Raw genomic sequence first — 57,671 nt, forward strand, 5'->3', positions numbered from 1 at the left:
GTCTAACTGGTTATAGTGATCGGCCAGGGCCCAAGTTTCTGCCTTGTTCAACCGCATGAGCGGAGTTTCAATGCGTACTTTATAGTCCATGCCCAATACGATGGATTCATTTAAAGATTTTACAAAGGCATCGCCGCAATCAGGATAGCCGGAACTCTCCGTTTCACAAACACCGGTAATGATAGTTTCAGCCTGTACCTGATACGCATAAATAGCGGCCAAGGTCAGAAACAGGATGTTTCTGCCCGGTACGAATGTGTTAGGTACGCTTTCTTCTGAGCCATTGGCGCTGGGAACCGGGATGTTGTCGCGGGTCAAACTGCTGATGGCCAGTTCGTTGAGTAATGAAGCATCCAGAACTTTATGCACGGTCACGCCCAGCTGTTTTGAAAGCTGTTGTGCTACTTCAATTTCGGCGCGATGGCGTTGGCCATAGTCAAACGTAATACAGTGAATTTCATCGTAGAGCGCTAAGGCATGGATCAAGCAGGTGGTGGAGTCCTGCCCGCCGCTGAAAACGATAACTGCTTTCTTAGTCATGCTGTGTTCTTCCCTGGAATGCCCCCGACGTATCACGGGGGCATTGACCCTAGCGCGTAGCTCACATTTTGGCTGTGGGACGTTTCCGAGATGACGTACACCGCGTTCCGTTTGTGTCTTTTCTTTGGTTACGACCAGCGCCGGAAAATGAGCGAAGTGTTGACGCCGCCAAAGGCAAAGTTGTTGTTCATGACGTATTGGTTGCTCATCTGGCGGAATTCGCCGCGCAGGTAATCGAGTTTGCCGCAATGCGGATCAACCTCGTCGAGGTTAAAGGTGTGTACGTACAGGTCGCGGTTCATCATTTCGATGCTGAACCAGGACTCCAGTGCGCCGCAGGCTCCCAGGGTGTGGCCGAGGAAGCTCTTCTGCGAACTGATCGGCATGTGCTCGCCGAACAGGGCGCTGGTGGCCAAGGTTTCGGCGATGTCGCCTTGTTCCGTCGCGGTGCCGTGGCCGTTGACGTAGCCGATGGCCGACGCCTCCAGCCCGGCATCTTCGAGCGCCAGTTCCATGGCCCGGCGCATGGTGGTTTGCTCCGGTCGCGTGGTGTGTTGGCCATCGGCGTTGCTGCCGAAACCAACGATCTCGGCATGGATATGCGCGCCACGGGCCAGCGCGTGTTCCAGTTCTTCAAGCACCAGCATGCCGCCGCCTTCACCGATCACCAGGCCATCGCGCCCCTTGTCGTAAGGGCGTGGGCTGGTTTGCGGGGCGTCGTTTTTCAGGCTGGTGGCGTAGAGCGCGTCGAAGACCATGGCTTCGGTCGGGCAGAGTTCTTCGGCGCCGCCGGCGAGCATCAGCGGCAAGCGCCCGAACTTAATCGACTCGTAGGCGTAACCGATGCCCTGGCTGCCGCTGGTGCAGGCGCTGGAGGTGGGGATCAGCCGGCCAGTGAGGCCGAAGAAGATGCTGATGTTGGCTGCCGTGGTGTGGGGCATCATCCGCACGTAGGAGTTGGCGTTCAGCCCCTCGGCCACCGAGTTGAGCAGCATGTTGCCGAAGGCCTTGATCTCGTCGGTGCTGCCGGTGGATGAGCCACAAGCGACGCCCATGCGCCCATCCTTGATCGATTCGTCACCGAGCAGCCCGGCGTCGGCCAACGCCTGCTCCGCCGCGCCCACGGCCAGGCGCGAGACGCGGCCCATGCTGCGCAGTTGTTTGCGGGTCCAGTGGCTCGGCACTGTGAAGTCATCAATCGGCCCGGCGAGGCGGGTGTTGAGTTCAGTAAAGCGATCCCACTCGTCCATGCGGCGGATGCCGCTGCGGTTGGCTTTGAAGTTGGCGGCGATGGTGTCCCAATCACTGCCCAGTGAGGTGATGCCGGCCATGCCGGTGACGACGACGCGCTTCATCAGCACAGGCCTCCGTTGACGGCCAGAACCTGGCGGGTGATGTACGAGGCTTCCGCCGACATCAGGAAATTCACCGCGCCGGCCACCTCTTCAGGCGTGCCCATGCGCTGTGTGGGGATCATTTTCATCAGTTCTTCCACCGGCACGTTTTCATCGAGCATCGCCGTGTCGATCAAGCCGGGAGCGACGCAGTTAACGGTGATCTTGCGCTTGCCCAGCTCGATCGCCAACGCTTTCGCGGCGCCGATCAAACCAGCCTTGGAAGCGCTGTAGTTGACTTGGCCACGGTTGCCGATCAGCCCGGAAACAGAGGTGATACAGACAATTCTCCCGGCGGCGCGGCGGCGGATCATGGGCATCATCACCGGGTGCAGCACGTTGTAAAAACCGTCGAGATTGGTACGCATGACGACGTCCCAATCCTCTTCGCTCAGGGCCGGGAAAGCGCCGTCGCGGGTCAGGCCAGCGTTGAGTACCACGCCGTAATAGGCGCCGTGTTTTTCGACATCAGCCTCAAGAATGGCTTTGCACGTGGCGCGGTCTGAGACGTCGAATTGCAGCACGCGGGCGTTGCGTCCCAACGCCTCGACCTCGGCTTTTACAGCCTCGGCTTCGGCCCGTCCGCTACGGCAATGGAGCACGATGTCGTGCCCGGCCTGAGCCAGGCGCAGGGCAATGGCGCGGCCGATACCACGGCTGGAGCCGGTGACCAGTACGGTTTCAGTCATCACTCGACTCCTTGGGATTCATGAAGATATTGCGCCGCCTGCGGCGGACGGTAGACGTTCAGACGGGCGGAGGCATGGATGCCGGGGGCGTGGATATGGCATTCGAACACGCCCATGCCATTTTCATCTTCCAGTGAGCGTATCCCGTGGATTGCCAGCTCGGTGCCGGCGGGGAAGCGATCGACATTGCATTCGAACTTGCGGGTGCCCAGCAGGAAGCCCAGTTCCACCGGGTTACCTTTTTGCCGCGCGTGGCAGCCTGCATAGGCTGCGACACTTTGGGCCATCAGCTCGATGCCGACCCAGGCCGGGAGGCTGCCGTCGGGTTGGTTGAACAGGCCCGAGGGTTTGACGGTGAGGCGGGTATGAATCTGCTCATCATCGAACGATAGGATCTGTTCGATAAGGATCATGTCGCCAGCGTGTGGCAGCAGTTCGGCAAGCGGCCAGTCAATCATGGGGCGTCTCCAATAATCAGGCTGACGTTATTGCCGCCGAAGGCAAAGGAATTGCTCATCAGGTAGCGAGGAGCAGTGGACGTCAGGCGATCGGCCGAGGTCACCCATTTCAAGGCCGGCAGGGCGGGGTCGGGCTGGCCGTCCCAGACATGCGGCGGCAAGGCGTGCTCGCGGTTGTCTACGCTCAGGCTCAACCAGCAGAAGGCGGCTTCCAGGGCTCCGGCCGCACCGAGGGTGTGGCCGGTCATCGGTTTGGTCGATGAACAAGGCACGCCGTCCGGGAACAACGTCGCCACCGCCAGGCTTTCCATGGCGTCATTGTGTTGCGTCGCGGTGCCGTGCAAGTTCAGGTAGCCGATTTGCGACGGTTGCAGCCCGGCGCGGCTCAAGGCTTTGCGCATCGCTTGCTGGGCGCCACGGCCGGTCGGTTCCGGCGCGGAAATGTGGTGCGCATCCGAGCTGGCGCCACTGCCGAGCAGGGCAATCGATGGCCCGTTGTAGGTGTTTTTGCTCATCAAAAACAGCACCGCGGCTTCACCGATGTTGATGCCGTTGCGGTTGGCGGAAAACGGGTTGCAGCGTTGTCCGCTGACGGCTTCCAGCGCCGAAAAACCATTGAGGGTCAGTTTGCACAAACTGTCGACGCCGCCGCACAACACGGCATCGCACAGCCCCAGGTCCAATAAGCGCTGGGCGCTCATGAGGGCGCGGGCGCTGGAGGTGCATGCGGTGGAAATCACATAAGCCGGGCCGCTCAGGTGCAGCCAGTCGGCGAGGAAGTTCGCCGGCGCCCCAAGTTCTTGCTGCTGATAGTCGTATTCGGCGGGGAATGCATGATCGCGGATGTAACGGGCGAGCCCGCGACTGGCTTCGTCGATGCCCGAGGTGCTGGTGCCCAGCACAATCGCGATGCGGTCACGACCGTAGGTCTGGATCGCTTGATCAATGTCGTCACGAATTTGCAGCGCCGCTTCCAGCAACAGCTGGTTGTTGCGGCTGCCTTGCGCTTTCAGCTCGGTCGGTATCGGCGCGAGCTGGCCGTGAACGGCGGCCACCGGTAACGATCGCTCGGCGACCCAGCCAGCTTCGCTGCGCATGCCGGAGCAATCGCCGGCAAACAGATTACGGGCGACCTCGGTTTTGTTGCGGCCCAGGGCACAGATAACCCCGAGGGCATTCAGGTAAGCGGTCATGGCGCGCCTTCAACCAATGGCGTGATGCGGTAATGCGGGCCTTTTGGCAGGTTCACCTCAAAGCTCAGCGGTTGTGAATAACGGATGTCCCAGTGTGCGGACAACACGCGTTGTGTGCCCTGCTGGTGTGCCGCCGGGTAGTTGCCGTGCAACTCGCCTTCGGGTGTCAGGGCGAAGAGCAGTGCGGCGAATAATTCCCGAGCCTCCGGGTTCGGCGGCAAGAGGCCGTCTGCCAGCCATTGGCCGTCGATCAGTTTCTGCCGCGCCACGGGAATGCCCAGCGGGTCCATCATCGACCAGCGAGTGCCCTGGCCCTCTTGCTGGATCACCAGTAGCCAGTCCTGGCGTTGTTCGGCCAAGTGTCGCTCGACGTGCAATTGCAGCGGCAGCGCGAACCTCGGGTTATGTTCGGGCATCGGCGCCCGGCTCGCGCAAGCGCTCAGCAGCAGCGCACCAGCCAACCACACGAACCGCCGAACCACCACCCACATTTTGGGAGTGAAAGTGGACATCAAACAACACCTTCAAAAGGTTTGCGCGCCACCACATTGACCAGGGTTTCTTCGCGCTGGCCAAAGGGTTTGCGTTTGCTCAGGCCCAGGCGTTCGAGCAGCCCGAAGTCTTTGGCGCGGCTCCACCACAAGTACGGATAAGAGGTGTTGCTGTCGCCGAACTGGAACCCTTGGCGGCGAATCATTTCCAGATACTGCGCCGCGCTCTTCTGTACGTGCATCGGATGGCGGAACAGCCAGCGAATCACCCAGGTATCAATGTAAGCCTCGGTGGACTCGGCGAACAGCAGATAGCCTCCCGGCTTGAGCACCCGATAGAACTCCGCGAGGGCTCGCTCCTGTTCCACCAGGTGATGAAAGGTCTGGTGGCAGAACAGCAGATCGACGCTGGCATCCGCGACGTCGATGCTCGCGCAGTCACTGCTGAGTAGCTCGACGTGCATGCCCTGACGCCCAGCTTCTTCGGCGCTGAGGCTCAGGCTGTGCGGGTCGGCGTCGACACCGATCAGGTGCTGGGGGGCAAAAGTCTGGCGCAGGTACTGGAATGACTTTCCCTGGCCGCAGCCGGCGTCCAGCAATACCGGGTTACTGGGCAACGGCTCGCTGAACAGGCTGCGCAAGTCATTGATGGCTACCCGCAGCACATGGTGCTGCCAGGTGCGGCTGCGCAGAAACCATAAACCGAAACGGGTTTCTTCGACGTAGTTGTCGCTTGAGTAACTCATGTGGCATCCCTTGCACAAATGGCTGAAATCACTTTCAGCCGGCGCTTGGCCTCGTTGACGAACGGGTTGCGTTCATCCCAGGCATAACCGGCGAGGATCGCGCTGATCATGCGGCGGATGTCGGCAGAACCGTCGGTGTGGAAAATCACGTCTTGGAAGGTCCCGGCGTACCAGCCTTCGACGTAGCAACGGAAGGTATCGACGCCGCGCTTGAGCGGGACGGCGAACTCGCTCTGCCAATCGACGCTTTCGCCTTGTAACTGGCGGTGCAGCACCCCGGCGGCCATGCTAGCCGAGCGCATGGCGATGGTCACGCCGGAGGAGAACACCGGGTCGAGGAATTCCGCTGCGTTGCCCAGTAGTGCAAAGCCCGGACCGTGCAAGGTTTTGACATTGGCCGAGTAGCCGCCAATGGTCCGTGCCGGCGTGTCCCACACGGCGTTTTCGAGTACGCGGGCAAGGCTTGGCGTTTCGGCGATAAAGCCGCGCAGGCACGCGTCCAGACTGTCGGTGCGGCCGTCAAAATGCTCGGCGGCGGCCACGACCCCCACCGAGCAACGGCCGTTGCTGAATGGGATGCTCCAGAACCAGATATCACGATGGACCGGATGAGTGGTAATGAGAATTTTGGTCCGGTCGAAGGTCGGGCTGTCGATGTGGTCTTCGACGTGGGTGAATACGGCTTGGCGCACCGGAAAGTTCGACGGTGCCTCCAGGTCGAGTAAACGCGGTAATACCCGGCCGTAGCCACTGGCGTCGAGCACGAAGTCGGCTTCGATGCGGTATTCGCTGCCGTCTTCACGTTGCACATTGAGCTGCGGTTTAACCCGGTTGAAATCAGCGCTGACGATGGCTTCGCCATAGCGCAGCTCTACGCCTTGCAACGCAGCTTGATCGGCCAGCAGCTTGTCAAAATCGGCGCGCTGTACCTGAAAGGTCGTCGGCTTGCCGTTGCTGAACGTGTCACTGAAATCAAAAGCGCTGTAGCACTCGCCCCAGGCAAACGCGGCACCGGTTTTCACTTGGAACCCGGCGGCATTTACCGCCTCCAGCATGCCCGCCTCCTCGATGAAATCCAGGCAGTGGGATAACAGGCTTTCGCCGATGGAGAACCGTGGAAAATGCTGGCGCTCGATCACCAGCACATCGTGACCCTTGCGCTTGAGCAGCGCGGCGGCGATGGCGCCCGAAGGGCCGGCACCGATGATCACCACCTGACGACGTTCCATTTCAACTATTGGCACGGGGACTCCTTGCCGGGGCGGCGATGTTCAGAGGGATTCGGTGCATGCCGGCCAGTGCCGGCAGCAGTGTGGCGATCAGGCCCATCAGCATCAGCGCAAAGTACAGCGACGCACTGATGAGCTGTTGTTGCAGCAGCAGGTTGAGAAAGACGATCTCACTCAAGCCACGAATGTTCAGCAGCAGGCTCTCCCGCCAGCGGCTTGCGCCTTCAAACGAGCCGCCAGCCCAGCCAAGCCCCAGCCAGTTGCCCAGCAATTTGCTGGCAATCGGCAACAGCAACAGCGCCGCCAGTTGCACGCCGTCGAGGTTCGACAGGGCGCTGTGAACATCAATCTGCACGATGCCGAACGTCAAGATCAGCGGGATCGCAATCCAGGTCTGCAAGCGACTCATCCAGATCGCCGGCAACGGCAGCACCAGCGGTAGTTTGAGCGTGGCCATGCACAGCAGGTAACCGATGCCGAAAATCAACGCGTTGAGCTTGAAGTGTTCGGCGGCCACCAGCAGCGCAAAGAAGCCGATGCTGTACAGCAGCGGTTGGCGTAACCCGATCACCCGCAGCAGCAACGGCAGGCAGGCGCCGGCCAGTGGCAGCAGCAGGCTGCTCAGGTGCAGGCTGCCTTGGGCGAAGCCGAACACCGTCCAGCACGTGAGGTCGATGAGGATCGCGGTCTGCACCAGACGCCGCGTGGCAGCGGGTGGGTAGTTGATGTGCCGCAGGTACAGGTACAGCACTGGAATCGCGGTGATCGCGAACACCAGGCCGACGGCCAGTGAACTGATCCATGGTTGCGGGGGCAATAGCCAGATAGCAGTCGCCAGCCCACAGGCGAACGGCAGGCAGAAACTCGGCAGTGCGATTTTCAGGCTTTGGCGATCCAGTCGCAGGTCGATCACGTCGCTGAGAATATGCCCCAGCAGTAAGGCGAAGCTTAGGCTGTAGAGGTTTTTCAGCCAGGAGGGCGAGATCAACTCGGCACCGCTGAGCTGCCAGCCCGGTTCGATCCAGACGTACATCAGCAGCGGCAAGCCGAACGTTGCCAGGAGCAATTGGCTGACAATCGGGATCAGGCCAAAATGACGGCCGACGCGGGTAGCCAAGGCGAACAATGCCAGGGCCATCAGCCAAAACAGCGCGACCATCAAGCTGCCGACTCCGCGCCAGAGGCGGGGGCGCGCGATTGACGTGCGGCCCACGGAGCGAGGATGAAACTGAACGCCAGCCCCAGGCTGACCGATAACCCGAAATTACTCACCGCCGGTGTGCTGGACACCGCCAGCAAACCGAACGACAGCCAAGTGGTCAACGCCGCCAGCAGGGTGCCCAGCAGGCTCACGGCGGCGCCGCCGACCTGTTCGCGCATGAGGATCGCGTAATCGACGCTGATCGCCGTCACCAGCAGCAGGCCGAACAGGCTGAAGAGTGTCAGCGGTTGACCGAGCCAGCCAAGGCTGGCCAGGCTGCACAACGCCGCCAGCAGGGGCAATGCGACAATCCGCAAGGCGCCACCGAGGCCAAACGGCAGGATCAGCACCAGCACGATCAGCACGCAGGAGGCGAGCTTCAATTCGGCGGCGCTGATCTGGGTCGCGGCGAACACTTTGTTCAAGTCACCCAGGCGATCTACCAGTTGCACGCCTGGCAAGTCCTGCGCTTGCCCGCGCAGCAACGCCGGGTTGTTCAAGCCTTGCAGGCTGACCATCGCGGCCACGCCGTCAGTGGTCGAGCCCAGCCACAGCGCGCGATAGGGTTCTGCCAGCGGTCCGACCAGCGCCGCGTCGATGTCTTCGGTGGGCAGCGTTTGCAGCGTCGAAAGCTCGGCTTGCAGCGCCTCGACCGGTACGCCGACGTCGAGCAGCGGCTGCCAGAATGGCGGCAGCTTGTTCAACGCATCGCGTGCTTGAAGCTGCTCACTCGGTTGGCTGACCAGTTGGTTGAGCGATAGATAACCCTGAAGCTTCCCCTGTTTGACCAGTTGATCAAGGCGTTCGCTGAGGGCCGACTGGCGTTCGAGCAGGGCCTGTTGATCGTGCGCACGCACCAGAAAGAACTGGCTGGTGGGCTGATAGCCGGTGATGCGCGCGATCGCTTGGGCTTCGTCAGTTAGGTGTTGCGGCATGCCGACCCACTGGCGGATGTCGTTCTTGGTGCTGAGTTGCAACAGACCGCCGATGCAGAAGGCGATCAACAGCGCCAGCAAGGCCGGCGTGCGTGCGCGTTTGAGCAGTGCCTCGCGCAGGTTTACCAGGCACTGGGCAATGCGCAGAGGCCAGTGCGCCGGGCGCAGGTCCGTGCCCTTGAGCAGCGCCGGCAACAGGCACACCGCCGACAGGTAGGCACCGAGCAGACCAGCGGCGGAGAACACGGCGATTTGGGTCAGCGCCGGGAACGGTGTCCAGGCCAAAGCGAGGTAGCCGATGCAACTGGTCACCAGACTCAACGTCAGTCCCGGCAGGGTCAGGCGCAGTGCCGGCCAACTGTGCCAGGGTTTGAGGCTCCAGCTCTTGGACAAGTAATGCAGGGGGTAGTCGACGGCGACGCCGATCAGGCTTGAGCCCAGCACCAATGTCATTACGTGCAGGTGACCGAACAACGCCACGCAGGCCACCACGCCAAACAGCATGCCTACCAGCACCGGGACGAATGCGAGCAATACGCGTAAACGCCGGAAGGCCAGCAACAGCAGCAACAGGATGCCGACCGTCGCGCCGCCACCGACCCAGGATATTTCCCGGGTCGCTTGCTGCTGACCGTTGGCGGCATAGAGCAAACCGCTGGCCGCCAAGAGTTGCACATCACGTTGGGCGGCTTCTTCACGGCTGTGTTTGAGCAGCGCCGCGACTTGCAGCGGCAGGTTCATGTCGAACGCATTGCCGGTGGTTCGCGCCCGCAGCATCACCCAACGCTTGCCGTCGGCATCGGCGATCAACGCGCCGCTGCCAATGTCCAGTTGCACCGCGCCGTGTTGTGGCTGGCTGTTCTGGATGCGCCCGGTCAGGCCCAGCCAGTCGTCCTGGCTCGGCACCAGGCTAAACCCGGTGAACGGGTCGAACAGGGCTTGCACCCGTTGTTGAATGAAGGCTGCGGGCTGTTCGATCAGTTGTTTACGGTCCGCCGGCGAGAGCATCGCCAGCCGCCCTTGCAGCAGTTGCGTGCGCAACGCCGGCAGGTCGGCTTGCAGGTTCCACTGGACCTTTTCGAACAGGCCACTGGCCTGCCATTGCTCACCGAGTTGCTGCGCCATGGTGATGGCTTGCTCACGGTCTTTGTGGCCGACCAGCACCAGCATTTCGCGGTTCAGCGGTTCTTGCATGCGTTGTTCTGCACGCAGTTCCAGTGCGTCCGGTGACGTGCCGGGCACCAGCTCCATGAGGTTGGCCGACAGCGGCGGACCGTCGCGCCATTGCCAACCCGCGAGCGCCAGCACCGCCAGCAGCAGGGTCAGAAACAGCCGTGGAAGCATTCGTTCACTCGGCAAAGTCATGTCGCTCCGCGTCGCTCAAGGGCTCTGTGCTGGTGCTGTCCTGCATGCGCAGCAGGGTGCTGTCGCCTTGGGTTTCCAGAAGCTCGATGGTGTTAACCAACTCGCCGCCGTCGATATTGATCTGGTTGAACACTTGCTTGAGCAGCAGCGAACGCGGGGTCAGGGTCAGCCTCCACTTCTGCGCATCGCCGCTCAGCGACAGCTCGAAATCCCGTTGCAGGCCGCTGCTGTCACCTTGCAATACGGCGAGAAACAAACGGTTCTGCTCGGCGCCGGCACTCTTGCCCGGCAGCAGTTGCCAGCCGCTGGCGTCACGCCGGGCGATGCCTTTGGTGTTGATCCGGTAATCCTGTTGCAGCGGGGTTTTCAGCAACCAGAGCAAGCCGTGATTTTTCGCGAGGACGAAAGTGCCTTTGCTGGTCAGCGGCTTGGGCAGCGCGCGCAGGTGTTTTTCCTGGATGAACTGGCCGTGGATCACCTCGGGCCTGGCGAGTTGATCGCTGAGCTGTTGTAGATCGAAAGCATTGGCGACCGAGGCCAACCCGAGCAGCAGCAACGCGCCGAGGCATTTGCAAAGAATGTTCATGGCAGCATCCGTTCAACAGCGTCGGTGAATACTTTTGGCGAGGCCAATTGCATTTCACGGCTGCTCATGTCGACAGCAACCTGCACCGAAACGGCGCGGGTCAGGCGCTCGCCAGTGTCCAAGTCGCTGATCAGGTAGTTGATCTTCAGGCGGTTTTCCCACTCCACCAGGCTGGCGCGCACGTTGAGCTTCTGACCGAACACTGCGCTGCGCACATAGCGCAGTTGCAGGTCGATCACCGGCCAGGCGTAACCCGACTCGACCATCGCGGTGTAGTTGTGGCCGAGTTTGTCGAGCAAGGCGCAGCGGGCGACTTCCAGGTATTTGACGTAATGGCCGTGCCAGACCACGTGCATGGTGTCGACGTCAAAGAACGGTACGAGGATTTCCGTATCGATGTGAAGCACTCCTTTGCTACGCATGCAGCCTCCAGTGTTGTTCGGCAATGCGTTTCAGGCACAGGCGCAGCTCACCTTCCAGGGCGCGGTCTTCGATAACCGGTGGGAAGTCTTTGGCGAGTTCTTCGTGCATCGCCGCCAGCGACGGTGGCAGGGCACGCGCGTCCTCGACTTGACTGCGCAGCCAGACGCCTTGGTTCGCGGCCAGCAGGGTCGCTGCGGCCACCTGTTCAGTCAGCTCCAGTACGCGGATCGCATCACGGGCGGCGATGGTGCCCATGCTCACTTTGTCTTGGTTATGGCACTCGGTGGAGCGCGAAAAAACACTGGCCGGCATGGTGTTTTTCAGGGCTTCTGCGGTCCAGGCACTGGTGCCGATTTGCACAGCTTTGAAGCCATGGTTGAGCATCGCGCGCTCGGCGGTGGCGCCGGACAGGTTGCTCGGCAACCCGTGGTTGTAACGCTCGTCCACCAGCAGTGCGAGCTGACGATCGAGCAAATCGGCGACGTTGGCGACCAAGGTTTTGAGGCTGTCCATGGCGAACGCGATATGCCCGCCATAGAAGTGCCCCCCGTGTAGCACGCGTTCGGCTTCAGCGTCGATGATCGGGTTGTCGTTGGCGCTGTTGAGTTCGATCTCGATGAACGAACGCAGCCAGTTCAGGCTGTCGGCCAGTACGCCGAGCACATGCGGTGCGCAACGCAGCGAATAGCGGTCTTGCAGGCGATGCAGCGGCGCCGTAGGCGCGTCGATGGCGAGGTCCTTGCGCAGCCACGCGGCCACTTGCATCTGCCCCGGATGTGGCTTCGCGGCAAACAGGCGTTCGTCGAAGTGCTCCGGATTGCCTTGCAGGGCGACCACGTTCAACGCAGTGATGCGGGTCGCCAGTTGCAGCAAGTAATCGGCGCGGGCAAACGCGAGGCAGGCGAGGCCGGTCATTACGGCGGTGCCGTTCATCAGCGCCAATGCTTCTTTGGGGCGCAACACCAGCGGCTGCCACCCGAGTTCGCGGTGGACGTCGGCGGCCTGGCGGCGTTCACCCGCAAACATCACTTCGCGCTCACCGGACAAGGTCGCTGCAACGTAGGACAGCGGTGTCAGATCACCGCTGGCGCCGACCGAACCTTCTTCCGGAATCAGCGGCAGGATGTCGTGTTCGAGAAATGCTTGCAGGCGTTCGAGCAGGTCCACTCGCACCCCGGAGACGCCATGGCACAGCGACTGCAAACGTGCCGCGAGCACCGCGCGAGTGGCCTGTGCGTCGAGCATTTTACCCAGCCCACAGCCGTGAAACGTGTACAGATGACGTGGCAATGCTTCGACGTGATGCAGCGGCACCGCGACCACGCAGGAATCGCCGTAACCGGTAGTCACACCGTAGATCACGCCTTCCTTGTCCAGAAGTGAGTCGAGGAATTGCGCGCCTTTGGCAATGCGCCGGCGAAACTCGGGGTCGCCTTGCAGTTGCGTCGGCACCTGACGATTGGCCAGGGCCAGCACGTCTTCGATGCGCAAAGGGAGTTCGCCGAAGGTTACCGGCTCATGCATTGGCGTCGTCATCGGTCTTCCAGAAAGGGTAAAAGTTGAACCATTGTTGAGGTGCTTCAAGGCAATAGTGGCCCAGGCGCTCGGCGTAGCGGGAAGCCCACTGATGAATGACCTGTTCGCGGTCGCTGCGCTTCCACGTCACGGCCTCGGCGAACGGTTCCAGGGTTAATCGATAATCCCCCGTGGGTTTCTTCAGGCACAGCAGCAGATTGACCGGGCATTTGAGCAAGCCGGCCAGCAGCCAGGGGCCCTGCGGGAATTTTGCCGGATGTTTGAGGAAATCCACGGTGACACTGCGCCCGCCGTGCAGCGGCACACGATCACCGGCTATCGCCAGCCATTCGCCGCGCTCCAGGCGCTCATGCAGTTGCAGCATGATCAGCGGGTCCAGCTCGCTGACCTGGATCAGCCGCAGATGAGTCGCCCCGGCTTCACCCAGCAAGCGGTTGAACTGTTCAGCGTGCTTGGTGTGTACCAAGACGTTCATGGTGACTTTTTCACCCAGTTCGGCCAGGGCACGGCACACCTCAAGGTTGCCCAGGTGCGCACCGACCAGCATCTGCCCACGACTGCCGCGCAACTGATTACGCAGCAACGCGGGGTCGATGATTTCGATCTGCTTGATGCTCAGCTTGCCGTTCCACACGTCGAGCTTGTCGAGCATGGAGTCGGCGAAGGCCATGAACTGGCCGAACACGCGCCAATGGGTGGGGCGCAGTTCAGGGCGCGCGCTCCAGTCGGCGAGGCGCTGCTGGTATTGCCAGGCGCTGTGGCGGGCGCTGCGGCCGAACAGGAAAAAATACAGCACGATGCCGTACAGCAACGGGCTCAACAGCCGACGCCCCAGCACCTTGGCGCCGAACGCGGTGAGTTTCATCAGCCAGAAACTGCCTCGCTCCTGGCGGTCGGCCCAGTGTGCTTTGTCTGTGCGCGGGCTCATGTTCGGCACCGGCGCCAGAGGATCACGGGCGCGCGCAGCAACATGCCAAAGAACAGCCGTGTGTGCATGCTCGATATCAGCACGTTGTCGTGGAACAGCCGAAAGTGCGAGACGCCATCCAGAGGGTACTGGACGTGGGTGTGCAGCCATTGCATCGGCTGATTACGCCAGCACAATCGCACCAGAATGTCGGAGTCGAAGTCCATGCGGTTGCCGATCTTCGCCGAGTTGATCAGCGCGAGGGTCGGCAGCAGGGGATACACACGAAAACCGCACATGGAGTCGCGGATCTGCAACGACAAGGTGTTGATCCAGACCATGACGTGCGTGAGGTAACGCGCGTACAAACGGCCCTTCGGTACGCTGGCGTCGTAGCGCGGGTAACCGCAGATCACCGCGTCGGGGTAGGCGCGAGACTGTTGGATGAACGTCGCGACGTCTGCCAGGTCGTGCTGGCCATCGGCGTCCACCTGCAAGGCGTGGCTAAAACCGAGGCGCGAGGCTTCGCGAAAACCGGTCATGACGGCAGCGCCCTTGCCTTGATTGACGGTGAGTCGGATAAGAACGGTGTTTTTCCGTTGCGCCAGTTGATCGAGCACTTTGGCGCAGGCCGGGTGGCTGGCGTCATCCACCAGGATGCACGGCAACCCTTGGGCGAGCAGGGCCTCGACCACCGTGGTGATGGCGGTTTCGTGGTTATAAACCGGAATGACAGCGCAGGGACTATGCATGATCGCGTGTACCTGAGGCACCGAATTGAAGCCTTGCCGAGCCGCACTCATCAGACTCATGCATCGACGGTCTCCAGTAAAATCCGTCCACTGGAGCAGGTGGCGCTGTCATTGCGGTAGGCAAAGTACAGCTTGCTGCGTTCCGGATCGAACCGCAGGTGTAGCTGGATTTCATCGCCAGGACGCACCAGTTGCTGGAATTTCAGCACTTCCATGCCGCCGAATTTGGCTGGCAGGTTCATCAACTGCTGACCCAGGCTAAACGCCCAATCGACTTGCACCACCCCGGGCAATACCGGTGCCGTGGGGAAATGGCCGCTGAAGTAAGCCAGGTCCGGTGGCACGGCCAGTTGCAGGCTCCATTCGCCGTCGGTTTCGACCTGCTCCAGCACATGCGGCGCTTTGGGGCGCGGCGTCAGCAGCAGGGCGTCGACGTCGCTCTGGGGCAGCTTGCCCTGAGCGTTCAATGGCAACTGGTGCAGCAAGCGCCAACGCCGTGGCAAGGCCAGGGCTTCGCAATGCTGACTCAAGTGCTGACGCAACGTTTGAGTCAGGGCTCGGCGTCCCTGATTACGCAGCGCGTGTAGCCCTTGGTCGCTGAGCACCAGCAGTGCGCCGAGTGAGGCACGGTTTTCCTGAACCACGCCGAGGCGCGCTTCGGCCACCCAGTCGTGGGCGGTCAACGCCTGTTCAAGCATGGGGAGCGAGATACGTTTTTCTTCCAGTTTGACGATTCGGTCCAGCCGGCCCAGCAGTTCGAAACGGCCGTCGGCAGCCATCCGTGCGGCGTCGGCGCTGTGTTCGATGTGGCCGAGGGGCAAGTACGGCGAAGCGATGAGCAGGGCGCCGTCGTGGTCCTGACTCAGTTCGATGTCTGCAAAAGGTTGCCAGAGGTCGTGACCTTGGCGCCAGGCAATGCCGCCCGTTTCCGAGCTGCCGAAAATTTCCGTTGGCCACTGCTGCAAGCGTTGGTGCAGGCTACGCGCGGCTTCGATGTGCAGGACGCCTCCGGATGAGAACACCCGGCGCACGCTGCTCAAGGCTGGCCAGTCGAGGTTATCGCCCATGCGTTTGAGCAGCGCCGGGCTGGCGACCCAGGCAAAAGTCGGGTGTTCACGGCTGGCGCGCTGCATGTCCTCGGCAAAAGCCATTTGTTTGCGCACAAACGGGCGCCCGGCGCACAACGGCCACAGCGCGCGGAACAGCAATCCATAGATATGTTGCGTGGCGACGCTGCCGATGATGCAGGCTGCGCCAAGCTCGGCGCCCCATAGGCGCTCCAGTGCTTCAACTTCATTGGCCAGTTGTCGTAGGGTTTTGTCGATACGCTTGGGCGCGCCGCTTGACCCTGACGTACACAGGCTGAGCTGACAGTGATCGAGGTCGAACGCGGCGGCTGCCAGCGGTGGGCCGCGAACATCAAGCAGGTGCGTGTCGTCGGCCTGGTCAGTCAGCCACAGCTGCACTTCGCTCGACCAGCGCTCGCGCGTTTGCACTTGCAAATCGGCGGGCAGCAGCACGCTGACCCCGGCGCGCCAGGCACCTAGCAAGGCAATCGTCAGGTCGGCGGCGTCCTCAAGGTGTACGGCAATGCGCTGCACGCCCAGCGCTTGCAGGCCGGCGGCCAGGCTCAGGGCTTGTTCGCAGAGCTGTGCGTGGTTCAGGTTCGGTTCGGCGGTGACGCCGCGTTCCTGTTGCGCCTTGAGCAGCAGGTGCTCAAGTTTTATCCAACTCATGAGTGGCCTCGTACTCGTTGTCGTATCAGCCATTCAATGGCAAACATCAGGCCGATCAATCCATAGGAAATCAGGCCCGTGTACAACATCCACCAGCTCAGCGGTGCCCAAAGGGTCAGCGCGGCGGCGCACAATCCGTTGCAGAGAAAAAACACACTCCAGGCCACCGTGACCTGGCGGGTGTAGCGGATACCCTTGGGTGGCAGGCGTGGTTCGCGCAGACGCGCCAGGCGCTCTACCATCGGCGGGCCGTATTTCAGACTCACGGTGAACAGCACCCACATAAAGCCGCTGATCAACACCGGGTACCACCGCAGCAGCAGCGGGCTGTCGAACAGCGCCAACAGCAGGCAAAACACCATAGCGACGGTGGCCATCCACAGGCTTCCTGGCCGTCGCACACCGGTGAGTGCGCGCGCCAGCCACAGGCTGCCCAGCAGCAACCCGAATTGCCAAGGGGCAAAGTGTTGCATGCCGAAATACACCGCAAAGGGGTACAGCAGGCCCGCGAGCAGCAGGCCAAGGCCGATCACTCGCCTCATGCGGCCGGTTGGACCAGGCGGTAGACCGCCTCGACCACGTCACTGACGGTACGCACCGCTTTGAATTCTTCGGCGGCGATTTTTTTGCCGGTCTGGCGCTTGATGTGATCGATCAGGTCGACGGCGTCGATGCTGTCGATTTCCAGGTCCTGATACAGATTGGAGGTCAGCGTCACACGCTCGGGCTCCAGCTCGAACAATTCGACCAGGGCATCGCGCAGGGTGTTGAAGATATCGTCACGAGTTTGCATGGTCCGGTCTCAAGCTGCCTGTTTTGCAGTGACGAACGCCGCAAGGCTCGCCACGTTGCTGAAGTGATTACGGGTGTCCTTGGCGTCAGCATCGATTTTGATGCCGTACTTTTTCTGGATCGCCAGGCCCAGCTCCAGGGCATCCACCGAGTCCAGGCCCAGGCCTTCGCCGAACAGCGTCTGGTGATCACCGATGTCATCCACGCTGATGTCTTCGAGGCCCAGGGCGTCGATGATCAGCAGTTTTATCTCACGGTATAGATCGCTCATCTTCGGCGAGCTCCTTAATAAAGTAGTGGTGCAAATAGTCGTTGAGCTTGCGCGAAGCTTGAGGCGCAGGGCCCAGCGCTGCGAAGGCCTGTGGGTCTATATCGGCCCCGACACGAAAACTGAAGTGAACGCGGCGTTTTGGGATCCTATACCAGGGTTCGGCCTTGGTCAGCGTGGTCGGGCTGACCTTGATGATCACCGGGGTGAGGATTTTCGCACCGCGCAAGGCGATTGCCGCTCCCCCCCGATGAAAGGCCGGTGGCTGGCCGGGTTGGGTGCGTGTGCCTTCGGGGAAAATGATCAGGGTCTGGCCGCTTTTCAGCGCGTCGGCCGCGGCGTCTAGCATGTCCATGCTGCCGTCGTTGCTGATGTAGTCGGTACGACGCAGCGGGCCGCGGGTGAAGGGGTTCTCCCAGAGGCTTTTCTTGACCACGCAGTTGGCGTGGCGGACCAGGCCGATCAGGAACACCACGTCGATCAGCGACGGGTGGTTGGCGATGATCATCTGCCCCGGCCGCCCGAGTTTTTCCGCGCCCTGGATGTCGTAGGTCAGGACCCCGGTGCGGGCCATGAAGCGGACGAAGAACCAGAACAAGCGGCTGACGGTTTTTCGCGCCCTCAGCCTGTGCGCCTGGGCATCGCCCGGCAGGCAACCCAGCAGCGGAAAAACCAGAACCCGCAAGCACAAGCCGCCCAACCCGAACAGGGTAAAGCTTGCGGCGGTGGCCAGCAGGCGCCAGTAGTAGGCGTCGCGGTTTTTTCCGGTTACGGGTTGCGTTGCCAGGTCCATACACGATTTTTCCAGGCATGTTGGCAGGTTGACTGCTGGCCGAGCAGGGTACGCAGTAGATTCAGGGCGTGAGGCCAGTGAACGTTGGACAACGCTTGCTGAGTGCTGTTCAGGGACAACTGCCAGTCGTTGCCGGGGGTGAGCAACAGACCCACCGCGTAAGGGAACGGCACATCGTCGATCCAGGTCGAGTAGGCTTCGGGCGGTTGCTCCTCGGTGACCACCAGCAATACGGCCGGCGCGCCTTCGGCCAGCAGCGCCGCTGCCTCCAGCATGCCGTGCTCAAGGCCATCGCCAGCAGCGGCCAGAGCGGTCATTTCGCTGGTTTCGCCGCGCATGATCGACCACAGGCCGATGACCGCGTTGTGTACCGAGAGGCTGAATTGAGTCGGCGACAACGGCTGCTCGGTGGCTAGATCGCTAAGAATATCGAAGGTGCGCGGGGTTTCACCGTGGCGCGAAATAAAGACCAGTGGTAGGTCTTGCCGACCATCGGCTAATGGCCAGCCGACACTGAAAGCCATCCGTGCCAAGCGGCTGAGACGTCGGCGCTGCATGGCGGGCAGAAATGATACGTCGGGGGCAGCATCGCTGGCCTGGAGCGCGACCGGTTGCCGGCACCATGCTTGCCAATCGTCCACGCTTTCGAGCCCAGGGGCCCATGCGCGCCATTGGGCGATGTTGAAGTTGATCACAAAAATTCATCCCGCCCCTGCGGGCTTGCTTGACGGTGCGAGTTACAAAAAAATGCAACAGACCTTGCGTGGCGCTTAGCGCCCACTGGTGGGCATTATCCCGGTGCGGCGGGCGCGTAGCAAATACTGGTTACATTTTGCGCAATGAAACTCACCGGTTGATTTTTGGTAAAGCTGTCGTATGGCCATTATCCACATTGCAGCGGGCCGATCTGTCGGCCAAGTCTGTGTTCAGCGCATGAGTTCGCGCTTTTTTCACTAAGAGATTACGCCTGGCGCTGTAGGAGTGAGTCGGCAGGGCTCGGGGGAAATCGTGCGCCAAGATTCCCCGGCCTGTCGTGGTGACTTGAGCTTCCCGTTTTCTAGCGTGTGAGGAGAAGACGATGATTGCGTGCCTCAACCGGGCGTCAGGCGGTTTCCTGACATCGCGTCAGGCCAGGGACTCTTTCTGCATTCTCTGAGGTTTAGGCGTCAATCTGTATGGCCTGAACCTGGCAGGCCGAATGCTTAGCGTATGATTTTGTGCGTTTTCTCTATCGTTCGCTGTAGTACCTTTGTCCGCGAGGTAGCTAAGCAGCGCCGTGGACTACTACACTCGGGCCTTCTTTGGTACACGGAGGTTTTGACATGCGGCGCGTGGTGTTCAATCAGAAAGGCGGCGTGGGTAAGTCCAGCATTGCCTGCAATCTGGCAGCGGTCAGTGCCAGTGAGGGTTATCGCACCCTGTTGGTGGATCTCGACGCTCAGGCCAATTCGACTCAGTACCTGACGGGCCTGACCGGTGATGACATTCCCATGGGCATCGCGGACTTCTTCAAGCAGATATTGTCTTCCGGGCCGTTTTCGAAGAAAAACCAGGTGGATATCTACGAAACCCCGTTCGATAACCTCCACGTCATCACTGCCACCGCCGAGTTGGCCGACTTGCAGCCCAAGCTTGAGGCCAAACACAAGATCAATAAGCTGCGCAAACTGCTCGACGAGCTGAGCGAAGACTACGACCGGATTTACCTCGACACCCCGCCAGCGCTGAATTTCTATGCCATTTCAGCATTGATTGCGGCTGATCGTGTGCTCATTCCTTTCGACTGCGACAGCTTCTCCCGTCAGGCGCTGTATGGCTTGCTGGCGGAAATCGAGGAGTTAAAGGAAGACCATAACGAAGGGCTGGAAGTGGAAGGCATTGTGGTTAACCAGTACCAGGCCCGAGCCAGCCTGCCTCAGCAAATTCTCGACGAGTTGATTGCTGAAGGCTTGCCGGTGTTACCGGTCTACCTCAGCAGTTCGGTGCGCATGCGCGAGTCGCACCAGGCCAATACACCGCTGATTCACCTCGATCCGCGGCACAAGTTGACTCAGCAGTTTGTGGCGCTGCATAACCTGCTGGAAAACGCCTGATTCAGCTAACGATACCGAACCACTGAGTGAGCAAGATCGCCCCCACATTTTTGATTGGCGCTGATCTTAGACCCCCTGGCTACGCAACCAGCTCATCAACTGCGGTAACGGGAAGGCCCCGCTCTGACGGGCCACTTCCCGACCGTTCTTGAACAGAATCAGGCTCGGGATCGAGCGAATCCCCAACTGCGCCGACAACTGCGGATTCGCTTCGCTGTCCAGTTTGGCCAGCCTGCATTGGCCAGCCAACTGCCCCGCCGCCAGCTCGAACACCGGCGCAAATGACTTGCAAGGCCCGCACCACTCAGCCCAAACGTCCACCAGCAACGGCAGATTACCTTTGATCTGACTGGCGTAATCGCCTTGCTTCAACTCGAATGGCTTGCTCAGCAGCACCTCGGCCTTGCAACGACCGCATTTCGGATGGTCGCTTAGGCGCTCGGCGGGGATGCGGTTAAGGCCGTTGCAGTGGGGGCAGGGGATTAGCAGTGGCTCGGACACGCGCGCAACTCCGCAAAAATCGATAAGAAGTAAGGTAAGTGGTGGCGCCGGGGCAAATATCAAGTTACAGGGGCATTGGCGTAAAGGCAGGAGTGCTTTGATAGCATTGCGCGCGCTTTCGGCCCACGCCGCTCACTAAAGGGAATTTACTGTCATGAGCCACACTAATGAGCCAACTTCGGGCACCGACTCTACGCCTTACACTGATGCGAGCATGAGTTGTGGTTGTTGTGACTATGCGCTAAAGCCTACGTATGAGCAGGCGTTCAATCTGGTGAAGCTACAGCCCATCAAATGCGATCAATGCGGTTCGGCGCTGCTGCTTGCTGAAACCGACCGCTTAGTGTTGGACCAGAAACTGCAAACTGCTGCCCGCATGGGTAAATTGGCGGTGCTGATTCTGGGACCGTACTTCTTAATCGGCTTGGTCTCGAGTATCTACTTCGGTTTCTTTGCCGTCGCGCCGTTTCCAGGGTTCTCGGGCGTATTGGTGGTGGGGGGGATTGCTCTGGGGTTCGCTCTAAAGAGCGCCTCCACGGATGACACCCAGCGCCGTTTCGTGCTTTTGACGCACAGTGAGTAGCCTGCTGCCCCAGCGGCTCACGACGAACAACTGATCTCCAAATGCTTGCCCCACTCCGGTGGCCGCTCGGCGTAACTCTCCATCCCCGGCTGTTCCTCGAACGGCTTGCTCAGCACCGCATGCAGGCGTCGGACCTCGGTGTAGTCGCCGCTTTGCGCCTCATCGATAGCTTTTTGCGCCAGGTAGTTGCGCAGGATGTACAGCGGATTAACCGCATGCATCCGTGTACGGCGTTGTTCCTGATCAACCTGGCCTTCACGGGCAACCCGCGCGACATACCGCTCGCCCCACGCGTCAAAGCCCTTGATGTCGACGAAGTCGGCGCGCAAACGAGCGACGGCCAGGTCCGGCGTTTCATCGCCCAACCGGCGAAAGAACAAGGTGTAATCCACGCCGCTGTTTTGCATCAGTTGCAGCAGGCCTTCCAGCAGTTTCTGGTCATCGTCTTCAGCCGTGGTGAGGCCGAGGCGGCGGCGCATCAGATCCAGGTAATGCGCTTGGTACAGCGGCAGGTACAGGCCTAGGGTTTCGCGCAGGGCGTCGACACTGATGAACGGCGTCAGGGCCTGAGCCAGGGCACTGAGGTTCCACTGGCCTATCGGCACCTGATTGCTGAAGGAGTAGCGGCCCTGATCATCGGAGTGGTTGCAGATGAAATTGGCGTCGAAGTCGTCGAGGAAGGCGAACGGGCCGAAGTCGAAGGTGATGCCCAGGATCGACATGTTGTCGGTGTTCATCACCCCGTGGCAAAAGCCGTAGGCTTGCCATTTGGCGATCAATTCGGCGTTGCGTTCGACGATCTGACGGTACATCGCCAGGTACGGTTCTGGTTGTTCAAGGCATTCGGCAAAGTGCATGGACAGCACGTGCTCGCCGAGTTCTTTCTGCTGTTCAGGGCGTTTGGTGTAATAAAAATATTCGAAGTGCCCGAAGCGCACATGGCTCGGGGAGAGACGCAGGACCATGGCCGCGCGCTCCTGCTTCTCACGCCAGACCGGGGTGTCGGAGCCGATCACGCACAGGGCGCGGGTGGTCGGGATACCCAGGGCACTCAGTGCTTCGGAGGCGAGAAACTCGCGGATCGAGGAGCGTAACACCGCCCGTCCGTCGCCCCTGCGCGAGTACGGCGTCTGACCGGCACCCTTGAGGTGCAAGTCCCAATGCTCGCCCGCTTCGTTGTAGACCTCGCCCAGCAACAGGCCGCGTCCATCGCCCAGTTGCGGGTTGTAGGAGCCGAACTGATGCCCCGAATAGACCATCGCCCGAGGCTCGGCTTCGGCCCAAAGCTTGTGGCCGCCAAACAACTCGGCGAACACCGGGGTGTACGCCGCCGCCGGGTCGAGGTCCAGCAGCGCCATGGCCGCCGGACTCGCGACCACCAGCCTCGGAGCATCGATGGGCTCGGGTAGCACGTGAGTTGAGAACGCATCGCCCAGGCGGGCGAAGCGATTGTCGAAGGTCAGTTCGTCGAGGGCTTTCAACGGCCATCTCCAGCAGAATGTCCGAGCATTCTGCTAGGGATAAGGCGGTTAGTCGAGTTTGCTGGTCGGCGGCTCTTCGATGGGCGGCTCTTGTTCAGGCGTGTCGCGGGCGACGATGGTTTTGTTCTCTTCTTCTACCGGCACCAATTTGTATTCCTGGCCGTGCAGGTTCTTCAAGTAAACCTCCATCTGGCGGAACGAGATATTGATGTGATTATTTTTGAATTCGCGGTTGATGAAGCGGTTGACCTCGTCGATCACCGGGTTGCGGTCACCGAGGTCGCGCACGTGCATGCGCAACTCATGGTCGAGGGTGCTTTCACCAAAGTTCAGGAAGTACACGTGTGGCTCCGGCTCCTTGAGCACGCGCGGGTTTTCCCTGGCGGCTTGCAGCAGTAGCGCTTTGACCAGGTCCAGGTCCGAGCCGTAATCGACGCCCAGCTTGAGGGTCACACGGGTGATGGTGTCGGTCAGCGACCAGTTGATCAGTTGCCCGGTAATGAACGTCTTGTTCGGGACAATGATGTCCTTGCGGTCGAAGTCGGTGATGGTCGTGGCGCGGATGCGGATCTTGCTCACCGTGCCCGACAGGTTGCCGATGGTGATGGTGTCGCCGATCCGGACCGGGCGTTCGAACAGGATCATGATGCCGGAGATGAAGTTAGCGAAGATCTCCTGCATCCCGAAACCCAATCCCACCGACAACGCGGCGACCAGCCATTGCAACTTGTCCCAGCTCACGCCGAGTGTGGACAGGGTCGAGACGAAACCGACGCCGGCAATGACGTAGGACAGCAGCGTGGTGGTGGCGTAGGCGCTGCCCTGGGCCAGGTTCAGTTTCGACAGCACCAACACTTCCAGCAGACCGGGCAAGTTGCGCGCCAAGGCAAAGGTAATGCCGATGATGATCAGCGCGCCGAGCATGTCGCCGATGCTGATCGGCACCATGCTCATGTTGGCGCCGGTGCCGCTGGTGTATTCGTACAGGGTGATGTTGTCCAGGTACGAGAACACCGAGATCAGGTCAGACCAGACCCAATACAGCGCCGCAATGAAGCCGCCCAGTAGGGCCAGTCGAATCAGTCGCAGCGACTGTTCGTTGACCTTCTCGATGTCCAGGGTTGGTTCTTCGATCACCGCTTCGCCGTCGCCAGCCTCTTTGGCGGCCTGACGTTTGGTCAGGGCTCGCTGATACGCCAAGCGCCGCGCCGCGACCGCGAGGCCACGCACGAAGGTTGCCTCGATCACCAGCCACAACATCAGCAGGTACAGGGTGTTGATCAAGCGATCGCTGAGTTTGAGTGCGGTGTAGTAATAGCCGAAGCACACGGCCACGAACAACGCGATCGGCAGGGCGGTGAACATCACTCCCACCGATTTACGGAACAACGAGGCATTCTGGTGGGCCGGGCTGCTGATCAGCAAGCGGCTGAGTAACCAGGCCATCAGGGCGTAGCAGGTCAGTACCACCGGCATGCCGAGCACGTCATCGGCCAGTGCCGCCGGTTGCAGTTCGGCCACCGCGACGACTGCCACCAGCGCGAGTACCACCAGCCCGAGTCGGCGGACCCAGCCCTGAAGAAATTCGACCTGAGGTTTTTCCCAGCGGAAATGCAGTTCGGCCACGCCACCCGGCGCAAGGATTCGGTAGGCGGTGTAGAACACCAGCCAGGCCTGGGCGATTTGCAGCAGCGCCGCGCCCATGTTGGTGTTCTGTCCTCGGGCGTCGATCTGCAACGCGTAGCCACACAACGCCAGCCCCAGGGACACCGGCATCGCCAGCAAAATGTTGATCAGAATCGCCTGCGGCGTATGCCACTGGCTGTCACGTTTGAAGTGGCCGATGTCTTGGTGAACCTTGTTCAGGCGCAAATACAGGTTTCTGCGTCGCCACAGCAACGCACCGATCACCAGCGCCAGAGGCAGGAATAGCAACGGGCGCTGAATCAGGCCGTCTGTCAGTTCGCTCAGGCTTGAAGCCCAGGGCAGGGTGGTGACCTGCCGTTGCAGACGCTCCGGTACGCCACGCATCCACTCCAGGTCCAGTGGCTTGTTGCTGGGAATCCAGAACATCTGTTCGTCCAGCGTTGCCCTCAGGCTTTGTGCGGTGCTGAGCAATTGTTTCTGGTTGAGCTGCAAGGTGATGGATTCGTTGAGCACGGCGCTCAGTTCACGGTTGAGTCGTTCCAGCAGGTCGGCGCGGGTATTGGCCAGTTCCAGCAGGCTCTTGCGCAGTTGTGGGGTGACTTGCTCGGGCGGTTGGGTGGTCAGCAGGTTATCGACGTAGGTCGCGGGGCTGCTGAGCAACTCTCGTTGTTGGCTGACTTCGAACTGATACAGCCGGATGTCGGCAATCTGGTCCGCCAGGTCGCGGTCGAGCTTGAGGCGCGGCAGGGCCTGTTTCTGTTTGTAGAGAATCTTCGACAGCAGCAGGCTGCCCTTGAGTACGTTGATCTGTTCATCCAGGGCCGAGTCGCTCTGGGTCACGCTGTCCAGTTGCTGCTTGGTCTGCAGGTTCTGCTGCGTGACTTCGTTGAGCCGGTCGGTACTTTTGAGCAGGTAGTCAGACAGCTTGAGGTTGGCGGCGCTTTCGGTGGCGAGCAGGGTGCTGCTGCCGGACTTCTGCGCTTCGATGGACTGTTGGGTCACCGTCTCCTGGGATTGTGCCAGGCGCTTCTGATTGATCAGGGTTTGCAGTTCCTGGATTTCCTGGTCCAGGCGGTTGGATTTCTCCGTGAGCAAGTCATGCTCGCTGTTACCCAGATCCTGCAACTGGCTGTTGCCGGCCAGTTCCTGGCGACGCAGCGGAATCAGGGCGTTCAAGGCCGCGAGTTCGGCATTGAGCTGATCGCGCTGCTCGGGGCTCAGGGGTTTGCCGTTGTCGCGGCCGGCTTTCAGCGTGCTGTTGATCTGCTGAATGCGTGTCTGGCTGTTGGCAATCTCGGCCTGGGCGCGCTCCGGTCGGGTCTGGGCCGTAATGATCAGACTGTTGGCTTCGGCCAGGGCTTTCTGCAGATCGCTTTGCTGGGTCGATCGTTCGGTGAGCATTTGCTCAAGCTGCTGGATCGACTGGTTGGCATAGCGTTGCGTGACAGGCACTACTTTGCTCGCCTTGAGGCGACTCAGCTCGCGCTGGTTCTCGATGTTTTCCCGTGGTGCAGTGGCCAATTGCTGCTTGAGATCGATCAGCTTCTGGTCGTATTCATGCTTGTTGTTGAGCTGGTTGAGGGTGTTTTGCAGAACGGTCTGCAAGGCCTTCTGATCGGCTTCCGGCAGTTTGCGGTCGGCGATCTTGTCCAGGCTCGCCTGCACGGTTTCGCTGGACGGCGGCTCGGCGGCGTGAAGTGTACCGACGGAGAGGCTCAGGCCCAGCAGGGCAGTGATGAAAAAAGTGCGCAGTGTTGGCATAGAGACCGATCGAAGCAAGGTGAAAAGAATGGCAGTTTAGAGGAACAAACCCGGACCCGGGCGACTTCCTTCGGGGAATCTGACGCCCACTTTGCCGATCTTGTTCCCGTCCATGACGGCGACGGTCCAGATGGTACTGTTCCACTCCACCTGGTCGCCCACGACGGGAGCACCGCCGACTTTCTGGGCAATGAAGCTGGCCAGGGACATGTCCGGATCGATGCCTTCGACTTTTAACCCGTACAGCGCAGCAACTGCGGCCAGTTGGGCATCGCCTTCGAGAACGAAGTCGCCAAAGAAGCGCAGGTCCATGCCGCGTTGCGGTGCTTGGCTGAAGAGTTTTCCCAGGGCCGGGAGATTGTGTTCATGACCGATCACACAAAGCAGGTCATCAACTTCCAGCACCGTACTACCCGACGGATGGAGCAACTGCTGGCCACGAAACAGCGCCGCGATTCGCGTGCCTTCGGGCATTTTCAGATCACGAAGGGGCGAGCCGATGCACCATTTTTCGGCGCCCAAACGATAAACGAACAGTTCCCACTCGCTGGTGACGTGTACTTCCAGCGCGGCCCGGGAAATGGGCGCGGGCTCTGGCGGGACGGTGACTTTCAGCAGTTTGGCAACCCACGGCAGGCTTGTGCCCTGCACCAGCAGCGACACCAGAACGATAAAAAAGGCGAGGTTGAAATAGAGCTGGGCGTGCGGCAACCCGGCCATTAGCGGGAACACCGCCAGAATGATCGGTACTGCACCGCGCAGGCCGACCCAGGCAATGAAAGCCTTTTCGCGGCCATGGAACGCCTTGAACGGCAGCAGGCCCACCATCACCGACAGCGGCCGGGCAAACAGAATCATCCACAGCGCCAAGCCCAGTGCCGGCAGGGCAATCGGCAGCAAGTCGTGTGGCGTCACCAGCAGCCCCAGCACCAGGAACATGCCGATCTGCGCCAGCCAGGCCATGCCGTCGAGCATGTGCAAAATGCCGTGACGGCTGCGCACCGGCCTGTTGCCGATCATCAGGCCGCACAGGTAGACGGCGAGGAAGCCGCTGCTGTGCAAGGCGTTGGCCAAAGCAAATACCAGCAGGCCGCCGGCGATGACCAGAATCGGGTACAGACCGTTCGCCAGGTTGATGCGGTTAACCAGTTGCAGCATGACCCAGCCGCCGCCCAGGCCAATCACGCCGCCGATGCCGAATTCCTGCACCAGATGCCCGAGCAGGCTCCAGTGCAGACCGGTTTCGCCGCTGGCGAGCATGTTAATCAGGGTGACGGTGAGGAACACCGCCATCGGGTCGTTGCTGCCGGATTCGATTTCGAGGCTGGCGGTCACCCGCTCGTTCAGGCCCTTGCCGCCAAGCAGCGAGAACACGGCTGCCGCATCAGTAGAACCGACAATGGCGCCGATCAGCAGGCCCTGAATCAGGTTCAGGTTGAACAGCCAAGCGGCGGCCATGCCCGTCAACCCTGTGGTGATCAGCACCCCGACAGTGGCCAGAGACAGCGCCGGCCACAAGGCCACACGGAAACTGGCCACCCTTGTGCGCAACCCGCCGTCGAGCAGGATGACCGCCAATGCAAGGTTGCCGACCAGATAAGCCGTGGGGTAGTTATCGAAAATGATGCCGCCGCCGTCAACGCCAGCGGCCATGCCCACGGCCAGGATGATCACCAGAATCGGGATTCCCAGGCGCGACGAAAGAGAACTCACCAGAATGCTCGCACCTACCAGCAACGCGCCGATCAAGAACAGGCTGTTGATGGTCGTCGCATTCAAAGGCAGTACTCCAGAAAGCTGAAAGGCGGGCACAAACTGACCATGCAGTCTGCGTGCCAGCGATTCTAACCTGTTGAAATGTGGTGCTGTCAAAAAGCTTTTGCAGTGGCGGCAAGCGCAGGCGCGGCGCTCGTTCCCGGGACGCAGAGCGTCCCGGTTGCATTGCTACGCTGAGCGTGGGAACGATCGCGGGTCAAACTACAGGCTAAACCGCCCAACCATGTTGTTCAGGTCCAATGCCAGTCGCGACAGTTCGCTGCTCGCCGCACTTGTCTGGTTGGCGCCGGTGGAGGACTGCACCGACAGGTCGCGGATATTCACCAGGTTGCGGTCCACTTCGCGGGCCACTTGGGCTTGTTCTTCGGCGGCGCTGGCGATCACCAGATTGCGTTCGTTGATTTCGACGATGGCGCTGTTGATGGTGTCCAGCGACATACCGGCGCCACGGGCGATGTTCAACGTTGATTCTGCACGTTCGGTGCTGTTGCGCATCGAGTTCACGGCGTGCTCGGTGCCGCTCTGGATGCTGCCGATCATGCGTTCGATTTCGCTGGTGGACTGCTGGGTACGATGGGCCAAGGCCCGCACTTCGTCCGCCACCACCGCGAAACCACGACCGGCTTCACCGGCACGGGCGGCTTCAATGGCGGCATTCAGGGCCAGCAGGTTGGTCTGGTCAGCCAGGCCGCGAATCACATCCAGCACCTTGCCGATGTCGCGGGATTCGTTGGCCAAGTCACCGATCAGCGTCGCGGTGCTCTGCACGTCGGCGCTCATGCGTTCGATGGCGCTGACGGTTTCCTGCACCAGATCCCGGCCATCACCGGCTGAGGTGGTGGCATTTTTAGAAGCTTCTGACGTGCTCACGGCGTTGCGGGCAACTTCTTCAACGGCGCTGGTCATTTCGTTGACGGCGGTGGCGGCCTGTTCGATTTCGTTGTTTTGCTGGGTCAGGCCTCGAGCGCTTTCGTCGGTCACGCTGTTGAGTTCTTCAGCGGCGGAGGCCAGTTGCGTGGCTGAGCCGGAAATCCGCTGCAGGGTGTCGCGCAGTTTGTCCTGCATTTTTGCCATGGCGGCGAGCAAGCGACCGGCCTCGTCTTTACCGTCGACCGTGATCGGGCGGGTCAGATTGCCTTCAGCGATGGCTTCAGCAGCGTCCAAGGCATTGGCGATTGGCTTGGTAATACTGTTCGTCAGCAACCAGGCAAACAAAAAGGTCAGGCCGGTAGCGATCACCAGCAAGGTGACGACCAGGTCGAAGGCCGAGGAATACTGATCGGCTGCCTGCTTGTTGGTATCAACGGTCTGCTGAGTGTTGATTGCCAGCAGGCGACTCAACACGGTGTTGACCGCTTCAGAGTTGGTCAGCAAATCGGTGTTGAGCAGGGTGCGCAGTTCGTCGACCTGATTGTTGCGCGACAGGCTCTTCATCCGGTCTTCGATCTGGCGGTACTGCCCCAATAGCTGCACGTATTGATCGTAGGTCGCACGTTCTTCAGGGCTGCTGATCAACTTTTCGTAAACCGCTTGAGCGGTGCGGATTTGCTGGTTACGGCTGTCCAGCAGCTCCATGGTTTTCTGCTGGACGTCTGGTTCGCGGTTCACCATCAGGCGATAGGACAGCACGCGCAGGCGCAGAGTCAGTTGCGTGAACTCATCGAGGCTTTTGATGCTCGGCACGCTGTTGGAAGTGATGTCTTCGGCGGACGCACGAATCTTGCTCATCTGGTTCAGTGCAAACACGCCGAGAATCAGCATCAGCCCGCCAATCATGGCAAACCCGAGGAGCGCTCGCGGTGCGATATTCATATTACGAAGGGACATGGTGTTTACCGGAAAGAGCGCATCCGTGCGTGGGCTGAGACTGCTGTATGAAGCTCTTATCGGTCATACGACTAAAGTCTTTAGGGGCTGCGCGCATTTGTCGCACAAAACGTGCGGCGAGGGGCCGATAGAGAAAACGGACAAAGTCGTAGGCTAAGCATTCGGCCTGCCAAATTGAGGCCAGAGAGATTGACGCCTAAGCGTCAGGAAATGCAGAAGGCGGCCTTCTTCAGACGCGGGGCGGGTGGCTCGTCTGACGTCCGGCAAGGGTATAGCCCAACCTGACATCAGAGCGGGGCTCGGTGCTTTTTCGGGCTAGACAGAACAGGAAGCACCGACCACAAAGCAGTCGGACCCGCTTGCGACATATTTAGTATCTCTTTTCGGAAACGCCCGACATCACGCCTGAAACCCTTGTAATAGAGTGTTCTGCCGACAAAAAAGGAGTGGTGTGTATGGCGAACCCCGGTTACATGACTATCACCGGTAAGGCTCAAGGACTGATTTCAGCGGGCTGCTCAACCCCGGATTCTATTGGCAACAAATACCAGTCAGACCATACCGATGAAATCATGGTGCTGGCTTACCAGCACAACATGGCCAATATTGGGAACATCAATAAGGCCACGCACAGCCCGATTATCATCACGAAAAACGTTGATAAATCATCCCCGTTACTCGCTCAAGCGCTCTCAAGCAGAGAGGAAATCAACTGCACAATTAGTTTCTACCGAGTGTCTTCCTTTGGCCTACAGGAAAAATTCTATTCAGTTTCGATTCATGGCGGGATCTTTGCGGACCTGACGCTTGAGATGCCTCATGTTGTTTTGCAAGGCAATGCCGAGCATGAAGAACAGTTGGCGATTCGCTACCGCGAGATTACCTGGACCCACCACTTGGCAGGCACCACCGGTCACAGCTCTTGGGGCGAAGAGGAATGAACCCGAACGGTTATGACATCTGGGATGTCAACAGCGCCGCTGGCAAGCTGATAGGACAAGGGCTCACTGTCAGTGCTCGCCATCTTGCCCACGGTATTGCGCGCGTGCAGTTCAATCGGGAAGTCGCCTATTACGCAAAGCGTATTGCCGATGATGTCGCGACCGGCCATAAAACCCCTGAACAAGGCATACAGGCCATTCTGCAAGAACAGCGCGACCTCTTGAACCAATCTCACGCCTTGGCGCGAAAAGGACAGGACGCAATAACCCATTCGGTTAAGCGCATTGCGCTGATGAGACTCACCCAGCCCGTTTTAAAACCCGACCCTGAGCGATTACTGCGGTTTAGCCATGCTCAACACCTCAACGCGAACGCAAATACGCAGAGCACAACCAAAGCCGCTCCCAGGTCATCCCCTGCCAACGATTTAAAGTTTTTCCCCCGCGAGCGCTGGCCCGAGCCAGTCAAAATGCACGAGCCGGGGTTCTACATCGTGCCCAAAAGCACAACAGCGGATAAGTTACAGGCGCAGTTGTTCACCTCACCCACCCCTGCCGTTATCGCCAAATTCAAGGCCCTTAACCCGAACCTGGATCAGGTAAAAGCGGGCCAGATGATCGTGCTCAGTGACCCCAACAATTTGCATTGCACGCACGAAGAAGCACAGCTGATGGAAGCGGCGGGAAATGTGAATAAAGCGCTTCAGGACCTGACACCTGATGAGGCTGACTTCATGGCCCGCCATCGTGACGAAATTGAATCGTTTCTCAAGCATGGTTCCACCGGCATGGGTGTTGGGGCAGCGGTTTTCGCCAGTAACGCTGGACAGCGTGAAAGGCTTGCTGAGCGACATTGAGGCCCTGCACCAACGCACCTTCCAGCGTGACGGGCATCTGCGTTCATCTGAGTTTTTTGCCGAACGTAAACGTTTGTTTGGTCAACTCGATACCCATCTCACAGGATTCACCAAAAAGGGTATTGGCTTCCCCGATCACCCGAACCTCAAGAGTGCCCTGGGGATTTCCAGTCGTAGCCTGGTGCATCGCTGGCGCAAGGCCGGTGCACCGGACCAGATCCCCGGTTATGCCACACACATAGACGGGGTCGCCAAAGCCGCCAAATATGTCAAGTACGGTGGCTGGCTGGGCACCGCCGTCGGTGGCGGAGCGTCTTACATGAAGGTTCAGGACGTGTGTACAGCAGGTGATAGCGAGGCATGCAAGAAAATCAAACTTACCGAGACCGGTAGTTTTGCTGGTGGCATCGTCGGTGGTGCCTTGGCAGGCGGACTCCTGACGGGGTCCGCCGCTGGGGCTATCTGCCTCTGGCTGGGTGTGCCGACAGCTGGTGCAGGAACACTAGTGTGTGGGTTGGCTGTGGTGGGTGCCGCTTCTTTTGGTGCGGGTGCAGCCGGAGGAAAGATCGGCGAGTGGTCGGGTGAAATAATTTACGAGGCGACGAAATGACTGTGAGCACCGCTGACTATATATTTCTGAGTATTGCGTTAATAAACTTCGGGGGAATGCTTATCTGGATTGGAGTCTGCCTTCATTTGGCATACACCCGAATGGACGAAATGCTTGAACGTCTGAAAAACTGCTCTGCAATCATGAGGCGAGCACCACTCCGATATGCTGGCCCCTGGGGCAAGCTATTGTTGGTTGGGGGTATCTCGGGAATCGTCACTTTTCCTGGGATTTACCTCAAGCACGGGGGGGTCAGCGTTGAGGATTTAAGCAACTTCCCCGTTTCTCTGAAGCGGAAGTTCGCGGTATTGCAATGGGCTGCGATGGTGCTGTTGACCATTATGTTTCTGCTGTTTTTTTTCGGTAAGTACACAAGGTCAATCAATTAGCCGTCCCAGGGCTTGCTGCTGGGATGCCTCAGCGCGTTTGAAGTGGATCGCAACATCAAAAGAAACAGCAAGTGTGTCGCACTGGGTGTCCCGGCTATCTGTCTTGGATTAAGCGTGCTTACGGGAGGCGTGGGGATGGTTGGCTGTGGTGGGTGCCGCTTCTTTTGGAGCGGGTGCAGCCGGAGGAAAGATCGGCGAGTTTTACATTAAACGAGGCGGTGTCAGTGTTGAGAATATAAGCAATTTCCCACTGCCACTTAAGCGCAAATTGGTAGCCTTGCAGTGGTCCGTGATTACGCTCTTATTGGTAATGGCTGCTTTTGCAGCATTGGTGAAGCTCGGTCGCGTCTAGCCTTCTGGCGCACATCGACCTGCCGGCAGGGCATTAGGCGCCCAGCGTTCGACAGCCAGGCACGACATCCGCGCCGATACGGTCGCCACCTGGCATGCCGAGCGCTTAGCGTGCGATTTTTTCCGAATTCTGTTGGCTCCCCGGCGACGAAGTGCAGGAACCAGATCCGACAATCACAGTCTTTAAGGTTCGCAAGGAAGGTCGCCCGCCAGGAAAATCAAGGCTTTGCGCCTTATTAACCCTGGCATCCGTGGTGACTTTTCTTTATCGTAAGTGCCCTTTGAAAATGCTTGGAAAATCAAAATGTTGGAAGCATCCCTTAGCCAATTGGAACAATTGGTCAGCGACCTGGTGCAACAGAACCAGACCCTGCTCGGCACCCACCAGGCCTTGAGTGCAGAACTGGCTCAGGTCAAGGATGAAAACGAAAGCCTACAACTGAGTCTGATGGAACAGGAAGAGAAACAAGGCGCCGCTGCTGCGCGCATCCAGGCCTTGGTTGAGCGCGTCAGCGCCGGCCCTGTCAGCGCATGAGTCAGGGCGCCGCAGGGGTAAAAGTTGTCTCCATTCTGGGGGAGGACTATTCGATCAAGGCGCCAGCCGGGGAAGAGCAGACCCTGCTGGACGCCGCGTTAATGTTGAAAGCCGCTCTGGCCGACACCAAAAGGAAATACCCGACCCTGATCGGTGACCGTTTACTGGTGCTGGCAGCGATGAATTTGTGCTCTCGGCAGATTGAAATGCAAAAGCAGCACCAGCAAGAACTCGACCGTTACCAAGAGCAAGTCAGCGCCACGGTTGAAGTGATCGCCAAGACCATCAATCAGGCCTGATCAGCTTTGCGCACAACCAAAGAATAATATTGTCGATTGCGTTGTATACAATCGGCACGGCTGTTGCAGTGTTTCAGCCTCTTATTCTTTGGGGGTGCTCCATGCAGTTCTGGCGTCGCAGTATTCAGTGGCAGTTGATCCTGAGCATGGGCACCGCCCTGCTGGTCAGTATTCTGATCGTGGTTGGCGTTTATACCCTGGTGGTCAATCGCCTCGCCCAGCGCTATCTGGTCGAACAAGCGCTGCCGTCGAGCATCGAAGCGATGCGCAACGATATCGAGCGCATTCTTGTCCAGCCCCTCACTGCCGCCAAGGACATCGCCAGCAACAGCATGGTGCGGGACTGGCTGGCCAGTGGCGAAAACAGTGCCCAGACCGAGACGTTCGTGCAGTACCTGGAAGGCATTCGCGCCGAGCACAATGCTTTTACCGCGCTGATTGTCGGCACGGCGTCAAACCACTACCTCACGGAGAAAGGCCTGGAGCGGACGCTCAGCCGTTCCAACCCCAAAGACGCCTGGTTCTACACCTTTCTCGACAGCAATCAGCCGCGCACGCTCAATATCGACAACGACACGGCGACCGGAGAATTGGCGCTGTTCATCGACCTCAAGGTTCAACAGGCTGGCAAAGTCGTGGGCGTTGCCGGGTTGGGCCTGAGCATGAAAGAGCTATCGCAACTGATCCACAACTTCAGTTTCGGTGCGCGCGGCAAGGTCTACCTCGTGCGTTCCGACGGTTTGATCCAGGTTCACCCCGAGGCGCAATTGAGCGGTAAACGCACCTTGGCTGAGCAAATCGGTGCCTCGGCGGCGCAAACGGTGATGGGTCAAAAAGTCGCCACCAACAGCGTTTTCACCCGTGATGGCGAAGATTTTCTGGCCTTGAGCCTGCCGTTGCGGGATCTGGGCTGGACTTTGGTGGCCGAAGTGCCGCAGTCGCAGATCTACGCCGAGGCGCGTCGGGCGATGTGGATGAGCAGCGGCATTGGCCTGGCGGTAGCGCTGGTGTGCTTGATGCTGGTGGTATTGCTGGCCCGTGGGTTGGTGCGGCCGATTCGTCAGGTAACAGCGGCATTGGTGGCCATCGGTAGCGGTGGGGGAGATTTGACCCACCGGTTAGATTCCAGTCGCGCCGATGAGCTGGGTGACCTTGCGCGCGGGTTCAACCGTTTCCTCGACAGTCAGCGCGAAATGATTGGCGAGGTGCTGACCACCAGCGAGCGATTGCGCACCGCTGTCGGTCAAGTGGCGAAGGTGGTGGACAACACCGCCGAACGTTCGGGCCGGCAGCAGGAAATGACTGACATGGTGGCCACCGCCGTTCACGAAATGGGCTTGACGGTGCAGGAAATCGCCCAGAACGCCGGCAATGCAGCGGTGGCTTCGCAAACGGCACGGGATGAGGCGATGCAGGCGCGCGAAGTCGTGGGCGGGTCGATACGGCATATTGAAAGCATGTCCACTGAGATTGGCCTCGCTGCCGGCGCGGTGGGAGAGCTGGCGCATCAGGTGGCGTCTATCGATCAAGTCCTGGCCGTGATTCGTGGGATTTCCGAGCAGACCAATCTACTCGCACTGAACGCGGCGATTGAAGCGGCACGTGCCGGCGACATGGGTCGTGGGTTTGCGGTAGTCGCCGACGAAGTTCGGACCTTGGCGCGACGCACCCAGTCATCGACCGATGAAATTCAGCAGATGATCGGCAGCCTCAAACAGGGTGCGGAAAATGCGGTGTCATCCATGCATTCCGGGCAGGCGGCGACGGGCACCGGCGTTGAGTCTAGCCAGCGCACCGGAACTTCATTGACGGCGATTACCGGGCAGATTGAACGCATCAGTGACATGAACCATCAGGTCGCGACGGCGACCGAAGAGCAGTCGGCGGTGACCGAAGAGATCAACCGCAATGTGCAGGGGATTTCCGATCTGGCGCGGGCGACGGCGGGTGAAGTCAGAGCGTGCCGCGAAGACTGTCAGACGTTGCAACGCCTGGCCGACGATTTGGCGCGGCAGATGGGTGGGTTTAAGTTGACCTGATATCAGCCGCGTTACCGGTTTCTAGTCAGAACCATTCATCCTGCATGCTCAGGCACACATCATCTCGTGCCTCGAGAATCGCCAATTCGTGATGGCAACCCGGTATTTCCCACGTCAGGAAATACCGCGCCGCCTGTAGTTTGCCTTGATAGAAACTGACATCCGCCGCATTGCCCTTGGCCAACCCTTCCTGGGCCCGAATTGCCTGTTCCAGCCAGCGCCAGCCAATCACCGTGTGCCCGAACACTTTCAGGTACAGCGCCGAGTTCGCCAAGCTGCTGTTGACCTTGCCCAGGCCTAAATCCGTCAGCAAGCCCAGGGTCACCGTTTGCAGGCGCGCCACCAGTTTTTCCAGCGGCTCACGCAACGGGTTTAACGATTCGTAGGCTTGCGCCCGCTCAGCGGCGGTGGCGATCAGACGGATCAGTTGCTTGAGCCCGGCCCCGCCATTCTGCGCGAGCTTACGGCCGAGCAAATCCAGCGACTGAATGCCGTGGGTGCCTTCATGGATCGGGTTCAAACGGTTATCGCGGTAATACTGTTCCACCGGATACTCGCGGGTGTAACCGTGGCCACCGAGAATTTGGATCGCCAGTTCATTAGCCTTTAGGCAGAACTCCGACGGCCAGGATTTGACGATTGGCGTGAGCAAATCCAGCAGCTCATGAGCTTGCTTACGTTCGGCGTCTGTCTCTAGCGTCGTGGTGTCGTCGAACAGGCGCGCCGCATACAGTCCGAGGTCGAACGCGCCTTCGACGTAAGCCTTCTGGGTCAGCAGCATGCGCTTGACGTCGGCGTGCTGGATGATCGCCACGGGTGCGGTGCCTGGATCTTTGTTGTCCGGCACGCGGCCCTGCGGACGCTCGCGAGCGTACTCCAGGGAATAAAGATAGCCGGCGTAACCGAGCATCACCGCGCCCATGCCGACGCCGATCCGTGCCTCGTTCATCATCTGAAACATGTAGCTCAAGCCTTGGTGCGGCTTGCCCACGAGATAGCCCACGCACTCGCCGTTGTCGCCGAAATTCAACGCGGTGGAGGTGGTGCCGCGCCAGCCCATCTTGTGGAACAGCCCGGCCAGTAGCACGTCGTTGCGTGGGCCAAGACTGCCGTCATCGTTGACCAGGAACTTGGGCACGATAAACAGCGAAATCCCCTTCACCCCGGCCGGTGCATCGGGCAGCTTGGCCAGCACCATATGCACGATATTTTCCGACAGCGGATGATCACCGCCTGAAATGAAAATCTTGTTGCCTTTGAGCCGATACGTTCCGTCAGACGCTGGTTCTGCGCGTGTGCGAATATCCGACAACGACGATCCGGCGTGCGGCTCGGTCAGGGCCATGGTGCCAAAAAAGCGTCCGTCGATCATCGGCTGCAAAAAGCGTTGCTTCTGCGTTTCGCTGCCAAAGCTTTCAATCAGATTGGCCGCGCCCATGGTCAGGAACGGGTAGGAGGTCGATGCCGCGTTGGCCGACTGGAAGTGCGCAAAACAGGCCTGGGACAACAGCGTAGGCAGTTGCATGCCACCCGCGTCGAAACTTCGCGCGGCGTTAAGGAAACCTGCTTCAAGGAACGCATCCACCGCCGGTTTCACTTCCGGAATCAGAATCGCCTGGCCGTTCTCGTAGCGTGGTTCGTTCTCGTCGCCCTTGCGGTTGTGTGGGGCAAAGAACTTCTCAGCGATGCTGCGGGCAGTGCCGATGGCCGCGTCAAATGTCTCGCGGTTGTGCTCGGCGAAGCGCTCACGCTGGGTCAGGCCCTCGGCATCGAGGACTTCGTACAGCTCGAAAGCCAGATTGCGGGAACTGAGCAACGTCTCGGACATGGCGGCCTACCTGTTTTGGAATGGGCCGAGTCTAGGCGTGCGAGGGGCGGGAAGAACAGGATGATTGATGAGCGTGATGCAAGGGCCAAACGAGGGAAGGGCATGACCGTTCCCACGCACGCGCGCGGGAACGGTCAGTGGCGTGTTAGCCGATGGTCATGAGGCTGGCGTTGCCACCCGCGGCAGCGGTGTTAACGCTCAACGCACGCTCAATCACCAGACGTTCCAGCGCAATGTTGGTCTCGCCTTGCGACAGCCCGTGAACCCCGACAATCGCCCCGGTCCGCTTGGCCACTTGCTGGCAGACAGCACGCAGTTGGTCCGAATGGCCGTGATGCAGCACGGCATCAAACACCACGTCGTCCTTGGCCCAGTCGGAAATCAGCTTGATCTTCGCCTGAATGTCCTTCGGCAAGCGTGGGAACAGAGCCTTGCCCACGTCTGCTTCCGGCCATACCGCTGAGCCGCCGACGGCCAGCACCGCCGCCAGTTGCGTCAGCAGGTCGCCTTCGATCTCCGCCAGGCACAGCACGTGTTCACGCGGCAGGATCGCATAGCTATTGCGCTCGCCCGTTGGCCCCGCCAGTACACGGGTGATCCCGCTTTGCGATTGCGCCGCGAACTGCACGCACAGGGCACTCAGGTCGGTGAACGTGTGGCTGTCGGCCCAGGCTCGCAGGGCGGTCAGCGGCTTGCTCATGGCGTCACGCAGACGAACGTCCGGCGCTGCGATAGCATCACCGCGAGCGAAGGATTGTTCGATTGCATCCGTAGGACGTGTCGACAGCAGACGGTACAGGTACAGCGGACCACCGGCTTTCGGCCCTGTCCCGGACAAGCCTTCGCCGCCGAACGGTTGCACGCCCACCACCGCGCCAACGATGTTGCGGTTGACGTAGACGTTACCGGCGTGGACGTTGTCGATCACCTTGGCGATGGTCTCGTCGATGCGCGTATGCACACCCAGCGTCAGGCCGTAGCCGGAAGCGTTGATCTGACCGATCAGTTGATCGATGTCTTTGCGCTTGTAACGCACCACGTGCAGCACCGGACCGAAGATCTCCCGTTGCAGCTCGTCGAAGCTCTCCAGTTCGATCAACGTTGGCATCACGAAGGTGCCGCGTTTGACTTCTTCGGTGTCGGCGATAGCCACCTGGTATACGTTGCGACCTTTGTCGCGCATGGCCTGGATGTGCTTCTCAATGCCAGCCTTGGCTTCGGCATCAATCACCGGGCCGATGTCCACCGACAGACGCTCCGGGTTGCCGAGGCGGCATTCAGCCATGGCGCCCTTGAGCATTTCGATGACGCGCTCAGCGGAATCTTCCTGCAAGCACAAGACGCGCAGTGCCGAGCAACGTTGACCGGCACTGTCGAAGGCCGACGACACCACATCAATAACAACCTGTTCGGTGAGTGCCGAAGAGTCGACAATCATCGCGTTCTGGCCGCCGGTTTCAGCGATCAGCGGAATCGGGCGACCCTGGGCATCCAGACGACCGGCGACGCTGCGTTGCAACAAGCGTGCGACGTCGGTCGAGCCAGTGAACATCACGCCTTTAACCCGATCATCACCAACCAGGCGCGCACCAACCGTTTCGCCACGGCCCGGCAGCAGTTGCAGCACGCCTTCCGGAATCCCGGCTTCGAGCAGCAAACGCACAGCTTGAGCGGCCACCAGCGGGGTTTGTTCCGCAGGCTTGGCCAGCACCGGGTTACCGGCGGCCAGTGCGGCGGCGACTTGGCCGCTGAAGATTGCCAGCGGGAAGTTCCAAGGGCTGATGCACACCACCGGACCCAATGGACGATGGGCATCGTTGGTGAAATTGTTGCGTGCTTGCACCGCGTAATACCGCAGGAAGTCCACGGCTTCGCGCACCTCGGCGATGGCGTTGGCGAAGGTCTTGCCGGCTTCGCGAGCCAGCAGGCCCATCAGCGGCTGAATCTCGCCTTCCATCAAATCGGCGGCACGTTCCAGAATGGCGGCGCGTTCGGCTGGCGGAGTGGCCTGCCAGATCGGTCCGGCGTTCAGGGCGCACTGAATCGCGTTGTCGACGTCTTCAATGGTGGCTTCCTGCACATGGCCGACCACGTCACGCAGATCGGACGGGTTCAGCACCGGCGCCGGTGTTTCCGTGCTGGCGCTGCAACCGAGCATCGGCGCGGCTTTCCAGCTGTTGTGAGCGCTGGCCAACAGGGCGCAGGACAGTGAGGCCAAACGGTGTTCGTTGGCCAGGTCGATGCCGCTGGAGTTAGCGCGCTCGGCGCCATAAAGGTCACGCGGCAGCGGGATGCGCGGGTGCGGCAGACCGAAGCCGCCCTCCACTGTTGCCATCTGCTCGATGCTGGCCACTGGATCGGCGACCAACGCCTGAATCGAGATCGACTGATCGGCGATCTGGTTGACGAACGAGGTGTTCGCGCCGTTTTCCAGCAAGCGCCGCACCAGGTAAGCCAGCAATGTTTCGTGAGTACCGACCGGTGCGTACACGCGGCACGGACGGTTCAACTTACCTTCGGAAACTTTGCCTACAACTTGTTCGTACAGCGGTTCGCCCATGCCGTGCAGACATTGGAATTCGTACTGTCCGGGGTAATAGTTCTGACCGGCAATGTGGTAAATAGCCGACAAGGTGTGGGCGTTGTGCGTGGCGAACTGCGGGTAGATAACTTCTGGCACCGACAGCAGTTTGCGTGCGCAGGCAATGTAGGAAACGTCGGTGTACACCTTGCGGGTGTAGACCGGATAGCCTTCCAGGCCGTCCACCTGGGCGCGTTTGATTTCGCTGTCCCAGTACGCGCCTTTCACCAGGCGGATCATCAGGCGATGACGGCTGCGACGAGCCAGGTCAATCACGTAGTCGATCACATACGGGCAACGTTTCTGGTAGGCCTGGATAACGAAACCGATGCCGTTCCACCCCGTCAGTTGTGGCTCGAAACACAGGCGCTCCAGCAGGTCTAGCGACAGCTCCAGGCGGTCAGCTTCCTCAGCGTCGATGTTCAATCCTATGTCGTAGTGCTTGGCCAGCAGGGTCAGCGACAACAGGCGCGGGTACAGCTCTTCCATCACGCGCTCGTACTGCGCACGGCTGTAACGCGGATGCAGTGCCGACAGCTTGATGGAAATGCCTGGGCCTTCATAAATCCCACGACCGTGGGACGCTTTGCCGATTGAGTGGATGGCTTGCTCATACGAGGCCAGGTATTTCTGGGCGTCGTGTTCGGTGAGCGCGGCTTCACCCAGCATGTCGTAGGAATAACGGAAGCCTTTCGCTTCAAACTTACTGGCGTTTGCCAGCGCTTCAGCGATGGTTTCACCGGTGACGAACTGCTCGCCCATCAGGCGCATGGCCATGTCGACGCCCTTGCGGATCATCGGCTCGCCGCTCTTGCCGATGATGCGGCTCAGGGACGAAGTCAGGCCGGTTTCGTTATGGGTGGCGACCAATTTACCGGTCAGTAGTAACCCCCAAGTGGCGGCGTTGACGAACAGCGAAGGGCTATTGCCCAGGTGCGGCTGCCAGTTGCCGGTGCTGATTTTGTCGCGGATCAGTGCGTCGCGGGTGCCTTTGTCCGGAATACGCAGCAGCGCTTCGGCCAGGCACATCAGCGCAACGCCTTCCTGGGACGACAGGGAAAACTCTTGCAGCAGGCCCTGAACAATTCCGGCACGGCCGCCGGCGCTTTTCTGACTGCGCAATTTGTCGGCAATCGAAGAGGCGAGTTTGTTGGTGGCTTCGGCCATCGCGGCCGGCAGACGCGCCTGCTCCATCAGCATCGGCACCACTTCCGGCTCAGGGCGACGGTAAGCGGCGGTGATCGAGGCGCGCAATACCGATTGCGGCAGGATGCTTTCGGCGAATTCGAGGAAGCACTGATGGGCATGATCCGTCGGGGCATCGACAGCGTCGTCGGAATCCTTGGTCAAACCACTCAGCTCGGTCAGGGTTGCACCACCCTCGAGTTTTTCCAGGTAATTGAAAATTGCCTGTTTGATCAGCCAGTGCGGCGTGCGATCAATCGAGGTCGCGGCGGCCTTCAGGCGTTCGCGGGTGGGGTCGTCAAGTTTGACCCCAAGGGTGGTGGTCGCCATATTTTTATCCTCATGTTTGCCACGACCGCGTGGCATCAGCTGGCAGGAAGATTAGCTGTGAGCTGGCTGAGGTGCAACCGGGTGCAACCCTTTTTTTGTCGGAATAATAAGCAGCTCATCAGGAATTAAATTCCGGTACGCGTAGACCGCCCAGGTGTGGTGCTTTTCTTATGGGTAAAAGACTCTGTTCGCCCTGAAAAGGAGCGAAAAAGGGTCTTTTTTTGTTTGGAAATGTGTAGGTGCAACTTATTCTCAAGAAACTGGTTGCACCTTATTTGCGTTGTTGAATAGGATTCGCGCCCAAGGTGCAACCCATCAAATAAGACAGGTGTGCCGGCTGATGGCTTTCCTGGGGAAACATCAGTCATAAATGCACGAGATCAGAAACCGTCTGAACACACATCGTGGTGTGTCTACGGCTTCACGACCTCGTCGCTACATAAAAACAAAGCCAGGGCGTAACTGAATGAGCGTAAGCAATCCAACCCTGATCACGTTCGTGATCTATATCGCAGCCATGGTGCTGATCGGCTTCATGGCCTATCGGTCCACCAATAATCTTTCCGACTATATTTTGGGCGGTCGTAGCCTTGGCAGTGTGGTCACCGCGCTTTCTGCTGGTGCCTCCGACATGAGCGGCTGGTTGCTGATGGGCTTGCCGGGCGCTATCTACATGTCCGGCCTTTCCGAAAGCTGGATCGCCATCGGCCTGATCGTCGGCGCCTACCTGAACTGGTTGTTCGTTGCCGGTCGCCTGCGCGTGCAGACTGAGCACAACGGCGATGCACTGACGCTGCCGGACTACTTCTCCAGCCGTTTCGAAGACAAAAGCGGCCTGCTGCGGATCATTTCGGCCATTGTGATTCTGGTGTTCTTCACTATTTATTGTGCTTCGGGCATCGTGGCCGGCGCCCGTCTGTTCGAAAGCACCTTTGGCATGTCCTACGAAACGGCGCTGTGGGCCGGTGCTGCGGCGACGATTGCCTACACCTTCGTCGGCGGCTTTCTGGCCGTGAGCTGGACGGACACCGTACAAGCCACTCTAATGATCTTCGCCCTGTTGCTGACGCCGATCATCGTGCTGTTGGCAACCGGCGGCGTTGACACCACGTTCCTGGCCATCGAAGCGCAAGATCCAGGCAACTTCGACATGCTGAAGAACACCAGTTTCATCGGCGTCATCTCGTTGATGGGCTGGGGTTTGGGCTACTTCGGCCAGCCGCACATCCTCGCGCGCTTCATGGCGGCGGATTCGGTCAAGTCGATCGCTAAAGCACGTCGCATCTCCATGACCTGGATGATCCTGTGCCTGGGCGGCACCGTCGCTGTGGGCTTCTTCGGTATTGCGTACTTTTCGGCGCACCCGGAGTTGGCGGCTCCTGTGACCGAAAACCACGAACGAGTGTTTATCGAACTGGCGAAAATCCTATTCAATCCGTGGATTGCCGGTGTGCTGCTGTCGGCCATCCTTGCCGCAGTCATGAGCACTTTGAGCTGCCAGTTACTGGTGTGCTCCAGCGCGCTGACCGAAGACTTCTACAAAAGCTTCCTGCGTAAATCCGCTTCCCAGGTTGAGCTGGTATGGGTTGGCCGCGCCATGGTGTTGCTGGTGGCCCTGATCGCTATCGCGTTGGCCAAGAATCCGGACAATCGCGTGCTGGGTCTGGTCAGCTACGCTTGGGCCGGCTTCGGTGCTGCGTTCGGTCCGGTGGTCCTGATCTCGGTGGTCTGGAAAGACATGACCCGCGACGGGGCACTGGCGGGCATTCTGGTCGGTGCTATCACCGTGATCGTCTGGAAACACTTCAACCTGCTGGGTTTGTACGAAATCATTCCTGGCTTCATCTTCGCCAGCCTTGCGATCTACTTCGTCAGCAAGCAGGGCGCACCGACCAAAGGCATGCTGATGCGCTTTGATGCGGCCGAGAAAGATTACCTTCTGAACAAGTGATAGGGATGAGCTGAAGCTCTGATCTTTCGCCGAACATGAAAACGGCCCGCTTCCTTTTGGACGCGGGCCGTTTTTTTACGCGCAAAGATTGGGGGTATTGGTTCCGCCCTAGCGGGCAAGCCTCGCTCCTGGCGGTTTTTTTGCAGTTCACAGGAATGTCTGTCCAGCGCAATCCTGTAGGGGCGAGAGCTGCTTGGCTTTATTGCGTTCGGGAGGTGTGGTCGTGTAGCGCCGCCGTTCGGCCAGCAATCCCTGACGTCCGGCGCCTTACAAGGTAAACTTCCCGGCCTTCGCAGGAGCAATCATGAATTATCGTCACGCCTTCCATGCCGGCAATCACGCCGATGTGTTCAAACACCTGACTTTGACCCGCCTCATCGCCCTGATGTCGCGCAAAGAACAGCCGTTTGCCTATCTCGACACCCACGCCGGTATTGGTCTTTATGACCTCAAAGGTGATCAGGCGAGCCGTACCGGTGAGTACCTGGAAGGGATTGCGCGGTTATGGGATCAGCCGGACCTGCCGGCGCTGACCGCTGACTACATGCGCGTGTTGCATGAGATGAATCCGGATGGCCAGTTGCGCTATTACCCTGGGTCGCCGGAGTTGGCGCGGCGCCTGACACGCCCGCAGGACCGGGTCATGCTCAACGAGAAGCACCCTGAAGACGGTGTGCTGCTCAAAGACAACATGAAGGGCGACCGCCGGGTGAAGGTTCACTTGGGCGAGGGCTGGCATGTGCCGCGAGCCATGTTGCCGGTCCAGGAGAAGCGCGCGCTGATGTTGATTGATCCGCCGTTCGAGCAGCTCGATGAGATGCAGCGTTGCGCGGCATCGCTGAAAGAGGCAGTGGGACGGATGCGGCAAACAGTGGCGGCGATCTGGTATCCGGTGAAAGATCCGCGCCTGTTGCGGCGTTTTTATCAGGATTTGGCCGGTACTGGTGCGCCGAAGTTGTTGCGAGTGGAATTGTTGGTGCATCCGCTGGAGACGCCGAACAGCCTGAATGGCTCAGGGCTGGCGATTGCGAATCCTCCTTGGGGCCTGGAAGAGGAGTTGCGCGAGCTGCTGCCGTGGTTGTCCAAGAAACTTGGGCAGACCCAGGGTGGGTGGCAGATGGATTGGTTGATCGCCGAGAGTTGACTGACCATTCCCACGCAGCGTGGGAACGATCAGATCAGGACGTCAGATCGGGCACGTCACGCCGGTGCCGCCAATCCCGCAGTACCCTTCAGGATTTTTGGCCAGGTACTGCTGGTGATAAGCCTCGGCGAAGTAGACCGTCGGGGCTTCTTCGATTTCGGTGGTGATGGTGCCTTTGCCCGCCTTGGTCAATTCAGCTTGGAACACTTGTTCACTGTGCTTGGCAGCTGCCAGTTGAGTCGGGCTGGTGGCGTAGATCACCGAGCGGTACTGGGTGCCGATGTCGTTGCCCTGACGCATGCCCTGGGTTGGGTTATGCAGTTCCCAGAACATCTTCAGCAACGCTTCGTAGCTGACTTTTGCCGGCTCGTAGACCACCAGTACCACTTCGCTGTGGCCCGTCAGGCCAGAGCAGACTTCTTCGTAGGTCGGGTTCGGTGTAAAGCCACCGGCGTAACCCACTACCGTACTGACCACGCCTTCGCGCTGCCAGAATTTGCGTTCAGCGCCCCAGAAGCAGCCCAGGCCAAAAATCGCAAAATCCACATCGGTCACGAACGGGCCCAGCAGTGGGGCGTCGTGGACGAAGTGTTTTTCAGGCAGAGTCATTGGGGTTTCACGGCCAGGCAGAGCTTGTTCTTTAGTCGGGAGCACGTTTTTGTTCACCAGAATTTCCGAGCGCAAGACCATGATCAGTCCTCTCAGTCAGGTTGAGTTGTAAAGGCATAGACCGCAAGGGCGCCGAATTATCCCACAAGTCAGGCAATCGGGCCGCGCGGGTAGCGTTTGAGCTTCTCGATCAGCTCGGAACCCGGGATAGGGCGGTCGAACAGGTAGCCCTGGCCGACGTCGCAACGGTGACGGCGCAGGAACGCCAACTGCTCGGCGGTCTCGATGCCTTCAGCCACGACCTTGAGTTTCAGGTTATGGGCCATGGCGATTACCGCGGAGGTGATTTCCATGTCGTCCTGGTTGTCCGGGATCTCGTGAATGAAGCTTCGATCAATCTTAATGATGTCGATCGGGAATTTTTTCAAGTAGCTGAGCGACGAGTAACCGGTGCCGAAGTCGTCCATGGCCAACGTCAGGCCGAGGCGCTTGAGCTGATCGAGCTGAAGGTGCGTGTCTTCGGTGGCTTCCAGCAATAAGCCCTCGGTCAACTCCAGCTCCAGCAGGTTCGCCGGCAAGTCTTCTTCCTTGAGGATGCTGGCGATGGAGGCCACCAGGTCCGGGTCGGAGAACTGTTTGGGCGACAGGTTGATCGCCACTTGCAATTTGCCCAGGCCAGCCGCCGTTAGCGCTTTACTCATGCGGCACGCCTGACGAGCGATCCATTTGCCGATGGGGATGATCAGGCCGGTTTCTTCGGCGACGCTGATGAACTGGTCCGGGCGGATCATGCCCTTTTCCGGGTGGTTCCAGCGCAGCAAGGCTTCCATCCCCAGCAGGCGACCGCTGCGAAGGCATAGCTTGGGCTGGTAGAACACGTCCAGTTCGTTTTGGGTCAGGGCGCGGCGCAGATTGTTTTCCACGAACAGCTTGTAGCTGGCCTCGGCATTCAGCGCTTCGGTGAACACCTGGACTTGATGCTTGCCGTTGGCCTTGGCCTTGTGCAGCGCCAAGCCGGCGTTGCGCATTAGCGTCTGCGGGTCTCGGCCATGCAGCGGCGCGCAGGCCAGGCCCACGGAGCCGGTGACGCTGATCAATTGGTTGTCGACGAACATTGGCTTGTCGAGGGTGGTCAGCAATTGGTTGGCGACGTGCTGGCCTGCTTCAAGGTCGGTGTTGTCCAGCAGTACGGCGAATTCGTTGCTGGCAAACCGCGCCAGGCTGCCGCTGGGGCTCAGGCTGTTGCGCAGTCGTCGGGCCAGACTGATCAGCAGTTTGTCACCGGTCTGGTGGCCGAGGCTGTCGTTGATCCGCTTGAAGTTGTCGATATCCACCAGCAGCAGGCTGATCGGGGTGTCGCTGTCCCGGGCAAACCGCTCGTCGAGGTTGCGGATAAATGCCGGCCGGTTACCGAGGTTGGTCAGGTTGTCGGTGTAAGCCAAACGCTCGATGCGTTGCTGCGCGAGTTTGGTCTGGGTGATGTCTTCGTAGATGCCGATGTAATGCGTCAGCTCACGATTGTCGCCATAGACCTTGGAGATAGACAACTGGCCCCAGTAGGGTTCCAGGTTTTTGCGGCGACTTTTGAATTCGCCCTGCCAACTATTACTTTTGGCCAGCGCCGAGGGGGCATCGAACAGCAGCTCGCTGAGGTTCTCCAGTGCGGGCAGTTCCGACAGCCGCTGGCCGTGGACTTCTTCGGTGCTGTACTGGGTAATCGCGGTGAAACTCGGGTTGACGTACTCCACCACGCCATCGCAATTGACCAGCAAAAAGGCGTTGGCACTTTGCTCCACCGCACGCTGGAACAGGTGCAGGGCGCTGGTGGCCGCGCGACGGTTGTGGTTGTTGATGACCTGGGCGAACTGATCCGCCAACTCGCCGGCAAAGGCGATTTCGTCCGACTGCCAGGCTCGCGTCGCGCCGATTTGTTCTAGGCACAAGACACCGATTACCTGGCCGTCGATACGGATACTGGCGTCGAGCATGGCGTTCACGTCACGCGGGCGTAGGCTTTGGGCCATGTCCCGAGTGCGCGGGTCACGCAACGCGCTGTGCGCATCAATGGCACGGCTGGTTTGCAATGCCTCCAGGTAATCCGGGAAGCCGCTGACGTCGATCGGCTCCGGCAGTTGGTAGTCCTGGCTGGCGCGGTGATAGGCCGAAATCGGCACCAGCATGGCGCCGTCGAGGTTCCACAAACTTGCGCAGTCGATTTCGTAGATATCGCACGCGCTACGGGTGATCAACTCGGCGGCTTCTTGCAGGGAATTGTTGCTGCTGTAGCGCTGGCGGGTCAGCAGCAGGATCAAATCCTGCTGAGCGCGCACTCGCTCCAGATGTTGCAGTTGTTCCTGCTGGGCTCGCTGATTCAGTTCCAGCGCGATTTGCAGGCGCGAGTTTTGAGTTTCCAGGTCCAGGGCCGCAAGCAACGGCTCGCCCTCGAATAGACCGTCCACCACCAGCAAATAGCCGCGCAGCAGGTGGCGATTGTGTTGTTTGTAGGCTTCACCCAGTTCCAGCAGGCTCAGGCAACCGGCGGCGGTGTGCAGGGAGTAGCGGATCAGATAGTGAGGGCCAACCGTCAGTTGCTGCTGGATCGCGTCATGCAGCTGATAACGCGCTTCAGGCTCCATCAGGCTGGCGTAAGGCGAGCCCACCAGCGCGCACAGTTCCACCGCCGGCAGGCCAAACTGTCGTTCGCAATTGGGATCCAGAAACAGCAGCGCCCAGCTTGCTTCGTTCAGCCGTTCGAAACGCAGCATGCCGAGCCGCGAGGGCACAGGCAATTGCGTCACTACCTCGGCCACCATACGGCTGGTGGCATCGGGTTGGCTTTTCATGGGGGAAACTCGCTTCGAATATGCTGATCGCGCCGGGCTCTCGCCCTCTTTACTGTTACCTGCGGCAAGGTTGCATCATTGCGGCACCGACTGACAAGGGAGATGAAGGCCAAGTGCTATAAGAATGTGTCGGCAGGAGGACGATTTTCTCCAGTAGGCGGCAAAAAGTAATGTTTCAAGCCGAAAAGATCACTGCTTGCTCATTTAAAGTTCAGGCATTGAGCACGGTCCTGTGGCGAGCGAGCGTGCTCCGGGCTGCGCAGTGGCCACAAATGCTTGTAAGCGCTTCGCATTCAAACGGGAGTAGGCGCCCTCGCCATAGATACTTTGGCTTATCGCAGCGCAATGCCGATGGATTGCAGCAGCTTGCCGTCCCTATCGTGGTAATTCACGCGAACTTGCTCTGCCTCAACCACCAGGTGCGCAAAATTGTCTTGGCTTACCACCTGGCTCGTCAGTTCATGTCGATAGTCGCCAGCGGCAGTTTGCGCTAAAGGCTGATCGAGGATGAAGGTCGATGCGCTGGCGTACGGCAGTAGCTTGCTGTTGCACAGCGGCGAAGAAACGATGGTATGCACCTCGAAGTCCGGGTCTTCGTTGTGGGTCAGACGGCTGGTCAGGGAGCCATGCACATCGCCGGAAACGAAAATGACGTTCTTGAGGCGGTGCTTGCGAATCACCTCCAGCAGTCGCAGGCGCTGCTCCGGGAAGGCCTTCCAGGCGTCGTCGCCATGGCTTTTGCGGTCGGGGTAGAACATCACGCTGGTGACCACAAACTTGACCCGCGCCGGGCTGTTGATCAGCCATTTGAGCAGAACCTGTTCCTGTTCTTCGTCGAGAATGCGCCGATCCTCGCCAGACAGCTTGCGCCGGGTGCGACTGTCGGTGACAAACCATTCAATATCGCCTTCGCTTAGTTGGTACCAGTAATGTGCAAGCTTGGAGCGATTCACTTGCCCATTCTCACTAAGCTCATGAACCGGGCTATGGCTCGCCTGATATAACTCATAAGCGCCCATGGCATTTCGATATAACACGTTGTCGGACTTGCTGGCGTTGGCTGGCCAGTTATCTTCTATTTCATGGTCGTCGAGAATCATGTAGGTCGGCGTGCCGGCCATCAACTTGCAGATGTTGGGCTGCGAAAATGCCGCGCGGTATTTACTGAGGATTTCGTTGTATTCCCGGTCGGGAGCAAAGAAGTTCAGATCGTCGACATAGATCTGGTCACCGGTCATCAGCGTAGCGCTGATCGGCGGATCAGCCTGATTCACCAGTGTTGTGATCGAGTCGAAAATACGATCGCCCAGGTGTGGCGCCGATGGCACGCCCGCCGTCATCCGCAGGTAGCGGCATGAGCCGACGATATAAGCGCGAGGCCTTGTGACCTTGCTGGACTGCGTGCGAAAACGATAGATCTCTCGCGGCCATTGCAGCGGCAGCTCCTGAATCGTTTCCACGGTGTGCGCCGGGCTCATGGGGCTGATCCATCCGGCCTGGTATTCATACTCGGTGTCTTCGCTAAGATCATTTAAAGCAATGACGTCGGACATGTCGCGCAAGAACGATAGTTTCGTAAATAAGCTTTTAGTCCAGCGTTCATCACCCACGGGTCGGTAACGAATGCCTGCAAATACCAATGCATCATTCTGAGGTTTGCCGCGTAAGAAAATTCGTGTGTGGTTAGTTGTGGTATGGCCAATAATAGGGCCGACAGTTGGTTTAAACATTTTCGAATCCGTTCGAAGTAGTGCTAACTAAGCTGATAAGGGTGTCAAAGTTCGTGTTGAACTTTGTGCCAATAAGCCTAGTTATTAGTTCGCAAAAAATATCGAGCTGAAATGGACTCAAGTTGTGGGCCAAGTAAGCTGTTGGTGTAGGACGTTGGAAGGTATTTTTTGCCAGGCAAAAAAAGCCCCGCCAAATTGGCGGGGTTGAGGTACGAGCGTGGCGCTCGGAAATCGTGGAACGCGGCGGGCCCTCCGGTAAAGGAGGGCGGCCGTATTACAAGAGAATGGTGCGGATGTCCGCCAGCAAATCGCTCAGACGCTTGGTGAAGCGTGCCGCCGCGGCGCCGTTGATCACACGGTGATCGTAGGACAACGACAGTGGCAGCATCAGTTTCGGCTGGAAAGCTTTGCCATCCCAGACCGGTTGGATGGTTGCCTTGGAAACACCGAGGATCGCCACTTCCGGCGCGTTGACGATCGGCGTGAAGCCGGTGCCGCCAATGTGGCCGAGGCTGGAAATGGTGAAGCAGGCGCCTTGCATGTCGTCAGCAGTCAGCTTCTTGTCGCGGGCCTTGGCGGCCAGCACAGCGGCTTCGGCTGCCAGTTGCAACAGGCTCTTCTGGTCAACGTTCTTGATGACCGGTACCAGCAGGCCATCCGGGGTGTCGACCGCGAATCCGATGTTGACGTACTTCTTGCGGATGATGGCTTTGCCGCTTGGTGCCAGCGAGCTGTTGAAGTCGGGCAGTTCCTTGAGCAGGTGCGCGCAGGACTTGAGCAGCAGCGGCAGGATGGTCAGCTTGACGCCAGCCTTCTCTGCAACGGCTTTCTGAGCGATGCGGAACGCTTCCAGGTCGGTGATATCAGCCGAATCGAACTGAGTCACGTGTGGGATGTTCAACCAGCTGCGGTGCAGGCTCGACGCGCCGATTTGCATCAGGCGAGTCATTGGCACTTCTTCGATTTCACCGAAGCGGCTGAAGTCCACGACCGGGATCGGTGGAATGCCCGCGCCACCGGTTGCGCCAGCAGCAGCGGCCGGTGCTTCCTTGGCCTTCTGCATCATGGCTTTGACGTAAACCTGCACGTCTTCCTTAAGCACACGACCGTGCGGGCCGCTTGGGCTGACCGCGTTCAGCTCGACGCCGAACTCACGGGCCAGTTGGCGTACTGCCGGGCCCGCGTGAACCTTGGCGCCCGACTTGACGGGGACAGCAGCAGTAACCGGTGCGGCAGGTGCGGCAACCGGAGCCGACGCAGCAGGAGCAGCGGCAGCCGGAGCAGCAGCGGCTTGAGCCGGAGCTGCGGCCGGTGCAACGCCTTTGACTTTCAGCTTGAGAATCAGGTCGCCAGTACCAACTTCGTCATCCAGCTTGATGGAAATGCTTTCCACCACGCCGGCGGCAGGCGATGGGATTTCCATGCTTGCCTTGTCGGATTCGAGGGTAATCAGCGACTGATCTGCTTCAACGGTGTCGCCGGCTTTGACCAGCACTTCGATGATCTTGGCCTTGCCCGACGAGCCGATGTCCGGAACATGAATGTCCTGAACCGTGTCGGCAGCCGGAGCAGCAGGCGCGGCGGCTGGAGCCGCAGCGGCGGCAGGAGCAGGTGCAGCCGTTGGCGCGGCCGCAGCAGGTGCAGCAGCCCCCGCCACTTTCAACGCCAGGATAAGGTCGCCCGTGCCGACTTCGTCGTTGAGCTTGACGCTGATGCTCTCGACCACGCCGGCGGCAGGCGATGGGATTTCCATGCTTGCTTTGTCGGATTCCAGAGTGATCAGCGACTGATCGGCAGCCACGGTGTCGCCGACCTTGACCTGGATCTCGATGATCTGGGCCTTGCCCGACGAGCCGATGTCCGGCACGTGGATCTGCTGAACGCTGGCAGCAGCAGGCGCGGCCGCTGGAGCTGCCGGGGCCGGGGCAGCCGTCGGTTGCGCTTCTGCTTTAGTCGCCGGCGCGGCCGCTGGGGCCGCAGCTGCGTCCCCTTCGACTTCCAGCTCGAGCAATTCGTCGCCTTCTTTCAAGCGGTCGCCCAACTTGATTTTCAGGCTTTTGACGATACCGGCCTTCGGCGCAGGAATTTCCATGCTCGCCTTGTCCGACTCAAGCGTCAGAATGCTCTGGTCGGCTTCGACTCGGTCGCCGACTTTCACAAATAGTTCGATTACTTCACCTTCACCGCTGCCGATGTCAGGTACGCGAATGAGTTCGCTCACAAAGTGTCTCCTCAGCAGTCCAGTGGGTTGCGTTTTTCCGGGTTGATCCCGAACTTGACGATGGCTTCAGCCACCACCTTGGGTTCGATGTCACCACGGTCAGCCAGTGCTTCCAGGGCTGCCAACACCACGAAATGACGGTCTACTTCGAAGAAGTGACGCAGCTTCTTGCGGCTGTCACTGCGGCCGAAACCGTCGGTGCCCAGGACTTTGAATTCCTTGGACGGGACCCACTGACGGATTTGCTCAGCGAACAGCTTCATGTAGTCGGTAGATGCAATGACCGGACCTTTACGGCCGTTCAGGCACTCTTCGACGTAGCTCAGTTGAGGCTTCTGACCAGGGTGCAGACGGTTGCTGCGCTCGACGGCCAGGCCATCGCGACGCAGTTCGTTGAAGCTGGTAACGCTCCATACGTCAGCGCCGACGTTGAACTCTTCACGCAGAATCTTCGCCGCTTCACGGACTTCACGCAGGATGGTGCCGGAGCCCATCAGTTGAACGTGGTGCGCCGCTTCGCGGGTGTCTTCTTCGAGCAGGTACATGCCCTTGATGATGCCTTCCTCGACACCGGCCGGCATGGCAGGCTGCTGGTAGGACTCGTTCATCACTGTGATGTAGTAGAAAACGTCCTGCTGCTCTTCGGTCATCTTCTTCATGCCGTCCTGAATGATCACCGCCAGCTCGTAGCCGTAGGTTGGATCAAAGGTGCGGCAGTTCGGGATGGTGCCCGCCAGGATGTGGCTGTGACCATCTTCGTGTTGCAGGCCTTCGCCGTTCAGCGTGGTCCGGCCGGCGGTGCCGCCGATCAGAAAGCCGCGGGTCCGGCTGTCGCCAGCGGCCCAGGCCAGGTCGCCAATACGCTGGAAGCCAAACATCGAGTAAAAGATGTAGAACGGCAGCATTGGCTGGTTGTGGCTGGAGTACGAAGTACCGGCAGCGATGAAGGAACTCATGGCGCCCGCTTCGTTGATGCCTTCTTCGAGGATCTGACCCTTTTTATCTTCGCGGTAGAACATCACTTGGTCTTTATCGACTGGCTCGTAGAGCTGGCCGACGGAGGAGTAGATGCCTAGCTGGCGGAACATGCCTTCCATACCGAAGGTACGGGCTTCGTCCGGGATGATCGGAACGATGCGAGGGCCGATTTCCTTATCCTTGACCAGTTGCGCCAGGATGCGCACGAAGGCCATGGTGGTGGAAATCTCACGGTCGCCCGAGCCATCGAGGATGGCCTTGAGGGTGTCGAGTGGCGGCGTCGGGATGTTGAAGCTCTGCGCACGACGTTGCGGCACGAAACCACCGAGGGCCGTGCGACGCTCGCTCAGATAACGGGCTTCGGCGCTGCCTGGTTCTGGTTTGAAGAACGGCAGGTTTTCCAGCTCGTCGTCTTTGACCGGAATGTCGAAGCGATCACGGAACAACTTCAGGCTGTCGACATCGACTTTCTTGGTGTTGTGCGCGGTGTTTTTCGCTTCGCCGGCACCGGTGCCATAACCTTTGATGGTTTTGGCCAGGATAACGGTCGGTTGTTCTTTGTGGTTGACTGCTTCGTGGTACGCCGCATAGACCTTGTACGGGTCGTGGCCGCCACGGTTGAGCTTCCAGATCTCGTCGTCAGACAAGTCGGCAACCATCGCCTTGAGTTCAGGCGTGTTGAAGAAATGCTCACGAACGAACGCGCCGTCGCGGGCTTTGTAGTTCTGGTACTCGCCGTCGATGACTGCGTCCATACGACGTTGCAGGATACCGTCGACGTCTTTGGCCAGCAGTGGGTCCCAGAAACGGCCCCAAATGACTTTGGTCACGTTCCACTGAGCACCACGGAACACGCCTTCAAGTTCCTGGATGATCTTGCCGTTGCCGCGAACCGGGCCATCAAGGCGCTGCAGGTTGCAGTTAATGACGAAGATCAGGTTGTCCAGCTTCTCGCGGCCAGCCAGGGAGATCGCGCCCAGGGATTCCGGTTCGTCGCACTCGCCGTCGCCCAGGAAGCACCAGACTTTCTGCTTGCCTTCAGGGATGAAGCCACGGGCTTCCAGGTACTTCATGAAACGTGCCTGGTAGATCGCCTGGATCGGGCCAAGGCCCATCGACACCGTCGGGAACTGCCAGAAATCAGGCATCAGCCAAGGGTGCGGATAGGACGAAAGGCCCTGGCCGTCGACTTCCTGGCGGAAGTTGTTCATTTGTTCTTCGGTGATGCGGCCTTCCATGAACGCGCGGGCGTAAACGCCTGGCGAGGTGTGGCCCTGGAAGTAGATCAGGTCGCCGCCGTGTTCTTCAGTTGGGGCCTGGAAGAAGTAGTTGAAGCCTATGTCATACAGGGTTGCGCTGGAGGCGAAGCTGGAGATGTGACCGCCCAGGTCAGAATCTTTCAGGTTCGTGCGCATCACCATGGCCATCGCGTTCCAGCGCACCAACGAGCGAATGCGGCGTTCCATGAACAGGTCGCCAGGCATGCGTGCTTCGTGGGTCACAGGAATGGTGTTGCGGTATGGCGTGGTGATGGCGTAAGGCAATTGCGAACCGCTACGGGTCGCCAATTCGCCCATACGGGTCATCAGATAATGAGCGCGGTCTTCGCCTTCTTTGTCGAGAACCGATTCCAGGGCGTCCAGCCATTCCTGGGTTTCGACGGGATCGAGGTCTTGCATGGCTTGCTCCAGGGCGGAAAGGCTTCCAGAATCGGTTGCCTGAGTTTGCGACTGGCCTTGTGGGCAGACGATATAAATTCTTGGATTGCCGATAGGTTGTTCCGGCGGCGTGTAGTTTTACTACAAATCTTCGGGCATTTCAGCCTTTCGAATGTATAGACGAGTAGTAAAACTACAGATGAAAGGCTTGTGGCCTCCGGCTGCGTTGTGAGAATAATCGCTAAGGTTGGTCTTTTACCAATCGAAAAAGGTGAAAGCTTGAGGATGGCTGCCAACAATAAACATATTTTAGCTATTTCTAACTTTTGTTCGACAGTCCATCACGTAGCGGGTTTTCACAATTCACTACATGCAGCCCTTTACACGCCGATCAAGGATAGACCATGACTCTGCCTTCGCTTGCCGAACTGCCCGGCATTCTCCTGCCATTTGTCACCCGCGCCGAGCAGTCGTTCCGTATGGCGGTCGCCGCATTGGACGACGATCAGGGTCTGTCCACCTGGTCGCCGGAACGCTGGGCGCAGTTTGCCCGCGTGGCCGGTGCCAGCGATTTCGTGATTGAACAGTGCCTTCGTGACCCTTTGATGTTGCTTTCGCTGGTGCAGTCCGGCGAGCTGGAGCGCAGCTTTGTCCCCGGTGAGTTATGTGGGCAAATCGCGGCGGCGGTAAATGCCGCTGACACCGAAGACGAACTGGGCCGTGCCCTGCGCCGCCAGCGTACCCGCCAGCAAGTGCGAATCATCTGGCGCGACCTGACGCGTCAGGCGGACCTCGTTCAGACCTGCCGCGACCTCTCGGACATGGCCGATGCCAGCATCGATCAGGCGTATCAATGGTTATACGCACGGCATTGCCAGCAATTTGGCGTTCCCACCGGTCGGCGTAGCGGCGAGCCGCAGCAAATGGTTATTCTCGGCATGGGCAAACTCGGCGCGGTGGAGTTGAACCTGTCGTCGGACATCGATCTGATTTTCGCTTACCCCGAAGGGGGCGAAACGGTCGGCGTGAAGCGGTCGCTGGATAACCAGGAGTTTTTCATTCGCCTCGGTCAGCGCCTGATCAAGGCCCTGGACCCTATGACGGTCGATGGTTTTGTATTTCGCGTCGACATGCGCCTGCGGCCCTACGGTTCGGCGGGGGCGCTGGTCCTGAGCTTTAACGCGCTGGAGCAGTATTACCAGGACCAGGGGCGTGACTGGGAACGCTACGCCATGATTAAGGCGCGCGTGGTGGCGGGTGATCAAGTGGCCGGTGCCCAGTTGCTCGACATGCTGCGCCCGTTCGTCTATCGGCGTTACCTGGACTTTTCGGCCATCGAAGCGCTGCGCACGATGAAGCAGTTGATCCAGCAGGAAGTGCGTCGCAAGGGCATGGCTGACAACATCAAGCTGGGGTCGGGCGGCATTCGTGAAGTCGAGTTCATCGCCCAGGCGTTTCAGTTGATTCACGGTGGTCGTGACCTGAGCCTGCAACAACGCCCTCTATTAAAAGTGCTGCGCACCCTGGAAGGTCAGGGTTACCTGCCGCCAGCGGTGATCGGCGAGTTGCGCGATGGGTATGAGTTTTTGCGTTACACCGAGCACGCGATCCAGGCCATTGCCGACCGTCAGACGCAAATGTTGCCGGGTGGCGACCAGGATCAGGCGCGCATCGCTTTCATGCTCGGTTTCGCCAACTGGGCGACGTTCCATGAGCGGTTAATGTACTGGCGGGGCCGTGTGGCCTGGCACTTTGGGCAGTTGATTGCTGATCCCGACGAAGAAGAGGGCACTGAAGCTGAAGTGGTGGTCGGCGGCGAGTGGTTGCCGTTATGGGAGGAGTCTCAGGACGAGGAGGCCGCCTGCCGTCAATTGGAAGAGGGTGGTTTTGCCGATGCCCGCAAGGCACTCAAAGCCTTGGCCAGCCTGCGTGGCAGTCCGCAGTTGCGGGCGATGCAGCGCTTGGGGCGCGAACGTCTTGATGCGTTCATCCCGCGCTTGCTGGCGCAGGCGGTAGAGCACGCCAATCCCGACCTGGTGTTGGAGCGGGTGCTGCCTCTGGTGGAGGCGGTGGCCCGGCGTTCAGCTTATTTAGTGCTGCTGACGGAAAACCCTGGCGCGCTGCGCCGCTTGTTGACGTTGTGCGCCGCAAGCCCGTGGATCGCTGAGCAGATCACTCGTTTCCCGTTGCTGCTCGATGAGTTGCTCAACGAAGGCCGACTGTTCAAGCCTCCATTGGCGCCGGAACTGGCCGCCGAGTTGCGTGAGCGCCTGACGCGTATCCCTGAAGATGACCTCGAACAGCAAATGGAGGCCTTGCGCCATTTCAAACTGGCGCACCGCCTGCGAGTGGCGGCATCGGAAATCGCCGGCAGCCTGCCGTTGATGAAAGTCAGCGACTACCTGACTTGGCTCGCCGAAGCGATCCTTGAACAAGTGTTGGCGCTGGCCTGGCGCCAGACCGTTGCTAAATATGGCACGCCGCTGCGCACCGACGGCACGTTGTGCGACCCCGGATTCGTCATTGTCGGTTATGGGAAAGTTGGCGGGCTGGAGCTGGGACATGGTTCGGACCTGGACCTGGTATTTATCCATGACGGCGATCCACAGGCGGAAACCGACGGCGCCAAACCTATCGACGGCGCGCAGTTTTTCACCCGGTTGGGGCAGCGAATCATCCACTTGCTCACGGCGCAGACCAACTCCGGTCAGTTGTATGAAGTGGACATGCGTCTGCGGCCCTCGGGCGCGTCCGGGTTGCTGGTGAGTTCGCTGGGCGCGTTTGCGCGTTATCAGGCCAACGAAGCCTGGACCTGGGAGCATCAGGCGCTGGTAAGGGCGCGGGTGTTGGTGGGCAGTCAGGAAGTCGGGCAGGCGTTCGAGCAGGTTC

At 59.6% G+C, this 57,671-nt stretch carries 44 protein-coding genes and 1 pseudogene (2 of these 45 only partly in view); 11 read left to right on the forward strand and 34 right to left on the reverse strand.

Annotation, left to right across the window (positions count from 1 at the left end; all coding sequences use genetic code 11):
• The 21 genes from queC to RHM68_RS01710 form a co-directional block, all read right to left on the reverse strand.
• Positions 1-540: the 5' portion of a 7-cyano-7-deazaguanine synthase QueC gene (gene queC / locus RHM68_RS01610; RefSeq protein ID WP_322220210.1), read on the reverse strand. The gene continues 156 nt to the left of window position 1, outside the view; the window shows 540 of its 696 coding nt (coding positions 1-540); it begins with the start codon at positions 538-540; its stop codon lies off the left edge, out of view.
• Positions 541-668: 128 nt separating this feature from the next.
• On the reverse strand, positions 669-1,895 hold the full coding sequence (locus RHM68_RS01615) for a beta-ketoacyl-ACP synthase (protein WP_322220211.1): 1,227 nt from the start codon (positions 1,893-1,895) through the stop codon (positions 669-671).
• Complete coding sequence (gene fabG / locus RHM68_RS01620) at positions 1,895-2,623, reverse strand: 3-oxoacyl-ACP reductase FabG (protein WP_322220212.1); 729 nt, start codon at positions 2,621-2,623, stop codon at positions 1,895-1,897. The genes RHM68_RS01615 and fabG overlap by 1 nt, the downstream gene beginning before the upstream one ends.
• Positions 2,623-3,081 (reverse strand): hotdog family protein, encoded by a 459-nt coding sequence (locus RHM68_RS01625; RefSeq protein ID WP_322220213.1) that lies wholly within the window; start codon positions 3,079-3,081, stop codon positions 2,623-2,625. Before RHM68_RS01625 ends, fabG begins: the two co-directional genes overlap by 1 nt.
• Complete coding sequence (locus RHM68_RS01630; RefSeq protein ID WP_322220214.1) at positions 3,078-4,274, reverse strand: beta-ketoacyl-[acyl-carrier-protein] synthase family protein; 1,197 nt, start codon at positions 4,272-4,274, stop codon at positions 3,078-3,080. Before RHM68_RS01630 ends, RHM68_RS01625 begins: the two co-directional genes overlap by 4 nt.
• Positions 4,271-4,786 (reverse strand): hypothetical protein, encoded by a 516-nt coding sequence (locus tag RHM68_RS01635; RefSeq protein WP_416195221.1) that lies wholly within the window; start codon positions 4,784-4,786, stop codon positions 4,271-4,273. The genes RHM68_RS01630 and RHM68_RS01635 overlap by 4 nt, the downstream gene beginning before the upstream one ends.
• The gene (locus RHM68_RS01640) at positions 4,786-5,511 is read right to left on the reverse strand and encodes a class I SAM-dependent methyltransferase (protein WP_322220215.1); all 726 of its coding nucleotides are present in this window, start codon (positions 5,509-5,511) and stop codon (positions 4,786-4,788) included. The genes RHM68_RS01635 and RHM68_RS01640 overlap by 1 nt, the downstream gene beginning before the upstream one ends.
• Positions 5,508-6,755 carry an NAD(P)/FAD-dependent oxidoreductase gene (locus RHM68_RS01645; protein ID WP_322220216.1) on the reverse strand — a complete coding sequence of 416 codons (1,248 nt, stop codon included), beginning with the start codon at positions 6,753-6,755 and terminating at the stop codon, positions 5,508-5,510. The genes RHM68_RS01640 and RHM68_RS01645 overlap by 4 nt, the downstream gene beginning before the upstream one ends.
• Positions 6,742-7,899, reverse strand: a complete 1,158-nt coding sequence (locus RHM68_RS01650; RefSeq protein ID WP_322220217.1) for a sodium:proton antiporter — start codon at positions 7,897-7,899, stop codon at positions 6,742-6,744. Before RHM68_RS01650 ends, RHM68_RS01645 begins: the two co-directional genes overlap by 14 nt.
• A complete protein-coding gene (locus RHM68_RS01655; RefSeq protein WP_322220218.1) occupies positions 7,899-10,241 on the reverse strand; it encodes an MMPL family transporter in 2,343 nt (780 codons plus the stop codon). The genes RHM68_RS01650 and RHM68_RS01655 overlap by 1 nt, the downstream gene beginning before the upstream one ends.
• A complete protein-coding gene (locus RHM68_RS01660) occupies positions 10,225-10,827 on the reverse strand; it encodes an outer membrane lipoprotein carrier protein LolA (protein WP_322220219.1) in 603 nt (200 codons plus the stop codon). The genes RHM68_RS01655 and RHM68_RS01660 overlap by 17 nt, the downstream gene beginning before the upstream one ends.
• Complete coding sequence (locus RHM68_RS01665; RefSeq protein WP_322220220.1) at positions 10,824-11,249, reverse strand: acyl-CoA thioesterase; 426 nt, start codon at positions 11,247-11,249, stop codon at positions 10,824-10,826. Before RHM68_RS01665 ends, RHM68_RS01660 begins: the two co-directional genes overlap by 4 nt.
• Positions 11,242-12,786, reverse strand: coding sequence for an aromatic amino acid ammonia-lyase (locus tag RHM68_RS01670; RefSeq protein ID WP_322220221.1), 1,545 nt, complete (start codon positions 12,784-12,786; stop codon positions 11,242-11,244). The genes RHM68_RS01665 and RHM68_RS01670 overlap by 8 nt, the downstream gene beginning before the upstream one ends.
• The gene (locus RHM68_RS01675; protein WP_322220222.1) at positions 12,767-13,714 is read right to left on the reverse strand and encodes a glycosyl transferase; all 948 of its coding nucleotides are present in this window, start codon (positions 13,712-13,714) and stop codon (positions 12,767-12,769) included. The genes RHM68_RS01670 and RHM68_RS01675 overlap by 20 nt, the downstream gene beginning before the upstream one ends.
• Complete coding sequence (locus RHM68_RS01680; protein ID WP_322223652.1) at positions 13,711-14,445, reverse strand: glycosyltransferase family 2 protein; 735 nt, start codon at positions 14,443-14,445, stop codon at positions 13,711-13,713. The genes RHM68_RS01675 and RHM68_RS01680 overlap by 4 nt, the downstream gene beginning before the upstream one ends.
• Positions 14,446-14,501: 56 nt before the next feature.
• Positions 14,502-16,181, reverse strand: a complete 1,680-nt coding sequence (locus RHM68_RS01685; protein WP_322220223.1) for an AMP-binding protein — start codon at positions 16,179-16,181, stop codon at positions 14,502-14,504.
• Positions 16,178-16,723, reverse strand: a complete 546-nt coding sequence (locus RHM68_RS01690) for a hypothetical protein (RefSeq protein ID WP_322220224.1) — start codon at positions 16,721-16,723, stop codon at positions 16,178-16,180. The genes RHM68_RS01685 and RHM68_RS01690 overlap by 4 nt, the downstream gene beginning before the upstream one ends.
• Positions 16,720-16,974 (reverse strand): acyl carrier protein, encoded by a 255-nt coding sequence (locus RHM68_RS01695; RefSeq protein WP_322220225.1) that lies wholly within the window; start codon positions 16,972-16,974, stop codon positions 16,720-16,722. The genes RHM68_RS01690 and RHM68_RS01695 overlap by 4 nt, the downstream gene beginning before the upstream one ends.
• Before the next feature lie 9 nt (positions 16,975-16,983).
• Complete coding sequence (locus tag RHM68_RS01700) at positions 16,984-17,244, reverse strand: phosphopantetheine-binding protein (protein ID WP_322220226.1); 261 nt, start codon at positions 17,242-17,244, stop codon at positions 16,984-16,986.
• On the reverse strand, positions 17,225-18,034 hold the full coding sequence (locus tag RHM68_RS01705) for a lysophospholipid acyltransferase family protein (protein ID WP_322220227.1): 810 nt from the start codon (positions 18,032-18,034) through the stop codon (positions 17,225-17,227). The genes RHM68_RS01700 and RHM68_RS01705 overlap by 20 nt, the downstream gene beginning before the upstream one ends.
• Positions 18,010-18,735, reverse strand: coding sequence for a beta-ketoacyl synthase chain length factor (locus tag RHM68_RS01710; RefSeq protein WP_322223654.1), 726 nt, complete (start codon positions 18,733-18,735; stop codon positions 18,010-18,012). Before RHM68_RS01710 ends, RHM68_RS01705 begins: the two co-directional genes overlap by 25 nt.
• A 621-nt stretch (positions 18,736-19,356) precedes the next feature.
• On the opposite strand from RHM68_RS01710, the gene RHM68_RS01715 reads away from it, so the two are divergent.
• Complete coding sequence (locus RHM68_RS01715; protein WP_322220228.1) at positions 19,357-20,127, forward strand: ParA family protein; 771 nt, start codon at positions 19,357-19,359, stop codon at positions 20,125-20,127.
• Between the two features lie 66 nt (positions 20,128-20,193).
• Here the strand turns inward: RHM68_RS01715 and trxC are convergent, their stop codons facing one another.
• The gene (gene trxC / locus RHM68_RS01720; protein ID WP_322220229.1) at positions 20,194-20,628 is read right to left on the reverse strand and encodes a thioredoxin TrxC; all 435 of its coding nucleotides are present in this window, start codon (positions 20,626-20,628) and stop codon (positions 20,194-20,196) included.
• A 154-nt stretch (positions 20,629-20,782) separates the two neighbouring features.
• Between trxC and RHM68_RS01725 the strand changes: the two genes are divergently transcribed.
• Positions 20,783-21,211 (forward strand): hypothetical protein, encoded by a 429-nt coding sequence (locus RHM68_RS01725; RefSeq protein WP_322220230.1) that lies wholly within the window; start codon positions 20,783-20,785, stop codon positions 21,209-21,211.
• Positions 21,212-21,228: 17 nt separating this feature from the next.
• On the opposite strand, the gene selO is transcribed toward RHM68_RS01725, so the two are convergent.
• From selO to RHM68_RS26610, 5 genes and pseudogenes are all read right to left on the reverse strand, one after another.
• Positions 21,229-22,692 (reverse strand): protein adenylyltransferase SelO, encoded by a 1,464-nt coding sequence (gene selO, locus RHM68_RS01730; protein WP_322220231.1) that lies wholly within the window; start codon positions 22,690-22,692, stop codon positions 21,229-21,231.
• A gap of 48 nt (positions 22,693-22,740) precedes the next feature.
• Positions 22,741-26,100, reverse strand: coding sequence for a mechanosensitive channel MscK (gene mscK / locus RHM68_RS01735; RefSeq protein WP_322220232.1), 3,360 nt, complete (start codon positions 26,098-26,100; stop codon positions 22,741-22,743).
• Between the two features lie 36 nt (positions 26,101-26,136).
• On the reverse strand, positions 26,137-27,879 hold the full coding sequence (locus RHM68_RS01740; protein WP_322220233.1) for a potassium/proton antiporter: 1,743 nt from the start codon (positions 27,877-27,879) through the stop codon (positions 26,137-26,139).
• 198 nt (positions 27,880-28,077) lie between these two features.
• The gene (locus RHM68_RS26605) at positions 28,078-28,950 is read right to left on the reverse strand and encodes a methyl-accepting chemotaxis protein (RefSeq protein ID WP_416195237.1); all 873 of its coding nucleotides are present in this window, start codon (positions 28,948-28,950) and stop codon (positions 28,078-28,080) included.
• Positions 28,951-28,980: 30 nt separating this feature from the next.
• Positions 28,981-29,703 (reverse strand): annotated as a pseudogene (locus tag RHM68_RS26610) (MCP four helix bundle domain-containing protein); the annotation flags it as partial.
• Between the two features lie 455 nt (positions 29,704-30,158).
• On the opposite strand from RHM68_RS26610, the gene RHM68_RS01750 reads away from it, so the two are divergent.
• The 6 genes from RHM68_RS01750 (at position 30,159) to RHM68_RS01780 (ending at position 35,724) form a co-directional block, all read left to right on the forward strand.
• On the forward strand, positions 30,159-30,644 hold the full coding sequence (locus RHM68_RS01750) for an Hcp family type VI secretion system effector (RefSeq protein ID WP_322220235.1): 486 nt from the start codon (positions 30,159-30,161) through the stop codon (positions 30,642-30,644).
• The gene (locus tag RHM68_RS01755; protein WP_322220236.1) at positions 30,641-31,501 is read left to right on the forward strand and encodes a hypothetical protein; all 861 of its coding nucleotides are present in this window, start codon (positions 30,641-30,643) and stop codon (positions 31,499-31,501) included. The genes RHM68_RS01750 and RHM68_RS01755 overlap by 4 nt, the downstream gene beginning before the upstream one ends.
• The gene (locus RHM68_RS01760) at positions 31,476-32,111 is read left to right on the forward strand and encodes a hypothetical protein (protein WP_322220237.1); all 636 of its coding nucleotides are present in this window, start codon (positions 31,476-31,478) and stop codon (positions 32,109-32,111) included. The genes RHM68_RS01755 and RHM68_RS01760 overlap by 26 nt, the downstream gene beginning before the upstream one ends.
• Positions 32,112-33,155: 1,044 nt before the next feature.
• The gene (locus tag RHM68_RS01770; protein WP_322220239.1) at positions 33,156-33,386 is read left to right on the forward strand and encodes a hypothetical protein; all 231 of its coding nucleotides are present in this window, start codon (positions 33,156-33,158) and stop codon (positions 33,384-33,386) included.
• Complete coding sequence (locus RHM68_RS01775; RefSeq protein WP_322220240.1) at positions 33,383-33,685, forward strand: cell division protein ZapA; 303 nt, start codon at positions 33,383-33,385, stop codon at positions 33,683-33,685. Before RHM68_RS01770 ends, RHM68_RS01775 begins: the two co-directional genes overlap by 4 nt.
• A 101-nt stretch (positions 33,686-33,786) precedes the next feature.
• Positions 33,787-35,724 (forward strand): methyl-accepting chemotaxis protein, encoded by a 1,938-nt coding sequence (locus tag RHM68_RS01780; protein WP_322220241.1) that lies wholly within the window; start codon positions 33,787-33,789, stop codon positions 35,722-35,724.
• Positions 35,725-35,749: 25 nt separating this feature from the next.
• On the opposite strand, the gene RHM68_RS01785 is transcribed toward RHM68_RS01780, so the two are convergent.
• Both RHM68_RS01785 and putA read right to left on the reverse strand, forming a co-directional pair.
• Positions 35,750-37,552 (reverse strand): acyl-CoA dehydrogenase, encoded by a 1,803-nt coding sequence (locus RHM68_RS01785; protein WP_322220242.1) that lies wholly within the window; start codon positions 37,550-37,552, stop codon positions 35,750-35,752.
• A 145-nt stretch (positions 37,553-37,697) separates the two neighbouring features.
• Complete coding sequence (gene putA / locus RHM68_RS01790; protein WP_322220243.1) at positions 37,698-41,648, reverse strand: trifunctional transcriptional regulator/proline dehydrogenase/L-glutamate gamma-semialdehyde dehydrogenase; 3,951 nt, start codon at positions 41,646-41,648, stop codon at positions 37,698-37,700.
• 466 nt (positions 41,649-42,114) lie between these two features.
• Between putA and putP the strand changes: the two genes are divergently transcribed.
• Positions 42,115-43,599 carry a sodium/proline symporter PutP gene (gene putP, locus RHM68_RS01795; RefSeq protein WP_322220244.1) on the forward strand — a complete coding sequence of 495 codons (1,485 nt, stop codon included), beginning with the start codon at positions 42,115-42,117 and terminating at the stop codon, positions 43,597-43,599.
• A 304-nt stretch (positions 43,600-43,903) separates the two neighbouring features.
• On the forward strand, positions 43,904-44,743 hold the full coding sequence (locus RHM68_RS01800; protein ID WP_322220245.1) for a 23S rRNA (adenine(2030)-N(6))-methyltransferase RlmJ: 840 nt from the start codon (positions 43,904-43,906) through the stop codon (positions 44,741-44,743).
• 42 nt (positions 44,744-44,785) lie between these two features.
• On the opposite strand, the gene msrA is transcribed toward RHM68_RS01800, so the two are convergent.
• The 5 genes from msrA to aceE all read right to left on the reverse strand — a co-directional run bounded on the left by msrA (position 44,786) and on the right by aceE (position 54,803).
• Positions 44,786-45,433, reverse strand: a complete 648-nt coding sequence (gene msrA, locus RHM68_RS01805) for a peptide-methionine (S)-S-oxide reductase MsrA (protein ID WP_322220246.1) — start codon at positions 45,431-45,433, stop codon at positions 44,786-44,788.
• Between the two features lie 68 nt (positions 45,434-45,501).
• On the reverse strand, positions 45,502-48,195 hold the full coding sequence (locus RHM68_RS01810; protein WP_322220247.1) for an EAL domain-containing protein: 2,694 nt from the start codon (positions 48,193-48,195) through the stop codon (positions 45,502-45,504).
• A gap of 332 nt (positions 48,196-48,527) precedes the next feature.
• A complete protein-coding gene (locus tag RHM68_RS01815) occupies positions 48,528-49,925 on the reverse strand; it encodes an alkaline phosphatase D family protein (RefSeq protein WP_322220248.1) in 1,398 nt (465 codons plus the stop codon).
• A gap of 274 nt (positions 49,926-50,199) precedes the next feature.
• Complete coding sequence (aceF, locus tag RHM68_RS01820) at positions 50,200-52,146, reverse strand: dihydrolipoyllysine-residue acetyltransferase (protein ID WP_322220249.1); 1,947 nt, start codon at positions 52,144-52,146, stop codon at positions 50,200-50,202.
• Between the two features lie 11 nt (positions 52,147-52,157).
• A complete protein-coding gene (aceE, locus tag RHM68_RS01825) occupies positions 52,158-54,803 on the reverse strand; it encodes a pyruvate dehydrogenase (acetyl-transferring), homodimeric type (RefSeq protein WP_322220250.1) in 2,646 nt (881 codons plus the stop codon).
• A gap of 383 nt (positions 54,804-55,186) precedes the next feature.
• Between aceE and glnE the strand changes: the two genes are divergently transcribed.
• Positions 55,187-57,671, forward strand: partial view of a bifunctional [glutamate--ammonia ligase]-adenylyl-L-tyrosine phosphorylase/[glutamate--ammonia-ligase] adenylyltransferase gene (glnE, locus tag RHM68_RS01830; protein ID WP_322220251.1) — the 5' portion only. The gene runs 455 nt beyond the window's last position; the window shows 2,485 of its 2,940 coding nt (coding positions 1-2,485); its start codon is at positions 55,187-55,189; the stop codon falls past the right edge of the window.

The organism is Pseudomonas sp. DC1.2 (assembly GCF_034351645.1).
In the GTDB taxonomy this organism is placed as follows: Bacteria; Pseudomonadota; Gammaproteobacteria; order Pseudomonadales; family Pseudomonadaceae; genus Aquipseudomonas.

Coding starts and splice junctions, on each gene's coding strand:
- putP (WP_322220244.1), top strand. CDS start 42,115: ATGAGCGTAAGCAATCCAACCCTGATCACGTTCGTGATCTATATCGCA.
- RHM68_RS01800 (WP_322220245.1), top strand. CDS start 43,904: ATGAATTATCGTCACGCCTTCCATGCCGGCAATCACGCCGATGTGTTC.
- RHM68_RS01695 (WP_322220225.1), bottom strand. CDS start 16,974: ATGCAAACTCGTGACGATATCTTCAACACCCTGCGCGATGCCCTGGTC.
- RHM68_RS01700 (WP_322220226.1), bottom strand. CDS start 17,244: ATGAGCGATCTATACCGTGAGATAAAACTGCTGATCATCGACGCCCTG.
- RHM68_RS01705 (WP_322220227.1), bottom strand. CDS start 18,034: ATGGACCTGGCAACGCAACCCGTAACCGGAAAAAACCGCGACGCCTAC.
- RHM68_RS01690 (WP_322220224.1), bottom strand. CDS start 16,723: ATGAGGCGAGTGATCGGCCTTGGCCTGCTGCTCGCGGGCCTGCTGTAC.
- RHM68_RS01685 (WP_322220223.1), bottom strand. CDS start 16,181: ATGAGTTGGATAAAACTTGAGCACCTGCTGCTCAAGGCGCAACAGGAA.
- RHM68_RS01775 (WP_322220240.1), top strand. CDS start 33,383: ATGAGTCAGGGCGCCGCAGGGGTAAAAGTTGTCTCCATTCTGGGGGAG.
- fabG (WP_322220212.1), bottom strand. CDS start 2,623: ATGACTGAAACCGTACTGGTCACCGGCTCCAGCCGTGGTATCGGCCGC.
- RHM68_RS01655 (WP_322220218.1), bottom strand. CDS start 10,241: ATGACTTTGCCGAGTGAACGAATGCTTCCACGGCTGTTTCTGACCCTG.
- RHM68_RS01630 (WP_322220214.1), bottom strand. CDS start 4,274: ATGACCGCTTACCTGAATGCCCTCGGGGTTATCTGTGCCCTGGGCCGC.
- RHM68_RS01625 (WP_322220213.1), bottom strand. CDS start 3,081: ATGATTGACTGGCCGCTTGCCGAACTGCTGCCACACGCTGGCGACATG.
- RHM68_RS01650 (WP_322220217.1), bottom strand. CDS start 7,899: ATGGTCGCGCTGTTTTGGCTGATGGCCCTGGCATTGTTCGCCTTGGCT.
- RHM68_RS01640 (WP_322220215.1), bottom strand. CDS start 5,511: ATGAGTTACTCAAGCGACAACTACGTCGAAGAAACCCGTTTCGGTTTA.
- mscK (WP_322220232.1), bottom strand. CDS start 26,100: ATGCCAACACTGCGCACTTTTTTCATCACTGCCCTGCTGGGCCTGAGC.
- RHM68_RS26605 (WP_416195237.1), bottom strand. CDS start 28,950: ATGGCAAAAATGCAGGACAAACTGCGCGACACCCTGCAGCGGATTTCC.
- RHM68_RS01750 (WP_322220235.1), top strand. CDS start 30,159: ATGGCGAACCCCGGTTACATGACTATCACCGGTAAGGCTCAAGGACTG.
- RHM68_RS01755 (WP_322220236.1), top strand. CDS start 30,641: ATGAACCCGAACGGTTATGACATCTGGGATGTCAACAGCGCCGCTGGC.
- putA (WP_322220243.1), bottom strand. CDS start 41,648: ATGGCGACCACCACCCTTGGGGTCAAACTTGACGACCCCACCCGCGAA.
- RHM68_RS01615 (WP_322220211.1), bottom strand. CDS start 1,895: ATGAAGCGCGTCGTCGTCACCGGCATGGCCGGCATCACCTCACTGGGC.
- RHM68_RS01810 (WP_322220247.1), bottom strand. CDS start 48,195: ATGAAAAGCCAACCCGATGCCACCAGCCGTATGGTGGCCGAGGTAGTG.
- RHM68_RS01770 (WP_322220239.1), top strand. CDS start 33,156: ATGTTGGAAGCATCCCTTAGCCAATTGGAACAATTGGTCAGCGACCTG.
- RHM68_RS01670 (WP_322220221.1), bottom strand. CDS start 12,786: ATGACGACGCCAATGCATGAGCCGGTAACCTTCGGCGAACTCCCTTTG.
- RHM68_RS01780 (WP_322220241.1), top strand. CDS start 33,787: ATGCAGTTCTGGCGTCGCAGTATTCAGTGGCAGTTGATCCTGAGCATG.
- RHM68_RS01785 (WP_322220242.1), bottom strand. CDS start 37,552: ATGTCCGAGACGTTGCTCAGTTCCCGCAATCTGGCTTTCGAGCTGTAC.
- RHM68_RS01660 (WP_322220219.1), bottom strand. CDS start 10,827: ATGAACATTCTTTGCAAATGCCTCGGCGCGTTGCTGCTGCTCGGGTTG.
- RHM68_RS01715 (WP_322220228.1), top strand. CDS start 19,357: ATGCGGCGCGTGGTGTTCAATCAGAAAGGCGGCGTGGGTAAGTCCAGC.
- RHM68_RS01635 (WP_416195221.1), bottom strand. CDS start 4,786: ATGTCCACTTTCACTCCCAAAATGTGGGTGGTGGTTCGGCGGTTCGTG.
- msrA (WP_322220246.1), bottom strand. CDS start 45,433: ATGGTCTTGCGCTCGGAAATTCTGGTGAACAAAAACGTGCTCCCGACT.
- RHM68_RS01675 (WP_322220222.1), bottom strand. CDS start 13,714: ATGAGCCCGCGCACAGACAAAGCACACTGGGCCGACCGCCAGGAGCGA.
- RHM68_RS01815 (WP_322220248.1), bottom strand. CDS start 49,925: ATGTTTAAACCAACTGTCGGCCCTATTATTGGCCATACCACAACTAAC.
- RHM68_RS01665 (WP_322220220.1), bottom strand. CDS start 11,249: ATGCGTAGCAAAGGAGTGCTTCACATCGATACGGAAATCCTCGTACCG.
- RHM68_RS01680 (WP_322223652.1), bottom strand. CDS start 14,445: ATGCATAGTCCCTGCGCTGTCATTCCGGTTTATAACCACGAAACCGCC.
- RHM68_RS01725 (WP_322220230.1), top strand. CDS start 20,783: ATGAGCCACACTAATGAGCCAACTTCGGGCACCGACTCTACGCCTTAC.
- aceE (WP_322220250.1), bottom strand. CDS start 54,803: ATGCAAGACCTCGATCCCGTCGAAACCCAGGAATGGCTGGACGCCCTG.